The 57,671-nt window shown below is 49.7% G+C and carries 38 protein-coding genes (1 of these 38 running past the window's edge); 12 read left to right on the top strand and 26 right to left on the bottom strand.

The features are described from left to right. The first annotated feature begins 263 nt into the window (after positions 1–263). The 3 genes from EKO24_RS19030 to EKO24_RS19040 are packed head-to-tail and all read left to right on the top strand — an operon-like array spanning position 264 to position 2,204. Positions 264–1,091, top strand: a complete 828-nt coding sequence (locus EKO24_RS19030; RefSeq protein WP_196240038.1) for a RibD family protein — start codon at positions 264–266, stop codon at positions 1,089–1,091. Between the two features lie 13 nt (positions 1,092–1,104). Then, entirely contained in the window at positions 1,105–1,815 is a 711-nt protein-coding gene (locus EKO24_RS19035) for an MBL fold metallo-hydrolase (protein WP_127028451.1), read from the top strand. 44 nt (positions 1,816–1,859) lie between these two features. Beyond that, positions 1,860–2,204 (top strand): 4a-hydroxytetrahydrobiopterin dehydratase, encoded by a 345-nt coding sequence (locus EKO24_RS19040; protein WP_127028450.1) that lies wholly within the window; start codon positions 1,860–1,862, stop codon positions 2,202–2,204. Between the two features lie 291 nt (positions 2,205–2,495). Here the strand turns inward: EKO24_RS19040 and acnA are convergent, their stop codons facing one another. From acnA to EKO24_RS19080, 8 genes are all read right to left on the bottom strand, one after another. After that, the gene (gene acnA / locus EKO24_RS19045; RefSeq protein WP_127028449.1) at positions 2,496–5,294 is read right to left on the bottom strand and encodes an aconitate hydratase AcnA; all 2,799 of its coding nucleotides are present in this window, start codon (positions 5,292–5,294) and stop codon (positions 2,496–2,498) included. A 651-nt stretch (positions 5,295–5,945) separates the two neighbouring features. Beyond that, on the bottom strand, positions 5,946–7,946 hold the full coding sequence (locus EKO24_RS19050; RefSeq protein ID WP_206667316.1) for a coiled-coil domain-containing protein: 2,001 nt from the start codon (positions 7,944–7,946) through the stop codon (positions 5,946–5,948). A 9-nt stretch (positions 7,947–7,955) separates the two neighbouring features. Continuing rightward, positions 7,956–9,383 carry a hypothetical protein gene (locus EKO24_RS22720; protein WP_196240039.1) on the bottom strand — a complete coding sequence of 476 codons (1,428 nt, stop codon included), beginning with the start codon at positions 9,381–9,383 and terminating at the stop codon, positions 7,956–7,958. Then, positions 9,380–9,820: a PIN domain-containing protein gene (locus EKO24_RS19060; RefSeq protein ID WP_241674703.1), complete on the bottom strand. Its 441-nt coding sequence runs from the start codon at positions 9,818–9,820 to the stop codon at positions 9,380–9,382. The genes EKO24_RS22720 and EKO24_RS19060 overlap by 4 nt, the downstream gene beginning before the upstream one ends. After that, positions 9,792–10,145 (bottom strand): DUF2281 domain-containing protein, encoded by a 354-nt coding sequence (locus EKO24_RS22725; RefSeq protein ID WP_196240040.1) that lies wholly within the window; start codon positions 10,143–10,145, stop codon positions 9,792–9,794. The genes EKO24_RS19060 and EKO24_RS22725 overlap by 29 nt, the downstream gene beginning before the upstream one ends. A 312-nt stretch (positions 10,146–10,457) precedes the next feature. Beyond that, the gene (locus tag EKO24_RS19070; RefSeq protein WP_241674705.1) at positions 10,458–13,412 is read right to left on the bottom strand and encodes an Eco57I restriction-modification methylase domain-containing protein; all 2,955 of its coding nucleotides are present in this window, start codon (positions 13,410–13,412) and stop codon (positions 10,458–10,460) included. A 10-nt stretch (positions 13,413–13,422) separates the two neighbouring features. Further along, positions 13,423–16,182 (bottom strand): helicase-related protein, encoded by a 2,760-nt coding sequence (locus EKO24_RS19075; RefSeq protein ID WP_127028448.1) that lies wholly within the window; start codon positions 16,180–16,182, stop codon positions 13,423–13,425. Next, on the bottom strand, positions 16,179–21,458 hold the full coding sequence (locus tag EKO24_RS19080) for a DEAD/DEAH box helicase (RefSeq protein ID WP_127028447.1): 5,280 nt from the start codon (positions 21,456–21,458) through the stop codon (positions 16,179–16,181). Before EKO24_RS19080 ends, EKO24_RS19075 begins: the two co-directional genes overlap by 4 nt. Positions 21,459–21,871: 413 nt before the next feature. Here EKO24_RS19080 and fumC point away from each other — a divergent pair, with 413 nt between their 5' ends. Further along, positions 21,872–23,275 (top strand): class II fumarate hydratase, encoded by a 1,404-nt coding sequence (fumC, locus tag EKO24_RS19085; protein ID WP_143733260.1) that lies wholly within the window; start codon positions 21,872–21,874, stop codon positions 23,273–23,275. Positions 23,276–23,307: 32 nt separating this feature from the next. Here fumC and EKO24_RS19090 read toward each other — a convergent pair whose 3' ends face one another. The 5 genes from EKO24_RS19090 to EKO24_RS19110 all read right to left on the bottom strand — a co-directional run bounded on the left by EKO24_RS19090 (position 23,308) and on the right by EKO24_RS19110 (position 27,408). After that, entirely contained in the window at positions 23,308–23,796 is a 489-nt protein-coding gene (locus tag EKO24_RS19090; RefSeq protein WP_127028445.1) for a nucleoside triphosphate pyrophosphohydrolase family protein, read from the bottom strand. Between the two features lie 280 nt (positions 23,797–24,076). Next, positions 24,077–24,283 (bottom strand): DUF6494 family protein, encoded by a 207-nt coding sequence (locus EKO24_RS19095; RefSeq protein WP_127028444.1) that lies wholly within the window; start codon positions 24,281–24,283, stop codon positions 24,077–24,079. Positions 24,284–24,410: 127 nt separating this feature from the next. Next, a complete protein-coding gene (locus tag EKO24_RS19100) occupies positions 24,411–25,961 on the bottom strand; it encodes a bifunctional aminoglycoside phosphotransferase/ATP-binding protein (protein WP_127028443.1) in 1,551 nt (516 codons plus the stop codon). Positions 25,962–26,065: 104 nt separating this feature from the next. Further along, complete coding sequence (gene rlmA / locus EKO24_RS19105) at positions 26,066–26,905, bottom strand: 23S rRNA (guanine(745)-N(1))-methyltransferase (protein ID WP_127028442.1); 840 nt, start codon at positions 26,903–26,905, stop codon at positions 26,066–26,068. A 173-nt stretch (positions 26,906–27,078) separates the two neighbouring features. Then, positions 27,079–27,408: a hypothetical protein gene (locus tag EKO24_RS19110; RefSeq protein ID WP_127028454.1), complete on the bottom strand. Its 330-nt coding sequence runs from the start codon at positions 27,406–27,408 to the stop codon at positions 27,079–27,081. Positions 27,409–27,908: 500 nt separating this feature from the next. Here EKO24_RS19110 and EKO24_RS19115 point away from each other — a divergent pair, with 500 nt between their 5' ends. After that, positions 27,909–29,462: a glycosyltransferase family 4 protein gene (locus EKO24_RS19115; RefSeq protein ID WP_127028441.1), complete on the top strand. Its 1,554-nt coding sequence runs from the start codon at positions 27,909–27,911 to the stop codon at positions 29,460–29,462. Here EKO24_RS19115 and EKO24_RS19120 read toward each other — a convergent pair. The 11 genes from EKO24_RS19120 to EKO24_RS19170 form a co-directional block, all read right to left on the bottom strand. Further along, the gene (locus tag EKO24_RS19120; RefSeq protein ID WP_127028440.1) at positions 29,443–30,123 is read right to left on the bottom strand and encodes an LbetaH domain-containing protein; all 681 of its coding nucleotides are present in this window, start codon (positions 30,121–30,123) and stop codon (positions 29,443–29,445) included. The two genes, EKO24_RS19115 and EKO24_RS19120, sit on opposite strands and share 20 nt — an antisense overlap. Then, positions 30,120–30,968 carry a beta-keto acid cleavage family enzyme gene (locus EKO24_RS19125; protein ID WP_127028439.1) on the bottom strand — a complete coding sequence of 283 codons (849 nt, stop codon included), beginning with the start codon at positions 30,966–30,968 and terminating at the stop codon, positions 30,120–30,122. The genes EKO24_RS19120 and EKO24_RS19125 overlap by 4 nt, the downstream gene beginning before the upstream one ends. A 64-nt stretch (positions 30,969–31,032) precedes the next feature. After that, positions 31,033–31,440, bottom strand: coding sequence for a ketosteroid isomerase-related protein (locus tag EKO24_RS19130; RefSeq protein ID WP_127028438.1), 408 nt, complete (start codon positions 31,438–31,440; stop codon positions 31,033–31,035). A 27-nt stretch (positions 31,441–31,467) separates the two neighbouring features. After that, positions 31,468–31,869 carry a type II toxin-antitoxin system MqsA family antitoxin gene (locus EKO24_RS19135; RefSeq protein ID WP_127028437.1) on the bottom strand — a complete coding sequence of 134 codons (402 nt, stop codon included), beginning with the start codon at positions 31,867–31,869 and terminating at the stop codon, positions 31,468–31,470. Continuing rightward, positions 31,869–32,165, bottom strand: a complete 297-nt coding sequence (locus tag EKO24_RS19140; RefSeq protein WP_127028436.1) for a type II toxin-antitoxin system MqsR family toxin — start codon at positions 32,163–32,165, stop codon at positions 31,869–31,871. The genes EKO24_RS19135 and EKO24_RS19140 overlap by 1 nt, the downstream gene beginning before the upstream one ends. 45 nt (positions 32,166–32,210) lie before the next feature. Continuing rightward, complete coding sequence (locus tag EKO24_RS19145; RefSeq protein WP_127028435.1) at positions 32,211–33,875, bottom strand: glutamine--tRNA ligase/YqeY domain fusion protein; 1,665 nt, start codon at positions 33,873–33,875, stop codon at positions 32,211–32,213. A gap of 63 nt (positions 33,876–33,938) precedes the next feature. Continuing rightward, complete coding sequence (locus EKO24_RS19150; protein ID WP_127028434.1) at positions 33,939–34,781, bottom strand: 23S rRNA (adenine(2030)-N(6))-methyltransferase RlmJ; 843 nt, start codon at positions 34,779–34,781, stop codon at positions 33,939–33,941. Positions 34,782–34,971: 190 nt separating this feature from the next. Continuing rightward, positions 34,972–35,766: an RMD1 family protein gene (locus EKO24_RS19155; protein ID WP_127028433.1), complete on the bottom strand. Its 795-nt coding sequence runs from the start codon at positions 35,764–35,766 to the stop codon at positions 34,972–34,974. Positions 35,767–35,931: 165 nt separating this feature from the next. Continuing rightward, complete coding sequence (locus EKO24_RS19160) at positions 35,932–36,351, bottom strand: hypothetical protein (protein WP_127028432.1); 420 nt, start codon at positions 36,349–36,351, stop codon at positions 35,932–35,934. Between the two features lie 221 nt (positions 36,352–36,572). Further along, positions 36,573–37,865, bottom strand: a complete 1,293-nt coding sequence (locus EKO24_RS19165; RefSeq protein WP_127028431.1) for a flavohemoglobin expression-modulating QEGLA motif protein — start codon at positions 37,863–37,865, stop codon at positions 36,573–36,575. Between the two features lie 29 nt (positions 37,866–37,894). Then, positions 37,895–39,136: an ArsB/NhaD family transporter gene (locus tag EKO24_RS19170; RefSeq protein ID WP_127028430.1), complete on the bottom strand. Its 1,242-nt coding sequence runs from the start codon at positions 39,134–39,136 to the stop codon at positions 37,895–37,897. A 199-nt stretch (positions 39,137–39,335) separates the two neighbouring features. On the opposite strand from EKO24_RS19170, the gene mepK reads away from it, so the two are divergent. Continuing rightward, on the top strand, positions 39,336–40,049 hold the full coding sequence (gene mepK, locus EKO24_RS19175) for a peptidoglycan L,D-endopeptidase MepK (RefSeq protein ID WP_127028429.1): 714 nt from the start codon (positions 39,336–39,338) through the stop codon (positions 40,047–40,049). A 242-nt stretch (positions 40,050–40,291) separates the two neighbouring features. Here the strand turns inward: mepK and EKO24_RS19180 are convergent, their stop codons facing one another. Then, the gene (locus tag EKO24_RS19180) at positions 40,292–42,100 is read right to left on the bottom strand and encodes a L,D-transpeptidase family protein (RefSeq protein WP_241674712.1); all 1,809 of its coding nucleotides are present in this window, start codon (positions 42,098–42,100) and stop codon (positions 40,292–40,294) included. Between the two features lie 325 nt (positions 42,101–42,425). Here EKO24_RS19180 and EKO24_RS19185 point away from each other — a divergent pair, with 325 nt between their 5' ends. The 5 genes from EKO24_RS19185 (at position 42,426) to EKO24_RS19205 (ending at position 51,661) form a co-directional block, all read left to right on the top strand. Continuing rightward, positions 42,426–43,826 carry an MBL fold metallo-hydrolase RNA specificity domain-containing protein gene (locus EKO24_RS19185; RefSeq protein ID WP_127028428.1) on the top strand — a complete coding sequence of 467 codons (1,401 nt, stop codon included), beginning with the start codon at positions 42,426–42,428 and terminating at the stop codon, positions 43,824–43,826. A 147-nt stretch (positions 43,827–43,973) separates the two neighbouring features. After that, a complete protein-coding gene (locus EKO24_RS19190; protein ID WP_127028427.1) occupies positions 43,974–47,411 on the top strand; it encodes a mechanosensitive ion channel domain-containing protein in 3,438 nt (1,145 codons plus the stop codon). Positions 47,412–47,498: 87 nt separating this feature from the next. Next, positions 47,499–47,837 carry an STAS domain-containing protein gene (locus tag EKO24_RS19195; protein ID WP_127028426.1) on the top strand — a complete coding sequence of 113 codons (339 nt, stop codon included), beginning with the start codon at positions 47,499–47,501 and terminating at the stop codon, positions 47,835–47,837. 11 nt (positions 47,838–47,848) lie between these two features. Next, positions 47,849–48,274, top strand: coding sequence for an ATP-binding protein (locus tag EKO24_RS19200; RefSeq protein ID WP_127028425.1), 426 nt, complete (start codon positions 47,849–47,851; stop codon positions 48,272–48,274). 57 nt (positions 48,275–48,331) lie between these two features. Beyond that, on the top strand, positions 48,332–51,661 hold the full coding sequence (locus EKO24_RS19205) for an NAD-glutamate dehydrogenase domain-containing protein (protein WP_127028424.1): 3,330 nt from the start codon (positions 48,332–48,334) through the stop codon (positions 51,659–51,661). Between the two features lie 137 nt (positions 51,662–51,798). On the opposite strand, the gene EKO24_RS19210 is transcribed toward EKO24_RS19205, so the two are convergent. Continuing rightward, positions 51,799–52,281 carry a YcjF family protein gene (locus tag EKO24_RS19210; protein ID WP_127028423.1) on the bottom strand — a complete coding sequence of 161 codons (483 nt, stop codon included), beginning with the start codon at positions 52,279–52,281 and terminating at the stop codon, positions 51,799–51,801. 235 nt (positions 52,282–52,516) lie between these two features. Between EKO24_RS19210 and EKO24_RS19215 the strand changes: the two genes are divergently transcribed. Then, positions 52,517–57,671, top strand: partial view of a non-ribosomal peptide synthetase gene (locus EKO24_RS19215; RefSeq protein ID WP_161990627.1) — the 5' portion only. 2,156 nt of this gene lie beyond the right edge of the window; 5,155 of the gene's 7,311 nt are visible here — the first part of the coding sequence; the start codon lies at positions 52,517–52,519; its stop codon lies off the right edge, out of view.

Genomic DNA, 57,671 nt, shown 5'->3' on the forward strand with positions numbered 1-57,671 from the left:
AGGTTATCGCCACGTTCATCACCGGCTTTATGCCGGGCAAAGACCAGCTCAATCCACAATATTAACCAGCGGTCAATGCGTAACTTCTAAAACTGATCCTGCGTTTCAAAAAGCTTATCAGCTATCTTAAAAAATCATGATTTTCCGGGAATTATTCCGGACTGATTGATATACTCGTTACAGATTAAAATCCGGTAAGTCGGGCGGGAAGTGTTTTTTACTTCGAGTTAAAACCGAATTTTCAAGCGTGAAGGGGTATTGCTATGCAAAAGAACCTGTTACGGTTGTATCCGAATTCTTGCGATAACATCCTCATTAAAGGCTTATATCTTGCCCATCAATTACATAAGTTGGGCGATGCGGAATCTCCGTTTGTCTATGCCAACTTTCTGTCCAGCCTGGACGGGCGCATTGCTGTAGAAGATGCCGTTCAAGGCGGCACACACATCCCTAAGCATATAACCACAGCTTCCGATTTTGCCCTGTTCATGGAGCTGCATGCGCAGGCAGATTGTATTATTACTCACGGCGGCTATATGCGGGCATTAGGAGAAGGCCGTCTTGGCAACATCTTGCAGGTCAAGGACAAAGACCTTATTGAATGGCGCAGTAACAACGGCTTAAAGCCTCAGCCCGCCGTCGTCATCGCCAGCGCCAGCCTGAATTTTCCTATCCATGACAGTATTCAAGAACATGCGCAAACCGTCCATATAGCTACCGGAAGACACGCCGATCCCGAACGTATCCGATACTGGCAAGACCTGGGATACAACCTGATGTTTACCGGCGAAGACAAGATGGTGCATGGCGCGCCTTTGATTCGTCAGTTAAGCGCATTAGGTTTCAAGACGATTTATTTGGTGGCTGGGCCGCAAATGCTGGACACCGTTATCAGGGAAAAACAATTATCAAGGCTATACCTGAGCATGACCCACCAGCTCATAGGCGGCAAAGACTTTCGCACTTTGCTGGCCGGAGCCATGCTTGGCCCGGAAGGTAACCTGAGGCTTGAAACGCTGTACTACGAACAGGACTCGCCGGCCGGAACCGGTCAGTTTTTCATGCAATTCGGCCTGAATCGAACCGCTTAGAAGGAGACGCACAATGAAACAATGGGTCTGCACAAGCTGTGGTTATAACATGATCGGCGATCTTCCGGATGTCTGTCCATTTTGCGGAGCTCATCGCGACAAGTTTCTCAGTTGGGAGGAAGCCGAGAGAATTTATCGCGTCACTGCAACTCAAATCAATGACAGAGTTACGCAATTGGTTTCAGTGCCCAAGCTGGGGCTGGAGCATGCTGCCTACCGGATTGAAATGCAAAACGAAGCTGTTTGGATCGACTGTCCTTCCGCATTTAATCACACGCTGGAGCCGGTCGGCAAAATTTTTTTTACTCACCCGCATTTTATGGGCGCATCTAATCAATACCGGGAACTCTGGAATGCAAAAGTTTATTTGCATGCTTTGGATGCGGAAAATCTTTTGATTCAGGCATTTCCTGTCGATGAGTCTTTCCATCATGACTTTGTGAATAATGGATTAGCCGCTTACCACATAGGCGGCCATACCTTGGGCTATACGATTTACATTTACCGGGACGTATTGTTTATTTGCGATTATGCGTTCCCGCCCGGCCCGAACATGCGCTTAAACCCGTTCGGGCCGAATGTCGAAACCCTGCAAGGCGCCGAACGGATACTGCCGATTATTAATCACAGTTCTTTAACAACCGTTTGCGGTTATAACTATGTCTGCGATTTCGACAAATGGTTGCCTGATTTTGAGCGCGCTATTGAAAATTTCAGTCATTAAACTTTGGCGTGGCTGACAATGCCGGACACGAATGGAGACTATCTATGACCGACCTGACGCATAAAACATGTGAAGTATGTAGAATCGGCGCCCCACTGGTCACCGACGCGGAAATTGACGAATTTATGCCGCAATTACGGGGCTGGGAACTTGTTGAAACCGAAGGCATCAAACGCCTGCAAAAAACCTTCAAGTTCAGCAATTTTGAAGAAGCTTTATCGTTTACCGATAAAGTCGGCGCGTTAAGCGAGCAAGAAAACCACCATCCGGCAATTTTAACGGAATGGGGCAAGGTGACTGTGACCTGGTGGTCTCACAAAATAAAAGGCTTGCATGTTAACGACTTTATTATGGCATCGAAGACTGACGCTTTGCTAAAGCTGAGTTGAGCAGTTTGCCTGCTCAAACGAAACTTATGCCTTCTGGGTATAAGGCTACAATAGCTGTCTGAATGATCGGATTTAATGTAACTTTCAGCGTATTCCTAATATAGAACACGGATGACACGGATTGGACGGATTTTTAGTCCTACCCCCGGTTTGTTTTTCGCTTTTAATCCGTGTTGATCTGTTTAATCCGTGTCATCCGTGTTCCATTTTTCTATGTGTTGAATAGTTACGATTTAATCCGGTTCAACCGCTATTTTTAAGGTTATTGGTAATAGACCGATCTAATCCAAGTTACACTAATTTTTTTAAAACCGTGCGTAAAATCCCCCCGTCCCGGTAATACTGGATTTCAATCGGCGTATCGATACGGCTGACGGCTTTAAAAGTCGTGACGGTTCCGTTTGTCGCCGTTGCCGATACATTGACCACTTCCTGCGGTTTCGCGTTGTCGCCTATGTCGATTGCAAACGTTTCCTTGCCGGTCAGATTCAAGCTTTTAGCCGATTCGCCGTTGACGAATTGCAGCGGCAAAATGCCCATGCCGATCAGGTTGCTGCGGTGGATACGCTCGTAACTTTCGGCAATGACCGCTTTAACGCCCTGCATGAACGGGCCTTTAGCGGCCCAGTCGCGCGACGAGCCCGAGCCGTATTCCTTGCCGGCCAGGATGCACAGCGGGATGCCGGCTTTTTTATATTTCATCGCCGCATCGAAAAACGTCATCCGCTCGCCGGTCGGATGGTAAATCGTTATATTGCCTTCGACGCCGGGAAGCCGCCGGTTGCGAACCCGCCTATCTTCAGTCTCGTCCTTGCTCATCACCTCGTCGTTGCCGCAAGCCGGCTGGTCGGTTGTCGCATCGTCCTCGACGCCGATAACCAGCTGGTTGCGAATGCGGATATTCGCGAACGTGCCGCGAGCCATGACTTGATCGTTGCCCCGGCGCGAACCGTAACTGTTCCAATCTTTTTGCTGCACGCCATGTTCCAAAAGATAGTGCGCCGCCGGCGAACCGGGGGCGATTTGGCCGGCCGGCGAAATATGATCGGTAGTCACCGAATCGCCGAACAAAGCCAGCACTTTAAGGCCTTTCAGCGCCTGGATTGACTGCCGGTCTTTACTCAACGCTTCAAAGAACGGCGGTTTTCGGATATAGGTCGAATTTTCGTCCCAGCCGTACAACTCGGTGCCGGAAACTTCGATTTCCTGCCATGCTTGAGTGCCTGTGAATACATCAGCATAACGCTCGCGGAACATCTCCGGCGTTACAAATTGCCTGATTACCTCGGCCACTTCCCAGGGCGTAGGCCAGATGTCTTTCAGGTAAACCGGCTTGCCGTTCTTGTCTTCACCCAGCGGTTCGCGGGTAATATCTAAAGCCGTCGAGCCGGCCAGCGCATAGGCAACGACCAGCGGCGGCGAAGCCAGGTAATTGGTCTTGGTCAGCGGATGCACGCGGCCTTCGAAATTTCGGTTGCCGGACAGTACGGCCGATACGACCAAATCGTTATCCACTATCGCTTTCTCAACCGCTTGATCCAGCGGGCCGGAGTTGCCGATACAGGTCGTGCAGCCGTATCCGACCAGGTAAAAACCCAGTTGTTCGAGATAGCCAAGCAAGCCCGACTGTTTTAAATATTCCGTCACCACCAAAGAACCGGGAGCCAGAGAAGTTTTGACATAGTTTTTAACTTTCAGCCCCCGTTCCAGCGCTTTTTTGGCGACCAGGCCTGCTGCCAGCATGACCGACGGGTTGCTGGTATTCGTGCAGGAGGTAATCGCTGCAATGACGACTGCGCCATGGGTAATTTTCTCGTCGGCATTATTTCTCGATACGATGCCGCTACGTTCCAGGTCCCGCTCGAATAGCCCCATGCCTTTGATGCCTGAAGGTTCAACCAGCATCTGCCGGTAAGTCGGCCCGACCTGGCTCAGGTCAATGCGGTCTTGCGGCCGTTTCGGACCTGCCACCGACGGTTCGACGGTGCCAAGATCGAGTTCCACGGTTTGCGTAAATTCGGGATCCGGCATCTCGTCGGTGCGGAACAGCCCTTGTTCTTTCGCGTAACGCTCAGCCAGGTCGATTAAGTCGTCATGACGTCCGCTGAAACGCATATAGCTGAGCGTCTCGTCGTCGATAGGGAAGAAACTGACCGTCGAGCCTTGCTCCGGCGCCATATTGCTGAGCGTGGCCCGGTCGGGGATGCTCAGGTTGCTCAGTCCCGCGCCGTAAAATTCGACGAACTTGCCGACCACGCCAAAGCTTCGGCACAGCTCGGTAATGCGCAGCACCAGGTCGGTCGCGGTCACGCCCGGAGCCAGCATGCCGGTCAGCTTGATGCCGACGACGTCCGGCACCAGCATGTAAATCGGCTGGTCCAGCATCACCGCTTCGGCTTCGATGCCGCCGACGCCCCAGCCCAACACGCCCAGGCCGTTGATCATCGGCGTATGCGAATCGGTGCCGACGCAACTGTCGGGGTAGCAGACGTTTTTGTCCTTGTTGTGGAACACGACCGGGGCCAGGTATTCCAGATTAACCTGGTGAACGATGCCGGTCGAAGGCGGCACCACGCGAAGATTCCGAAACGCCGATTGTCCCCATTTCAGGAACTCATAGCGTTCGGCATTTCTTTGAAATTCGACGGTTTCGTTCAGCAGCAGCGCATTGCTCTTGCCGAAATAATCCACCTGCACCGAATGGTCGATGACCAGATCGCAGGGAATCAGCGGATTGATTTTTTTCGGATCGCCGCCGAGTTGCCGCATTGCATCGCGCATTGCGGCCAGATCGACAAGGGCCGGAACGCCGGTAAAGTCCTGCAATATCACCCTGGCCGGCTTGTACGGTATCTCATAGCGCGCGCCTTGCGGCTGCCAGTTAGCTACGCTCAGGACATGCTCTTGCGTAATCACGTTGTTGTCGCAGTTGCGCAATAACGATTCGAGCAGGATTTTGATCGTGTACGGCAGCCGCGAGACATTAGCCGCGCCGCCAGCCTCAAGCCGGGGTAAAGAATAATAGGAAACCGAGCCGATGCTGTCCGCTTTTAGTTGTTGACGCGCGCCAAAGAGATCGTGGGTAGTCATGACAGAAACCTCACTTATGTTTTGGGTCTTTCCACTTAACGGGGGCAGTTTAAAGTTAAACTTTTTACCTTCGTACATTGTCATTAAGTTCAGCCTTGTAGGAGCGAGCCATGCCCGCGATGAACGCGTTGCAAAGTCGATAATCGCCGCGCAAATATCGCGGGCACGGCCCGCTCCTACGGTTTCATTGTAATGGCAGTTTCCCTTCGACAGAGCTCTCCTGAGCTTCGTCGGTGGAGAGGGCGAACATTTAAACTTGTCGCCTGTCCTGTCTCAAATAGGAAACGAAAAATGACAATTTAAGTAGCTTTTACCTGTATCTGTAACAGCGTCAAGATTCTTGATTCTATTTTGAGTTAATTGGGAGTTTAATTTTTGTTGAAAAAAGCATGTAAATGACATTACCGATGTTGCTCAGCGTCCACGAAAAGCGCAAAAAAATATCAGCCGTCGATTTCTCGCTGACAATGTCACATCCGGCCTTCATTAATAGGTTCTGCCTGTCCGGAACGTTGCCTGTTAGACCTTCCAGGTTTTGAAAACCTGGAAGGTCTGTCTAGTATTTTCGTGCTTTTCGTGGACGACGCTTTTTTATCATCGGTATGCGTAACATCAATGACTCAGCTAAACTGAATCACTGATAACGCACAACTACTCAAGATATTCGCTTTGCCGCGAAGCATTGAAACGCCGCCGGAACAACAAGCCGTCATCGGTGCTTGGATCAAGCGTTTCCCGTAGGTAAGGCAAGCATTGAATCAAGCTTGGCGGCGGGGTGGTGGTCGTCACGATGTATTGGAACGGCGCTTCATCGCCATACGCTTCCAGTTCTATACGCTGGATCATCAGCAAGAAGTTTTCGTATAGGCCGGAACTCATATCCGCCTCTCGCGGGCAGTCGTGAATCAGCAGGCCCGGAAAAGAGCTCGCCGGATCCACAGCGTCGAGCATGCAGACCAAATCGCCCAGCAAGACTTCCATCACGCGATAAGCTTCGCCGCCGCGAACCGACAGTTGGAATGGACGCACTTCATCGCGTAGCGCAAAAGAACCAAAGGCCTCATTCGATAACAGGGCTTGCGCAAGTATATCCGTGAGTTCGCCAAGGCTTTTTTCGCGGCTAGACCTTTGCTGTTTCAGCATCTGAAGTTGCAGGCGTTTATTGTCGATGTCGCTGGAGATTGAACCGCTTCGGGCAACCGATTTCCGAATCGTTTCGGCGGCCGCCGGCGAACCCGAAGTTCGCTCCCATCTTGCCAGTTCATCCAGTAAACGGCGGCCCCGATCGACTTCGAGCGCGACGGAATCTCGCTTCATCCTTAAAGACTTGCATTCTTGCTCTTTTGCGGATATTAGGCTTGACGCTTTCTCTACCGCCTCGTTCAGTGCGTTCCGGCGTGCCAATGCCGCAACTGTGCGAGCCGTCCAATCTTCCGCCGCGTGTGCCAGTGCGCGTTGATCCCGGCGATCTTTCATATTCATCGCTTGTAACCTTTGCAATTCATCCTGAATATGTTTGCAATCCTGAAAGGGCAGGTCACCGTGCTGGCAGTGGCCGGTTAATTCAAGAAGCGATAGACGCCGGTTAGCGATCTGTTTGGTAGCGCTTTCGTCCTGACGCCGGGCTGCATCGGCTAATTGAAAATCCTTGTCGGCTTGGTCATAGTCGCGTTTTCGTAATCGCCCGTCTACTTGAAGCTCAATCAGTTGTTCGCCGGCTTGCGCATACCGGGCGTCGGCTTCGGCAAGATTTGCCTCCGCTTTTTTCCTGGCTTCTTCCACTTTGTCTACAACGGATTCTTTGAACAAATCGTCGGAGTAGAGTGGTAGGTCATCCGCTACTTGCAACCAAGCTCGAAGTTCCGATTCAATGCGGCGACGGATCAGTATCGGTTCCTGTTCGAGCCGTGCGGTTTCTTGTTGCACTTTTTCAAGATCGAGTTCAAGAGTACGTATCTGTCTTAACAGTTTCGATTCCTGCCGGTCCAGCAAGCCGAGAACGGCGCGGATCACGATCGGCGGATCTTGTCGGGAGCGCTGCAAACGTGTGCCTTCTCCTTCCCGCCAGGCAAAATAAGACTTGAAGCGCGAACCCTGATCGCGGGTTATCCAAGCCAAAACATGGTGCCATTCAATGGTTTGTCCTGTCTCAGGGATAAGGCGCGGCGACACGTTCGACATCATTGCATTGGCCAACAGTATGTCGAAATCCTTGAAAACCAGGTTGCCGCCATCGCGCAGCAGGGATTCCAGATCGTTTCCGGCCTTAACGATGCCGTCCTTATAAGCATTGAAGAAACGGAACACCGTAAAGGTTTCATCGGCAACATGCACCACCATGCCGACCCCGCCATGAGGAAGCTCGCTATACAATTCATCCCTGAGTTCGTTGACCGATTTGGCATTGTCGCCAAGGCAATGGCGGAGCAATAAACATAAGGATGTTTTACCGACTCCGTGTCCCGCCGCATGAATGCCGGTGGCGCTGCCGGCAACCGGCTCGTGAGCCCAAACGACATTTAAGCCCCGCCGAAACTCAATCGAGCGGATACAGCAGCCGGCTTCGGCTTTGCCGAATATCGCCAAACGCTCGACCCATAGGCGGGGCGATGATTTTTGTGCCGAAAGGCGTCCGATGAGTTCTTTCATCATGCATTCTCTTTATGCTTGTTTTGTTGAGGATTGGAATTCGTTATCCACATCCGAAGACGATAATCTTTGCAGACGCTCTTGCGCGGCTCGCAATAAAATATTCGCGATAACTGCCATGTTTTTTTCAATAATCAATCCGGCGGGTATTGTGGCTGTGGACATTGCCGAAATCCGCGCTCCCTGTTGTTCAATCCGAATAACTCCGGATTCTTCAAAAAAGCGCAGCAATAGTTGTAACCGAGCAATGCGTTCAGACTCGAATACGCCATTGTTTTCCCGGCGGTAAGTGTTGAACAGAATGGCTTCATCAGGTGTCGACGTAGTATATGCGCTGTCGTTTTGGGCGATTATTTGCGACAGCAGCGTGAGCAATTGGCGTGACAGCGTGCCGGCTTCTCGCAGGACTGTCAGTATCAAGCCCGCTAACCGGGCATCATTCTCGTCGCGGATGACGCCTAACGGCGAATACGCAGGCGATGCTTTCCGGCCTGGAGGCGGTACGAGACGGCTTACATAAGGTTCCTTTGCTTCATCGGCCAAGGCCATTCGATCAAACTCCCGTAGAATCAAATTAGCCGTGCGGTATTCATTGAATGCCTTGAGCTCGTTGTTTTTGAGTACGCGAAAGGTTTCGGAGGGGTAATCGTCGCCCATTACGTCGGCGGGATCGAGGATATAGCTCAGTTCGTCGCCGTTTAAGCCATAGGCGCGGGCATACCAAGCGTCGAGTTCGGCGCGGAGTATGGCGCGGCGGTCAGGGGCAAACGGGTCGAAGAACGTGAACGGCGTGCCGTCGTAACCGAGGTCTTGCGCCCAAGGCTGTAAGTCGTGGGCAGTGTAGGTGAGTTCCAGTACGCGGGGGACAATGAAATCAAGGTCGGGTTCGCTGTAAAAGTCAGGAGGCAGAATAGGAAATTGTTTGAGATAAGAGTAGGTTAAATGTGTGCCGCCCAATTTCTGACGAGCTATGAAATCCAAAACGATGCTGTCCAAATTGCCAAGCAAAGCTGCGGTTTTTCGAGTTATTGAATTTACTGTGAATAGAGGCATTGTATGTCCAACCCCCAGCTTCGGCAACACACTCGCAATTACCGTGCGTTCGTCAGTCGCCCGGCAAATGTCACGAAACCCCAGCAACCATCCACGATCCCAACCCTTATCCCGCAAACGCTGTTCGACTTCCACTTTGTCCACCCAATAACGCGGCGTGACGCAAAAATCCGGATTTTGTTTGTCAGCCAGCGCCACATCGCCTGCCGTATCTTTGCCGCCCACGCAATACGTTGCCCAACGGTGGTCGAATTGATGAATCATTTTTGCTTCATACAGCGGCAATCTGTCCGGCGCGGAGCAGTCATGAAACAAATGACTATCGTTGGACATGTGAAACATCGTCATGAAACGAATGCCCCAAGGGTTGTTGCTTGAAGTCGTCATAAACCGTTATCCGGCAGAAACGGATTGATAATCGTCAATCGCCCGCCAATAACTTGGCCGTGTTGCATGTCTTCGCTGTAAAGCGTAGTGCAACCTGCATTCAGGGCGGTTGCGATAATCAGGCTGTCGAAATGGCTATATGCGTAACGGGCGGCGAGTGCCCATGCGGCATAAGTTTCCTGAATGCCAACATCGGTCAATTTGACGGCTTTTATGACAGCGGTTAATGCCTTGCCAGCCTCGGCAGGAGAATAACGCAGTTTGCGTCGTAACACATGGGAGCATTCGTTAACGACCTGAGTGGAAATAGTCGGTTTTTCGACAAGCAAAGCGCAGGCTATGGTGCGCTTGCCGCTATCGTTACCGAGCGCGTAAAGCACTACATTGCTGTCAAGAAATACCGTCATCTCAACCCCGTGCATCATCATAGAGCTCATCGCGATTTGGGATCGGTTTGCCGTTCCAGTCGATGCGCACTGTGTTTAAGTAAGCAAGTGCTGTTTGCCGCTCCACTTCATTCTTCGCTTCCGGCTGCACAACAGCGGATAAGCGTAGCGCGGTCTCTAAATCTTCATCGGTAATGTTATTGTCCAAATTACTGGACAATGCGGCGAGAAAGGCTTCGCTGTCGCTCTGCTGGTTTGTGATGACAGGTATCGGGTTGTAACGTTGTTCCAGAAATTCAATGAAATCGAGTGCTTCACGGGCAGCGGCATCCGGAAGATTAAGACTGTGTTGATAGATAGTTTCGGCTAGGGTCATGGTGTTTATCTCCAGTGAGTGAGGTGGTAGCATCCCAAAAAGGGCGATTAACGTCCATTGTCGTATGGCTATTTCCTCGGTTTTTGAATGTTATGCCGCATTCGGCGGCGTATATTGGCTTCTTTGATCGGTAACGGATTTTTGTAAACGTTGTTGCTATGGGTTAGGCGTTCGCTTTCGGTTTCTATATAAGCTCTTTAATCAAAATCGGTATTTTAGCGTAAATCTTTTTGGTCAAATCCGCATCCATTCTGGAACGGAACACCGGGCAAGTGAGCGTGTTGGGATTGATGCGGCTAAAATCTTCGGCAGTCAGCGCAAAGCGGCGAGTTGCGAAGTGTCGGTCAGGAAAAAGGCGAATTCGGCTTGTTCGGCATGGCCTAGCGTCAGCAGGCAGAATTTATAGCTGCGATGTACGCCGGCAAAAATCGCTTCGCGGTTTTCAAAATCATACAGGCTGGCAAGTTGTCCACTTTGAGCAATATGACCGAAAAAAGCTTTGGTTGAATCATCGGTGGCGATACCGGTAGGCACGATAAATCCGGCTCGTCCTGTTTTGGCGGTAATCCGGCTGATGGTTTCCGCGAATAACGCATAGGTATTCACATCGCCGACACCGGTCAGCGGATAGCGTCCGCCGTCCTTGCCTTTAACATGGGCAAACACGCTGGCGGCCTCGGCGGCGCGGCGGGCGCCGATAAAGTTTTGATACAGGTCTTGTTCGGCTTCACATTGCTCCTGCGGATGTTTCAGTTCCGGATAGAGGTTCCGGGCGAGCATGCCTTGCGCCAACCAATCAATGCGCTGAGCGCGTTCGGCCTTGTTTTTGGCTTCGGCGACGAAACGGTTGCGGGTGGCAAAAAACTCCTCTTCTTGCAATTTGATACGTTCCCATGGCGGGTTGCCCAATACGCAATCGAAACCGCCTTGCGCAAAAACTTGCGGAAATGCCAACGGCCAATGCAGTACGTGAGCTTCTTCACAAACCCGTTGCGCCGCTGCCAAGCGCTGGCTTTGGTGCATGGCCGCCAGCTCGTCGGCGGCTTGTTCTGTAAACAGCTCCAAATAGAGGTTTTGGCTGGTAGGGGTAACGATCAGGGCGTCTGCATCGGCTTTGGGAATTAAAAAGGCAGCGATCAGCAAATTAGCCGCATTGCGTAACCGGTTTTGTTTTTCATGCTCCAGAAATGCGCGATAGGCTGCTTCCTTGGCGGCAAAGTCATCGGGATTTCCGTCAGGCATTGCTTCCAGGGCTTGTAGTTCGGAAAGACCGTCGGCATCGTCGAGTGCTATGTCGAGATTGCGGTTGGTTTTATGTTTAGCAAAAGCTTTAAGCCCTTCTTTGTTGGCTTTAGCAATTTCCTTGCAAACGTTCTTGTCGTCGCCGGATAGGGATTTGAAGGCCGCATCGGGAATGCCGTGCTGCAACTGATTGAGATCGGTCAGGCCGATCAAGGCATCGCCGCATTGCAAGTGGTGATCGAGAAAAGATAATGCTACACCTTCTTCGAAACCTTCCAGCCATAATGCGGTGCGGGCAAGTTCCAAGGCCATCGGGTTACGATCGACGCCGAAAATGCATTTATTGATGACTTCATGTAAAGCGTGGCGATAATTTTGTGGTTTAACGGTATCGTCCTGCGTTCGTAATACGGCCAGCCGTTCAGCCAAACGCCGGGCAGCGGCAAGCAAAAAGTGGCCGCTACCGCAAGCAGGATCGATCACCTTGATGCTGAGTAAGGCATCTGCGGGAGTGGCCGGATTGTTAGCTAAGCGCTCTTCAATCACAGGATCCAGGGCGGATTTAATCAACTCCTGCACCAAGCTGTCCGGTGTGTAATAACTGCCGCTGGTTTTGCGGGCATTGCCTTGGGTGCTGCCTTCGGACGTCAAGCCGACAAAACCGAACTGACGGGCATGAAGGTCGATTTCAGGTACCAGTTCCAGCAGACTTTCGTATACCGACCCCAGTTCTTCAGGCCCCATGTTGCGGTAATCGACGGGAGCGAGATGGCCGCTAAGGTTGGACCAGCGCATTTGCTGCATCACTGTCAGCAAAGTTGCGTTGCTGAGGGTGCACGTATCCAGCGCCGGACATTGGTTGGCTGCAAACAAACCTCCTAAGGCCGGTAATGCCAAGCGCGGTTCGCCGTTGACAAGGCCGCGAAACACGATGCGTAAGCCCGTCCAATGGTCGTCAAAACCGTCGCGGGCGCGGCGGCGCAAACAGCGGTCACGTAAGCGGGCCATGGCATAGCCTTCGGCATAGGCTTTACGGGCTGATAGGGCTTGTTGATCGCTATCGCCGTTATGCAATATCCCGCGTTCTTCAACAGTAAATAGGAATATCAGCCGGTAAACCAGGCGTAATAGTTGTTGGAAATAGGCTTCTTTGCTTAAGTTGCCTTCGTACAGGTCGCGGCGCAAAGTTTCATTGGCTGGGTGCTGAATAAATCCGGTGCCCAGTGTTAGCAAGGCATCGGTTACGCCTTGGCGCAAGCCGTCACGGACGCGGGTGCCTTCGCGCCGGCCTTCGCTACGCCAAATTTCCCAAATACAATTTTCATCCTGATCTTCCTCTGAGCGAGAGGGAACAGAACGGCTGGCGTGTAGTAATCGCCAAGCCATTTCAAATTCGGGAAAATTTAAGCCGCCTAGCATATCTTGCAGGTCGAACTCTAAAAAGCTAGGCCGCGTTAGGGTGGCGGCATCGCGTAGCAGGCGGATTTGTCGGCCATTGCTGACCAGCGCCCAAAGATATTGGTCGCTGGCATTGAGAAATTCCTGGGCCAGTTGAAACGGGCTTTTCTTACGAGCGCCACTGCCGGCAACAGCAAAGCGTGGGTCGGCTTCATCCAAGCCCAACGTGTGCGGGGCAATCACTACCGGAATGCTTTGTCCTGCTAATGCTGTGATGGGGTATTGGCGCTCGCCGACGCTGATAGTGTTTTTCAGTTCAAAACCGGTGTAACCGAGTGTATCGCGGAGCAGATCCTGGACAAACTTGGTGGTGACATCGGCCGCATCGACATCCTGCCGTTCCAGATTGGGAGCAAAATGTTTCCATTGGGCGGAAGCGATTTGAAAAGCCCGGCTGTATTCGTCTTTTAGTTTAAGCCCGGCTGGGATTTGATAATCGGCCTCTTTTTGGTAATTGGCTTTGCCCAATGCGGCTTTTTCCAATTGATCGGGCAGAAATAAGCCTCCTTCCAGCTGCAAGGTTGGCAAATTTAGGGCATTAGTATGGTTTCTTCTGACGCGTTTCATAATTTAGTCTCTACAGTGCGTCGGGAAGTAAAACGTAGATGCCGATGATATCCACCGGCAAACAGGGGGTGATGTTGTATTGTCCTATATCTTTGGCGGCTTCGCGTACCCGGCGATGGTCGGTCAATAAAGCTTCGGCGCGTTGTTGGGCCAAGGCTTCGATACGTTCGGGTTGCAATTGGATAAATTCCAGCGCGGTTTTAATTTCGCGTTGCATGATATCGAGCGGTAGATTGCCGCTAGGTTGGCATTCCAGTAAGGCGCCGGCAGTTTCTTCGCTGAGCCATTCCGGTTGGCTACGGCCTCGCACAGCCAAGGTTACGGTTTCTTCGGCCATTAAATGATAGGGTTGCCTTCGCCTGACGTAGCTGAGTTGATGGCGTAAACGGAGTAGATACAGGGTAGTCACCATATCGACCGATTCGGTGACCGTCGTGGCGCAACGTGCTGCCAGCGGTTTTTCGCCAAGCAAGGCTTCTTCCAGTAAATGCTCGGCCAATAAGCTGACGATTGGATGACTGCGATGTAATTGTGAAAAGTCGATAACCAACGGTTTTTCAATGCCATCATCGGCTAGCCTGAGTTTTAACGCTTCCGGGAAATGCAGGGGCAATAACTTGAAACGGTTATCTTTAAACGGTTCCAGGGGCGCATTAAGACGAGCGCAGGCGGTCTGCACAAAGTGCTTAACATCTGCTTCACTACCCAGCGCGATTTGCTGTTTTTGCCATTCCGGCATGACTTCTTCCGGTTTAATCCGACGTTGAGCAAACACGGTACGATTGGCTTTGGTTTTTTCCATGGCGTCGTGCCATTTTGCTTCCAGCGGTTTGATGATTTCTTCCGGCTCAACGAAATCGAACAAGCTAAGGTTTCGCTCGTTTCGCTGCATCAAAGCGGTTTTAATCAAAGCCTGATTGATGCAGGATTCGTCTTCCGGCATTGGCACCAGTACCCCTAGCTCTTTACGAATGGCGTCGGCTTTTCTGAGAATTACGTTCAATACAAAGCCATCCACTGGGTTATCCTGACCGTAGAGCATGGTGCAGCGCACTTCGGTGGCTTGCTGTCCAAAGCGGTCGACTCGGCCTTCGCGCTGCTCATGGCGAGTTGGATTCCATGCCAAATCGTAATGCACCACTGCGGTAAACAAATGTTGCAGGTTGATGCCTTCGGACAAACAGTCTGTGGCGACCAGCACGCGCCGATCAGCGTCTTCCATGGTTTGTACGCGCTGCTCGCGTTCCGCCGGTGTATATTCGCCGGTCACGGCTTCTACGGCTACGGTTGGAAATTGGGTACGCAAGTGTTCGGCGACATAATGGGCGGTAGCAATATAACGGCAAAAGACGACCGGGTTAAAACCGTCTTTTAGCAGGCTTTTGACGTGGATAATCAATAGTGCCAGCTTGGGATCGCCGGTTTTACCGCTAAGGCTTTCCGCCTGTGCAATCAAATACTGTAATCGAGCTGCATCTTGCAACTGCGCCGGTGGTTCGAGATCGTTACTGCTCAAGTCATCGGCTTGACCGTCGTATAATCTGGAATCGGTCAGACAAGTCTCGCTATCTAATGTACCTTCAAGCCGGGTATTTAAAGCTTTAGCTGCCGCCGCCGGAGATGAAGCTACACAACGTAATAACGCTAAAGTGGCATACCAAACCAATCGGGGATTACCGTTTGCCGATTGTTCGGCCGATTCAGCGAGTTCGCGGCAATAGCTTTGCACGTCATCAAAAAACTGTCCCCAGGCACCGTTGAGTTCGTAAGTCAATTCCGTGGACATGCGCTTAGGGAATCCGCGTGTGTCGTGCCATTCGTCAATATCAATGCGGCGGCGCTGAACGAAATGACGAGCCAGTTCCTGGCGTAGCGGATCGCCGGCGGAAGTACGGTTTTGCAACGTTGCAAACTCGGGCTTAAGCAGCGACAGCAGGTTATAAAAAGCGCTTTCATCGCCGGAATGGGGCGTGGCGGTGAGCAGCAGCAGGTGCCGCTCTTCGTTAGCCGCCAGGCGTTGCAATAGTTCAAAACGCAACTGTTTGCCTTGGCCGCTGCTCGCGCAAGTATGTGCTTCATCGACAATCACGCACTCCGGAGCAATCGCCAGGAAATACTCGCGATGGCGCTCGCTTTTGATGTAGTCGAGGCTCACCACGATATAGGGATAATGATCAAATAAACTGACGCCATGCGGCACCTCGCGTTCGATGCGGCTGGCACTGGCCGAGGTTAAAACCACGGTTTGGAGGTTGAATCGTTGCTCCAGTTCGCCTTGCCATTGCTCAACCAGATGCGGTGGGCAGAGTACGGCTAACCGGCTGATTTCGCCGCGATCTATCAGTTCGCGGACTATCAAGCCGGCCTCAATGGTCTTGCCTATACCCACGTCATCAGCAATTAACAATCGTACCGTGGTTAGGCGCAAAGCCATGAGCAATGGCACCAGTTGGTAAGCCCGTGGTTCTACCGCAATATTGCCGAACGAGCGAAATGGCCCGCCGCCTGCACGCAGTTTGAGGCGTAGCGCATCGCGCAATAACAATGCAGCGGCATGGTTTCCGGGTTTTTCGGGATCAGGCCAAGGGAATGTGGCAGGTTCGACCGGCTGGAATTCCAGCTCAGGAATCAGCGAGATAATATCATCGTCAGAGCCGCCCAATGGCCGCAAGCGTAACCAATCGGACTTCGAATCGGGTTGCACAATCCATTCACGGCCTCGGGCGCGCACTAAGTTGCCGATAGTGAAGTCGTGGGTTGGCATATTCATTCAGTATTCTCTTGTTTTCCGAGTAAGCCGGCGTGTTGTTCAAATAATTCAGGCCATAGCCGAGGCTTGGAAAAGTCCAGTACCTGCCAGCCTTTATCTGCTAATTGGGATTTTATGTCATCGGCCAAGGGGGCTAAAAACACCAGAACGCGAAGACTTTTATATTGTCCGGCGGCAATCGCTTGCCCTTGATTGATAGGGACTTCGGTTGCATCGGGTTGCTTTAGTTGCCGAGTCTGTAGAGCGGCTAGCCATTCGCCAAGCATGTCATGCGTAGGCTTTTGCCGATCCGATGATTGGGATTCCTCGTTGACGGGAACGACATTGGCATTCGCAAGCGCCATCAACAAGCGCAGGGCGTCCGGGTTCCGTCTGTCGATATTGTCATGATCGGGCTGATTGAAATACGACAGCAAACACTGGTAACAACCGGCTTCGCAGATACTTTCCCCCTCGGCATTGCGATGCTCTTGCCGTTTAAGTTCTTCAACCGTTGCTAAGTTTGTTCCAAATTCAAAATGCATGAGTTGAAGCGTTGCGCTTGCCACCATGGATAAGCAGCTTGGTTCACCGGCAAGACGTGTCAGGACTCCGGCTCCGCCTTCTGCGGCTTCGTAAAACAATAGTGCCTGCCGATTATCTGTTGCAGGCAACGGCTCGACAACCAATTCCGACTCCTCAATTTGAAAAGTCTGTTCAATGCCGCGTTTAAGTGCGGCTTGTAAAGTAGCCATGGCCGCTAAAGGTAATGGCCGTGCCGGCGCCAGAATCAGGATATTCCGGTGATCTTCGACGAACGGAACGATGCGTTGTTTGGATACTTTATCGAGTAACGCCTCATCGCCCTCTGGCTCATTGTCTTTATCGGAATCATCCTGTTTGCTCCAAACGCCGGTAATTGGATTAATGTAAAAACCAAGCTGGTTTTCATGTTTACGTCGCCGCCAACCTTTGTTAATACGCCAAATCCGAGCTGCCGGTGAGTAAGTAATCGAACAAAGCGTTTCGCCGTTATGAACAACATGGGCTTTCTGTTTTTGCACTGCACCATCAGGTCCGGGGAGGAAGCGATAAGTGGTTTGTAGCTCAAATCCTTGGCGCTGGCGTTCTTCATCGTTAATTGAAATACGTTCTACAGCAACTGTTTCAACGGTTTCGATGCGATACAATTCCTTGATCCAATCATGATCGGTGAGCAAGGCTCCGCAGTTTTCGCAACAATTAGCCAATGGCTCAGCGCCATTTGCATCGCCTAAATGCCCATAACCGCATTGACTGCAAACCCGTGCCGACACTGTGCCTAGCGTACTGTTTCCGGAAATATGATCCGCCGAACCGACATTAAGTTTGGCTCTCATTACGCGATACATCTGGCCCTCGTGGTATATCAAACTGCGAGGACCGAATTCCGAAAGGGCTAGAAAGCGGGGGCGGCTTACCATACTGCCTTCGTCATTGTTGCCGTTTGTCCCGCCGCGGGCCGGAATCCAGGCCATGAGCGGTAAGCGCGGAAAATTATAGCCCGGTAAAAAACCTTGGCTAGCCAGATAGCGATAGGTATAAAAGTCGGTATTTTTTGTATTGCCTGTTTTTAACAGAACTGTGTATTGACGCGCTGCATCGCCATAACGGCGACGGGCATTTTCCCGTTCATTGTGCGACGCGGTATGGCTTTTGACAATGCTGTCTGCCATGGTCATCTGTTTGTGGGTTGCATCAAACAGTTTGCGCCATCGTTCCAAGGCATCGGTAAGCGCCTTGGGCGAATCATTGATTACTTGTTCTACGTAGTCCTCAGTAAACCATGCAGCACCGTTTAGTTCGTTTTTTAGTTGAGCGACGACTCGATTAGCTGCATTTCCGGCTTTTTCCAGAACATAGGTATCACTTAAGTGAGCAAGCAATTCCGGCTTGATCGGTTTTTCCGGCATTTCCAGGTCGAGCAGCGGAGCGATACTGCTGTCCAATTCGACTTCGCAACACGCGAGCCACACGGCATGTAAATGGCTTTCGATCAAATCGCGGTTAGCAATATCCAAGGTGGGCGGTTTGACAATGCCGTGAACCATTTTGTCGGCATTGCGGAAAAACCATTGATCATGAGGGCTTTGCGCGGCGCAATATGTGATAACCAGTGCTTGTTGTCCCGATCTTCCGGCGCGACCGCTACGTTGAGCGTAATTGGCGGGTGTCGGCGGAACATTGCGCAGATAAACGGTATTGAGTGCGGAAATGTCGACGCCCAGTTCCATGGTTGGCGAGCAAAACATCACCGGCAAGCGCTCCAGCGGAGCATCATGCGCCGGATTATCAGCCCAATCTTGGCGGTCCTTGTCGGTATAGCGAAAACGTTGCTCCAGCAATTGCCGACGAGCGGCATCGACTTGGGCGGTATGTTCGTGTGCTTCAAAGTCAAACAGCGGATGCGACGGTAATCTCAGCATTTCAGCCATCACCAAGTAAAGTCGGCGGAAAAAAGCATTGGCTTTGCGCGAGGTTTCGGCTTCATTACTGACCGGTAAGCACCATTCGATGGCGGCAGCGTTTAACTGCCATCCCAGAATTGAATTGTCGATGGTTTGTTTATGGATATAGCCATAATTTGCTGCTGCGTTCAGTAGTAGCCCAAGCGCTTCAACCAATTCCTGCTCTTTGCAATTGGAAATTTGTCCGGCAAAAGCTGTTTCTTTCCAGAACTCTGCCCGTTTAAGCAGTCTGATGATGCGTGAACGTGGGCCTCCGGTGACCAGATGATCACTGCGATATTTGCCTTCCGGGCGTTTACTGAGAATCAGGTATTTCGCGGTGGACAGTTTTTCGTCAGGGGTAAACGCCCAGCGTTCGTTGAGATATTGATGAGCGGTATTTTTGGCTTTCTCCTGCTCGACAGAATCCAGGTAGCGGCTTTCCAAACACAGTGCTCGCCGCATTTCATCAAACACAAGTTTGCTGAAGGATACACGCGCGTTAGCGCCGATATTTCGTAATAGGGTTCCCGGCAAGCCAAATAGTGTTTCCTCGGCGCAAAACGCTGTTAATTCGCGATAGTTAATTACTAAAAGGTTGAGTTGATCGAGGTTGGGGTTGTTGAATCGCCAACCTCTGCGCAAGTCTCTCAGCAATCGATAGCCTAAAATAAAGCGCAAGGTCCGCTGTGCTTCTTGCCGGGCAAGGCCCGTTAACTTAGGCGTACGCAGATATTCAGCCAGCATAGCTGGGTCCGGTTTATTGAAACCAAGGGCTTTAAACACTTCATCTGCAAGATATTCTTCGGTCAAAATACCGTTGTTATTCTGCAAGGCGCCGATCAAGCCTGCGCGTAGTGTTAGCAAGAATACAAAATCATTGAAATGCCCGGCCTGTAGAGCGGCGTCTTGGCGATTGTCGGTAAAACCCAGTAGCTTTCTAGGGTCCGGGATTCCTTCCGGAATATCGGTTTCAGCAAATAATTGGCGTAAGGCACTCAGCGTCAGCATGGTCGTTGCCGATGAACGGCCTTCGCCGGAAAGACTGGATAATCGGTTAATATCTTTGCCATGAGCGTCGTGAACGTGACTGCAGTTCAAACAAAAACGCAATTTACCCGGTATAAACCAATAATATTCGCCTTTATTTTCGACTCCTTGCGCATTGACTTGGGTAGCAACAGGTACTGCTTTTTTGTAAGAACTTTTTACTTTGGTTACGGCTTTGCTGAGGTCAAGCCAGATTTCCGGCAGGTCTTCTAAATTGCCTTGGTACTGCTGCTTGTTACTGTAGGGACATAAAAATCCAAATCGTGCATCCTCGTTATCATCGTCACTAATATCGTCGATTTCTCGTGGTTTAAAACGAATGTCGCCATGTTCTTCACGCCAAACCGGATGGTATTCCTGTCCGCATTCCCGGCAGAAATGAGTGGGATACAAAAGCACCGATTCATTTTGTCTCCCCGGTGCAAATCGTTGTGCATCAAGGGTGATGTGCCTGCTTTCTTGGGCTTCGAGGGTTGCATGTACTTTGCCGGGGCCGCTGATAAACTGATGAAGTTTAAATGCAAACGGTGGTTGTCCTTGTGGCGATTCATGGTGCTGGGCTGCGATAAGAAAATTTTGCAATGCTGCTTTTGCAAGTTCCACTGCGCAGGAAGCGTCTTGTGCCAAGCGGTTGCTTGCTTCAGACAAACTGATGGGCTTTGCCCGGTTTGGCTCACTACCATCAGCAGGTAATTCAATGCCCAAGTTCAATTCTACCCAGATAGAAAGAGGGTCTTTTTGAAAATCTTCAAACTTTGACCATGCAAAGGATGTTCTGGAAACTGATTCCAACAAATAGGGTTTTATTGCGTCAATATCTTTTGACGGGTCGGTAACTCGCTCAAGCGTTTCGCTGATGATGTCGTGAATACTTACTTGAGTTCCAAATAATTTGCTGGCAACTTCGGCCACTGTTTTCTTTTGGTCATCTTTGCTGCCGGAGCTTGACATGGTTGCCGAGGTGCCGATGCAAATCATCTTCTCAGCATGCAGTTTTTCCCGTAATCGCCTAACTAGCAGCGCTACATCGGCACCTTGGCGTCCTCTATAGGTATGAAGTTCATCCAGGATTAAAAAGTTAAGCCCTTTGCAGTGCTCGACAACCCGTCGATCAGTTTCCTCATAACGCGTCAATATGAGTTCCAACATCATGAAGTTGGTCAGTAAAATATCCGGCGGATTTTCGGCGATTGCACTGCGCTCAGCCGTGGATTCCTGGCCTGTGTAACGGGCGACAGTAAATGGTTGCTCAGAATCGGTGTAGCCGTATAAGAATTTCTTTAATTCTTCATGCTGGCTGTTTGCCAGCGCGTTCATAGGATAGATAACAATTGCCCGCGTTCTGGCGATAGGGTCTTTTTCTTTAAGAATTTTATCTATGACGGGAATAAAAAAAGACAACGACTTACCTGAGCCGGTGCCGGTAGTGACAACGTAGCTTTGGCCGGACTGAGCTTTAATGATAGCTTGGAGTTGGTGGGTATAAAGGTGTAATGGCAAAAGCTTATGCTCCAATTTTCCAATCTGGAAAATCTCAACACATTTTTTATGCAGAATACCTTGCTCAGCGAGTTGTTGAATTGTTGTTTTGCGTTGGTAATTAGGATTTATCTGAATTAGCGCTTCCGGCCAATAGCGTCCGGCGTCGTATTGGCGCTCAACTTCTCTTTTGATGTCTGGGGCTGCAATCTGGGTAAAGCTGCGTGAGAAGGCGCTGTAATCGGAAATCAGCTCGTCACGGAAATTGAAAACGTTTTTCATAGGGGAAGGAGCCATGTCCATTGGATCATTTTTTATTAAACTTTAACCTTATCTTTAAAGCAAATCTATACATTTAAAAGTCAGTCTCGGATGAACGCGAAGTATGGTTAATTGTTATAGGGCTTTGTCAACTATGCGACTTTTGATAAAAATAACAAAAGTTAAGCGCATTGATAACGACAAGCCACAGTGTTGTTATAATAATGAATGGATATGATCCATCGTTAAATCAATATAAATTAAACAGTTGTTCCTGCATAATCTATATAAACAGTAAGCTCAGCTATTACATAAGGATATGAAGGATCTATAGCAGCGTATCAACAATAGGTGCTTTGAGTGGCGCAGCACACTAGCTGCCGAAAAACAAATATCTGTCCATGCTTTTTAATCAAGCCATAAAAGGACAACACATGAAAAAAAATACCGCCAACACCCGCACCGAAACCGACTCGTTCGGTCCGATTGAAGTTCCTGCCGGCAAATACTGGGGCGCGCAAACCCAGCGTTCGTTGCTTAATTTCAAAATCGGCGATGAAAAGATGCCCAGGCCGTTGATCCGCGCGTTGGGCATCGTCAAATATTGCGCCGCGCTGGCGAATATCGCGCTGGACAATATCGATCCTAAACTCGGCAATGCGATAGCCGATGCGTCCCGCGATGTCATTCAAGGCAAGTTCGACGACAATTTCCCGTTGGTCGTTTGGCAGACAGGTTCCGGAACGCAGTCGAACATGAATGCGAACGAGGTGATTGCGAACCTTGCTATCGAGCGGCTGGGCGGCGTTATCGGCTCGAAAACGCCGGTACATCCGAACGATCATTGCAACCGCAGCCAGTCGTCGAACGATGCGTTCCCGACCGCGATGCATATCGCAACTGTCGAGCAGTTGCACCACGCGCTGATTCCGGCGCTACGGCATTTGCATCGCGCGTTGGCCGATAAGGCCGAAGCCTGGAGTTCAATTATCAAAATCGGCCGGACGCATTTGCAGGATGCGACGCCGCTGACGTTGGGCCAGGAGTTTTCCGGCTATGCGGCGCAAGTGCAACTCGGCATCGAACGGATCGATGACAGCCTGAAACGCTTGTATCCATTGGCGCAAGGCGGCACGGCGGTCGGCACCGGGCTGAACGCCAAGCCGGGTTTCGGCGGCAAGTTTGCCGGGGAGGCGGCTGAATTTACCGGACTGCCGTTCGTGTCCGCAGCCAATAAATTCGAGGCTTTGGCCGCGCACGACGCGCTGGTCGAAATCTCCGGCGTATTGAATACGCTTGCGGTCGGCCTGAATAAAATCGCCAACGATATTCGGCTGATGGGCTCGGGGCCGCGCTGCGGCATCGGCGAATTGTCGTTGCCTGAAAACGAACCCGGTTCGTCGATCATGCCGGGCAAAGTCAATCCGACGCAATGCGAAGCGATGACGATGGTCTGCGCGCAGGTTATCGGCAACCATGTGACGGTCACGTTCGCCGGCGCGCAAGGGCATCTGGAGTTGAACGTATTCAAGCCGGTCATCATCTACAACCTATTGCAGTCGATACGGCTGCTGGCCGACGCGGTGCTCAGTTTTACCGATCACTGCGTGGCCGGCATCGAGCCGAATGTCGAGCGTATTGCCGAGCTGGTCGAAAATTCGTTGATGCTGGTGACTGTGTTGGCGCCGCGAATTGGTTACGACAATGCGGCCAAGATTGCGAAACTGGCGTTTAAAAATCGCAGCACGCTACGCGAGGAGGCCGTTTCCGGCGGGTTTGTAACTGAACAGGAATTCGACAGCTTGGTTCGGCCCGAGGCCATGACTTATGCCAAATAAAGCAAGCACGTAACGCCGGCTGCCGTTTGTCATCACTCAAAAAAACAAGAACTCAAATCCGGCGTTTTGGCTTCCTTGGATAGCTTGCAATCATGGATGATCTGGAAGGCTTTATTAAAATCGGCGTTCGTGAAGGTGCTCGTCAAATGAGCGCATAAACAATAAACGGCTGAATAATCGTCGGTAACGCCGGAGGTGCAATTGTTAATTCTGTCGCACAGGATGCGGACGATCGAAAGAATATAGCCGTCGTGCCGCCATGTTATCGGAAGATCGGCGACATCTTCGCCGCGCATCGCTACGGCCCGCAATGCGCAATAGGCGAGATTGACCAGCCCCGATAATATTTCCACCATGTCGCCCTCTTTAATGGCTTTCAATACTCCGCTGCCTTCGTCCATTAAAAACGCCTGACGCATAACAATATCCATGTCGGATAATCGTTCGGGGGTTCCATGCTTGGCTTGCTTGAATGAAGTTAAGTCATGGAACTCTCTAACTAATTTTAGATGCTTATTCATGGTCTTATCCTCTGTCTGTTACAGCGGTTCGGCTTCAAAGGCTAGGTTGTTTAGCCCGGTCTTTGCAGTCAATATAGATGCTTAATCTAATTAAGCGACGTAAATCATCGCAGGATTTTAAAGATGGAACACGGATGGCACGGATGCGACGGATTAGCGCGGATTTTTGTCGGTTTAAATTCTTATCCGTGCCAATCCGTAAAAATCCGTGGTATCCGTGTTCTCTTTTTTATTGGCATATCAATGTATGTTAATGAATTGCTACGCCAAAATAAGAGATTTATTCGAGCGCTATTTTTCCCTGAATGCAATGGTTGACGCCAATCGCAGGGGCGTCCAGGATCATTTTGACTTCGATGGTTTCGGAGCCGTTTAGCTTACCGGTTTCAATCGCTTTCAGGACCGCATGTTCGATCTCGCGTTGCGAGGTGATGCCGACGTTTTTGAGATATTTTCTGACTTCTATATTCAATGTGTCTTCGTTCATTTGTATCTCCTCATTTTATTGACATCCATGCGAGAGTAACGGGACGGGTTCCCTGAGCAGGCGTCATTTGCCGCGATAGTACGCATACCGCTGCTAAAAAGGAATAGGTAAAATCGAGTATACGGTTTTACTGAAAATAATGGCCAAGCTGGTCCAGCAGGGTCTGCAACGCATTATCGCTCTCGGTATTAACCGTTATCAGGCCGGATTGTTCTTGTTCGGATAGCGGCTGCGCGGATTGCTGTTGCCGGTGCAGTACGGCTACGCTTGCTTCCGAGGCATCGCCTTGCCGCAGGTTAATTCGCTTGCACAGTTCCCGGTCGGATGCTTGAAAGCTGACGATATGAAACGGTACGCCGCAGTCCGCCGCAAGCTGCCGGAACAGGTAGCGTTGCTCTGTTTTAAGGAAAGTGGCGTCGATAATGGCCGGGAAGCCGGCATCGAGCACGGTTTTGGCAAGCTCTTTAAGATGTTGGTAGGTTTTCAGGCTTGCTTGTTCGGTATAGAGGCCGCTATCAATGCCGCTATCGGTTTGCGCATTGGCGCGATAACCGAACAGTCGTTTGCGCTCTATGTCGGAACGTATCTGGAACGCGCCGATTGCTTCGGCGAGTTGGGCGGCGATAGTGGATTTACCTGAACCGGAGTAGCCGTGAGTAATGATCAGGACGGTTTGACGACGGCGGGTAAAGCGCTCGGCCAAGTCGGCGAATGTCGTGTATTCGCAAAGCGTCTGCCGGGCCGATTCGTCTTGCTGTTGCGCCTTGCGTAATAACGAAACTTTAGCCCGCACCAGCGCGCGGTAAACCAGGTAATAACGTAATAAAGCCAAGCCGTGATAATCGCCGGTCTGCTGTAAATAGCGGTTAAGGAAGCGGTAGGCGTAGTGGACGTAATTGAAATGCAGCAGGTCGATAAACAAAAAAGCCACTTCGCTGATCACGTCAATCCAGCGCAGCATCGGGTTAAATTCGATGCAGTCGAACAGCACTACCTTGCCGTCGATCAGTGTGATGTTGCTCAGGTGCAGGTCGCCGTGGCATTCGCGCACGTAGCCTTGCTTTTTGCGCTGCTGCATCAGAGCGGCCAGATGGCATACTTCGCTATCGCCCCATTGCCGGATATTTTGCAACTGCTGTTTTTGCGCGCCGTCAATCAACAAGGGCTCGATATGCTCGAAATTTTCGATAAACCAATGTGTGATGTTGGCGCTGTCGCCATACGGAGAGTTTTGATCGGTCCGGGCAATGGTTTCATGAAAGCCGGATACCAACTCGGCAAGTTGATCGATTTCATCAGAATTCAACTGGCCGAGTTTGGCGTATTCGCTGAGCAGTTGGCCTGAAGGGAAGCGGATCATTTTGACCGCATATTCGATGGCTGTGCCGGCACCGCCCAGTTCAGGCCGATCCGGCGTTCCGATAATCGGAAGCACTTCAAGATACAGCTCGGCGGCCAGACGCTTGTTCAGCCTGAGCTCTTCGGTGCAGCAGAAACGGCGTTTTTCCAGCGTGGAAAAATCCAGAAAACCGAAGTTAACCGGTTTCTTGATTTTGTAAGCGTATTGCTCGCTCAGCAACAGCCAGGAAATATGGGTTTCAACGACCTCGCAGCCGTTAGCTTCGGATAAGGCTTTGATCAGTGTGAGGCTTGAATCCGGCGCTGTATTATTGCTCATGTTTTGTAATCCCAGGCTAATCGGTGAACCGATGGTATTACGTCAATGGTATCGGGCGCAATGATGGAAGAAGATTAAAGGGGGCGATACGCTTTTTAGCGTTGCTATTTTAAATAGCTGTTCACCGCCAGCGTCAAAATAAAATCGGTTTCAATCTCAAGTTCCGCAGCTTCTTTAATAGCTTGCTGGGCGCTTTCATTGGTTCGCCATGCAAAGGGCGTCATTTGTAACAGGGCGATTCTTTGTTGCGAATCCGGCGTGATCTTATAACTGACGCGCTGCATGTCGATGCGCTCAAAGCCTTGCGGCAGGGTGCTTTCCAGCGCATGTTCCTTGACTTCGTTGTAGATGAACTTCTTCAACTGCCATAGATGCCTCGGTCCCGGCGTTACGGTCAGCAACAGGCCGGACGCTTTCATCACCCGTTTCAGTTCGTCATCGTTTGACGGAGCGAATACCCTCAGCACCAAATCAAAATAGTGATCCGCATAAGGCAAACGGTTTGAGCTTGCGACGATAAAGCGGGCATCAGGCTGCTTCTTGGCGGCAGCGGCGACCGCGAATTTGGCAATATCGACACCGTGCAGCATGATCGTGCTTGCGCAGTTAGCTTCAATTTTCCGGTTGTAATAACCTTCGCCGCAGCCTAAATCCAGCAGACGTTGGGGGTCGTGTGCAGCGATCATCGTCGCCACCGCTTTAGCCATCGGCTCATAGAAACCTGCTTCCAAAAACTCGCGTCTGGCCTGCACCATCTGTTTATTATCGCCGGGTTCGATGGAATGCTTATGCTGCACCGGTAAAAGATTCAGATAGCCTTCTTTCGCAATATCAAAATGATGGTTGTTTTCGCAAGCATAACTTTTAGCCGATGGAGTTAGCTGTAGCGAGGCCGCGCAAATTGGGCATAAATAGCAAGAAAAGGGATCGTGAATTTGATGCATGTACGTTGGGACTTTTACCGGCCGGGCCGTCAAAAGTTTCAGATGAGGAAAGATCGTTTTGAATGAAAGACAGGGTCAACTTAAGTTAACCCTGTCTCAGCTAAAAGCCGGATCTACTGATTTACCCAAAGGGCATAAGTAGGGTTTGAGCAGGCAGACTGCCCAACTCAGCTTTAGATTGACTTGAAAAAGCCTAATGCTTTGTTTAATTCGGCAATAGCTTTGGGTTCATCGGCACTCTTACCGATGATTTGCGCTTTAATAAGGCTATCGACACCTTGTTTTACAGCGGCTTCGTGGCCTGCGATGCCTTCAGCAGCAGTGCGTGCCGCTTTTTCATGTGCATAAGCGCCATTGAAATCGTGTTTGTTGATTTCGGCGATAGCTTCTTCGATGTGAGCGATAACTTCATTTGCTTTTGCATCTTCAGCCAAAGCAACGGTGCTAGCACCTAAAGAAATAGCCATAGAGAAACCGAGTACTGCTTTTTTGATTAAATTCATCATGTACCTATGAAGTGTTTTGGTGTGCTTTCCAGATTTTTTCTGAAAATTAATGATTGAAAGGGAACATTGCCTTTCAGTGCTTATCATATACGAATAAACGATCTCTTATTAAAAAATATGTCCTAAGTAGACGGGCTGGCGCTATTTATCCTGCTATCGTTCTGGTTGTTGTATTCTATTAACTATTGATAAATTAATAGAATACATACGCGATGTTCGGCTTTTCATTGAGTGGCAAGCATGGCTGACTATTTTTAGCGGACATCCTTTAAGTTTCCCTAAAACGGTCGTGGACGGTAAAGAACTGGAAGGCGATACTGAAACCATCTATCATAAGCTTCACTCCCAGGTCGATTTAGTGGTTTTTCCGGTTGGCTATCTTGCACTTGGGAGGTCAAAAAGGCGCTGAAAAAGTGCTATTCATAGGATTAATTGGAGATAAGCCGATTTAAATTGCGATTCAATTTAAGGAGCGCTTCAAACAATACCGCATCTCTATGAGCGAAATAGATTTCTGTACACAGTTGTTGTGGGATGCTGCCTCGCAAACTATTGCCAGTCCAGGCGCGAGCCATTGCTGGCACCGGCTGGCGAATTGTTATCTGCAAGTCGATGATGAATCTGTTAAAAAGGCGCTAGTAGAGCATTTATTAACACAAACGCCAACTGAAGGTGTGGCGGGATTCCTGCGCGCTACTTGGCTGACTTCGATGATGCGCGATAATGCTCACCTCGCAGAAGCAGGCCGTATTGTCCAGGACATCATGCCGATTGATCCTGACCGTCTGGCTACGTTTCTGGCGTTTGCCTGGGGGAATTTGTTGGCTAGCCCAAACGATAGGCGAACATTTACACAAGTCGTTCGAAATGCATTTTTTCCGGAAATCTTGCATAAATTGGGACAGCATATAACAGTGCGTCTTCCCGTCCGCAAAATTGAACGAGTGCGGAAAGTTGCCATAGTTTCTCCCTATCTAAGCCGCTATCCGCATGCGCCAACCGCAATGGTTCTGAATCAGGCGCGTATATTGGTAGAACAGGGACTGCAAGTCGAGATATTTTCCTGCCGCGATCTTTCTGTATCAGGAATGGAATATTTCCTCGGTGTTAAAGAAGCGACTGCTGTGCCTGTGTTTGACCCGGGGCAGTGGGGCTCGTATTGCCTGTCTGGGGTAAGGGTGCGCCAGGGTGTCGAAAGTTTTTCGGTGATGGCTCGGTGGGCCGAGATATTAAAGCATATCGCGGTATTTGATCCTGATCTTGTGTTATCCGTTGGTTTTTTTTCACCCCTCGTAGCGCCGCTATTTAAAGTGCGTCCTGTATTGGGGTTAAACGTTCATTCTGTTGCACCATTGGATCAGGTTGACGTATGGCTCTGCGCATCGCCGGAAGATGCAGGCAGCACCGATAGTGAATGGGGTTCCAGCAGTGTCGGGTGGTATCATCCTTATCGAATTCGGCGTAGGCCGGCTGCGTCAGTGCTGTCGCGCCGGAAACTCGGCTTGTCCGAAACGGCACTGGTACTAATCAGTGTCGGAGATCGATTGGAAGGGGAAATCGGCGGGGCGTGGGCGGTTCGCATGCTTGATCTGCTCAAGAATTATCCTAATGTCACATGGCTGCTGGTCGGTGGCATTGGAAAGATGCCGACGGCATTGACGCAGGCGCCGGTATCGCAAGTTCGGACATTGAGTTGGCATGGGGATATTCCTGCCTTGCTCCAATGCAGTGATATTTATGTTAATCCGCCTCGTATGGGCGGTGGTTTCAGTGTGGCGGAAGCGATGGCGGAAGGGTTGCCGGTGATCGCTTATGCTGATTCGGACGGCGGTCTAAAAGTCGGTGCTGCAGCGGTTGCCAGTGATGCGGATTACTTTTCAAAACTTGCCGCATTAATCGCCAGTGTCGACCTGCGGAAGCAGGAAGGAGAAGAAATGCGTGCGCTCTTTTCAGCTAAGCTTGACCTTGATCAATCCGGGGCAAGCCTGTTAGCGGCTTGCGATTTTACTCTTGAGCGTTTTATGCAGCGTACTAAGCCAGCGTCTTCTTGAACTTGGCAGGAATTCCCACCACCAGCACATTCGCGGGAACGTCGGCGGTTACCACGGCACCGGCACCAATGAAAGCTTGATCTCCAACCACGAGCCGTTCTATTAATGTCGCGCCGATTGCGATTGTGACTCCGTGCCCGATATTTGATAATCCACCCAGATTACTGCCGGGCTGAACGCGTGAGAACGCGCCGATATGTGTGTCATGCCCGATAGTTACGCCGCGATTGACAAATACATGTTCGGCTAATCGCGCACCCGGACCTATGACGCTGTTGGCTCCGACGAATACGCCTTCGGCCAGCGATGCTAGCGGCGATACGTAAGCACTGGGATGAATCAGCGTATGAAAACGCAAGTCGAAGCGCTCCTTTAATTTATTTGCCAGAACAGCGCGTGTTGGCGTTGTCGGTCCAAGCAAATATAACTCTTCTGCCAAAACAGGTTTGAAATCATCAATATGTTCGACGACAGGGGGAGGACAGATACCTTCCAATGCCGAGAGCCGTGCTGCCAGGCTAATATCCCGTTCACCTGTTTCTTCCGGTAGATCGATGACAATTTTGCCCAGAGGAATTTTATTTGCCAAGGCGCAGTCGAACAGGTCGGACAAAATATTGCTGACGCCAAAAATGACAAGCCGTTGCGGTGCGGTGCTCATTGGGGCAAATCCAGGCTCAGCATTCTACGTACTGTTTGCGGGGTTGCAATAGCCCGATTCAAGGCTTCGGCCTGATTGATTACTCGCTGTACCAGCTGTGCATTAGTAGCCAGTTGCGTTCGCTCCTCATCCAACCATAAATTATCCTCCAGACCGACCCGAACGCCGTTTCCAAGCACCACCCCCAACGCATTGGCGCGAGTTTGGAAGCGCCCGATGCCTGCTAATGACCAGATCGATTGGGGTGGCAGATCGTTAATGATGGTGGCTAGGTGCAGCAACGTGGCTTGGGCGGTGCTTGGATTGCCGAGCAGAATATTGAAGTAAAACGGAGGTGTGATCAGACCTTTATCGATCAGAATTTTCGCGAAGTTGACCATGCCGGTGTCGAATACCTCCAGCTCCGGCCGGATGCCGCGTTCCTGCATGATCTTCGCAAGGAGGGTGATTGTTTTCGGGTCATTGACGCTGGCGCTGGTGGCAAAGTTCATCGATCCCAGTGTCAAGCTTGCCATGTCGGGTTTGAAACGGCCCTCTAAATAAAGAGCGGTTGCGCGACGTTCGGCTTCATTTATCAGGCGGCCTGAGGTGGAGACGATAACGACAATTTCCGGATTGCTGGTGCGTACCTCGTCGATAATTCTTTCGTAAACAGTAAGGGCTTCTGTTGGTGTTCCATCTTCGGCGCGCGCATGGAGATGCACCATGGACACGCCGAGAGCAGCGCAACGGGCAACATCGGCGCCAATTTCTTGCGGCGTCAGAGGTACATAACAGGATTGCATGCGTGTAGGCACCATGCCTGTTGGCGCAAGATTAATAATCAGAGGTTGCATATGCGCCATATTATTAGATACCGGGTTGGGCTGGAACGGTATCAGCCCAACCTCGGTAAACAGCTATGCTTAATTACGCGCTAACCTGGGCAATCCAGTCTTGCAGGTTGTAATAGTTGGTGATGCGGGCGACTTTGTTATCGCGAATTTCAAAAAAAGCGCCGGCAGGCAGGCGGTATTTTTGGCCTTTTGCTTCCGGCAGGCCTTCGTCGGTTTCCAAGTATTCGCCCAGTACGACGAATTCGGCAGCGGCGCGTTTGCCGTCGGCTGTCGCCATGATGACCATGTCGACCAACTCTTCTTTATAGCTGTCGTTCATGCCGCCCATGAAGTTGCGGAATGCGTCCTTGCCGGTTTCGCGTTTGCCTTGGTTGATGTCGTGGATCACGTCGTCGGTCAACAGGTTCAGGAACGTGTCCATGTCTCCGGCGTTGAATGCGGCGTAGTAGTTTTCGATCAGTTTAATGCTTTCTTGGTTCATAGCTCTTTTGTGGTTAATGTTAAAAAATTAGATTGTCCTGACTTCGGCTAATAAGTCAGGATGGCGGTCAAGTACCTTAAGCAGTTTTATCAGCGCCAAAGGCGGCTTGGTTTTACCGTTTTCGTAGCGCGAGAATGCATTGACTCCTCCGCCAAAAATTTCTGCCGCTTCGCGCTGGTCAAGATTGAGTTTTTTGCGAACGCCGGCGATAAAGCTTGGATCAACGATTGTTGCGTTTACTTGCTTGTTGAATTCCCGCATTAAAGCACAGGTACGTTCGGCTTCGCTGCCGTCAAGAATCGCTTCGCCGCAAGCCGGGCAAAAATCACCTGTCACATCGGGGAGAATTGTCGATTCGCCTTTGTAGGTGTAGGGCATGTCGCGAGCGTCATGCACCAGCTCTGTTTCAGCACATATTGGACATTTCATCATAGCTCCTTAAACGACACGATCAGCACATCATCGATGACTGTCAGTTTCAGATAAACTTCTCCGGCCGATGTGTTAGGCCTGTATACATCCTGCCGGATTTTGTGGTCGGCGTGCGCGGTCATGCTTTTGTAAAAATCCTTAGCGGTTAACGACATGACCACATCGATCATTTTCTCAAAAGAAAAGCCGAGCGCCTCGGCACCGGCCAGCGCGGATAAAGTCGTGCGAACTTTATCCGCTGCGATCATGGATTTCACCACAGTTAACTTGTAGTGCGGCGTGGCTTTCTCCATGAATATTATTAACCTAGTTGGTTAAATATGGCAAGTTGCGCCGGATCAATCTTTTTCAAAGCTGTCCCGCAACGTGACGGTCCGGTTGAACACCAGCTTGCCGCCGGCGCTGTCTATCGCGTCCAGGCAGAAGTAGCCGGTGCGTTCGAATTGGTAGCGGTTGTCGGGATCGGCAGTGCCGAGGCTGGCTTCGACGCGGCAATCGGTCAGCACTTCCAATGAATCGGGGTTGATTACATCAAGGAAGTTAGGTTCATTGTCCGGATTCGGCACGCTGAACAAGCGGTTGTACAAACGCAGTTCGGCCGGGTGCGAGTGTTGCTCGGAAACCCAGTGGATCACGCCTTTGACTTTGCGGCCTTCCGGGTTCTTGCCTAGCGTATCGGGATCGTAGCTGCAACGCAGTTCGACGATGTTGCCGTCGGCGTCTTTGACGATTTCGTTGCATTTGATTACGTAAGAGCCGCGTAAACGGACTTCGCCGCCTTCGACCAAACGTTTGTATTTTGGCGGCGGCACTTCGGCAAAATCATCGCGTTCGATCAATACGACTTTTGAGAACGGCACGATGCGCTTGCCCATTTCCGGTTTTTGCGGATGGTTGCTGACTTCCAGTTGTTCAACCTGGTTTTCAGGATAATTATCAATGACGACGCGCAACGGTTGCAGTACCGCCATGGCTCGGAGCGCGTTTTCGTTCAGGTCTTCGCGTATGCAGTATTCCAGCACGCCCATTTCGATCCAGGAGTTTTGTTTGGTCAGGCCGATGCGCTCGCAGAAATCGCGGATCGCTTTCGGCGTGAATCCGGCGCGGCGCAAACCGGCAATCGTCGGCATGCGCGGGTCGTCCCAGCCGTTAACGTGCTTTTCCATGACCAATTGGTTCAATTTGCGCTTGCTGACGATCGTGTATTCCAACTGCAAGCGGGCAAACTCGATTTGTTGCGGATGGCACGGGGTTTTGACCTCGTCCAGTACCCAGTCGTACAGCGGGCGATGGTCTTCGAATTCCAGCGTGCACAGCGAGTGAGTGATGCCTTCCATCGCGTCGGAAATGCAATGCGTGTAGTCGTACATCGGGTAGATGCACCAGTCGTCGCCGGTGCGTTGATGATGCACGCGGCGAATCCGGTATATGGCCGGGTCGCGCATGTTCATGTTCGGCGACGCCATGTCGATTTTGGCGCGCAATACATATTGGCCGTCGGCAAACTCGCCGGCACGCATGCGTTGGAACAAGTCGAGGTTTTCTTCAATAGAACGGCTGCGGTCCGGGCTTTCCTTGCCGGGCTCGGTTAAAGTGCCGCGATAAGCGCGGATTTCTTCGGCCGACAGGCTGTCAACATAGGCTTGGCCTTGCTTAATCAATTGCACCGCATAGTCGTACAGTTGCTCGAAATAATCCGACGCGTGGCACAACTCCGACCATTCGAAACCCAGCCAGCTAACGTCGCGCTTGATCGACTCGACGTATTCGTCGCTTTCTTTTTCCGGGTTGGTGTCGTCGAAGCGCAGATTGCAGCGGCCGTTGTATTCGGCGGCGATACCGAAATTCAGGCAGATCGATTTGGCGTGGCCGATATGTAGGTAGCCGTTGGGTTCCGGCGGGAAACGAGTCACGACTTTGCCGTCGTTTTTATTGTTTTTCAGGTCATTGTTGATGATCTGGCGGATAAAATTTGGCCCAGGTTGATTTTCGTTTGTAGACATTGAGTTTTTATCGGTTATTGATGTGAATTGGCGTCAATTATACATTGAATGGATATTGTGGAGCTATTCGTTAGCCAAGGTCTGTATCCGGCAAAAGCCTTGGCCGTCGTTACCTAAAACATCGGCCAACCAAGGCAGAACCTGTCTCATTTCCGCGGCTAAAGTCCAAGGCGGGTTGATCACAATCATGCCGCTGGCGGTCATGCCGTGTTCGTTGCTGTCGGCCCGTATGCCCAGTTCGAATAACTGGATATTTTTGATGCCCGTTGCTTGCAGGGCGTGCTCTAGTTCCTGATTTCGACGGCGGTCGACGACCGGATACCACAGCGCGTAAGTGCCGGTGGCGAAGCGTTTGTGCATCGCGGCCAGCGATTCTACAACCTGTTGGTAATCGCTTTTGATTTCGTAGGAAGGATCAATTAACACGAAGCCCCGGCGTTCGAACGGCGGCAATAACTTCAAACCGGCGTTTAAACCGTCGGCGTGAGCAATATGGATACGCTTGTCTTTATCGAGGGCAGCCGTTAACAGCTTTATTTCGGTATTATGCAGTTCAAATAAGCACAAGCGGTCTTTCTCGCGCAGCAATTGCTTTGTAATCAACGGCGAGCCGGGGTAGCGCGTTAATTTGCCGGTGTTGTTGAAGCGTTTGATCAGGCTGACGTAGTGGGCGACAAGCTCCGGTAAGTCATTGCAGTTCCATAGTTTGCCGATGCCGGTATCAAATTCCCGGTTTTTTAATGCATATTCACTGTCCAGCTCGTATCTTCCGGGGCCCGCATGGGTATCGATGCAGCAAAAAGGCTTATCTTTCTTTTTTAAGTATTCAACGCTTTGTATCAGGATAATGTGTTTTAAAACGTCGGCAAAATTGCCGGCATGAAAGGAGTGTCGGTAGCTGAGCATGGTCGGATTAATTTTAATGATTCAGTATTTGGCAGGAATAGAACACGGATGACACGGATTAAACGGATAAACACGGATTTTAAAACGCAAACAAATTGGGGAGTGCTAAAAATCCGTGTAAATCCGTACTATCCGTGTTCCATTTTCTGTGTACATTATTTAAAGCTGGTTCTGATTAAACCTTTATTTTTTAGAGAATTTTGTCGAATATCGTCATACCTATTTCAAAAGCAATCAGCCAGATGATGATCCATTCCAGTATCGACGAATGCCGGTGTTTTTGCTCGTCGGCCAGCATTTCGAATAATTCATGAATGGTTTCCAGCTTTTTCGACAATACGCCGGTTCGTTGCGCTATTTCCAGGTATTTCGCGGTGACGCCGTAAAAGGCTTCATATTCCGGGTATTCCCAAAAGAAATCAGGCGTATCCAGCAAATCATAGTTCAAAATAATATCGCTTTTGGTCAAAAACAGTTGGCCGCGGATTTTGGCAATTTTGTTGCGACTTAGCCTGATTGTGCCGTTTTCGGCTAATGATTTTGGAATATAGCTGGTGTTGTTGATGGTCGCCAGCGCATTGGTTTCAAAAGAAGCCAGTTTGATCGATTGCGCCATGCCTTGCGATAAGGCAAAGATCAAAATCGGATCGGAGGATTCGATTTCAATATGATCTTCAATAATGCGGGTGCTGGGACAATCGAGAGCAAAAGTGAAGTTGTCTTCCTCCGGGGATTCCAGCGGATATTCCGCATGATCCAATAACAATTGATGTAGCTTGGCCTGCTGCTCCAGGCTGACATTCCAGTGCACAACGGCGCCGTAAGCGAAGACAATCGACCAGGATTGATTACTCTCAATCAGTAATGTGCCTTTAATAATCCTTATCAGCGTTGCGTCCGACAGCAATTTCGCTAATGCGCTAATATCAAACCCCTGCGCCAGACAGTATGCTACACAATTTTTGATGGATGGTTCTTCGGGCATAAAATGCTCCTCAAAAGTTTATAGCGGGACAGCACCGGAGTATTGACGAGCTTTTTATTTATACCCAAAGGGCATAAGCAGGGTTTGAGCGGATAAGCCGCTCAACTCAGCTTTAGGCATCAACATGCGATAGCGAACTGTTGATGCCACTGAAAACAGCGCTTACTATTCTGCGATTTTTACCAGCCAGCCGTTTTCGCCGCTACATCTTGGAATCTTGGCGTTAACCTTGATATTGATTCTTGCGGTTGTGCTAACCAACTCGGCGGGCAATTTGCCTTTGACGATAAAAAAAGAGTCTTTATCTTCCGTTGTCACTTCCACGGGAATTGTTTTCACTGTGACTGTAATTTGCTCGGGTTTCTCGATATTAAAGGCATAAAAAGAGAAGGCAGAACCCGGCGCGACAGTCGCTAAATTTTCGGGCAAAAATTTGGTCAGTTGCGGTTTTGAACAGGCATTCTCGCTATCGCCACCGCCGCCCATAGCCGCGCCGTGTCCGCTGTGATGCTCCGAGGCGTAGCCTGCGCTGAAGTTTAAGCAAAAAAACATGAAAAAAACGGTTCGTAATTTTGGTATTTTCATTGGTTTACCTTATTAATTATTATTTTTATCGTGATCGGCATAAGGAAAGCGGCAATCTGCCGGCTTAACCGCTCACCCTTCGACAAGCTCAGGGCGAACGGTTAAGCCTCCCTTTGTGTCCCGTCTTAAACGGGAAGCCGCTAATTATACCCAAAGGGCATAAGTTTCGTTTGAGCGGATAAGCCGCTCAACTCAGCTTTATATCCATAAACGGCGAGCCATCATAAAACATTGGAATAGTCCTGTTCCAACTGCCGGAAATTCATCGACGACATGAAACGGCTGAAGCTCAGCCAGGATGAAAGCCCCATCAAGTCCTTGAATTGCGGCGGCAGAAAGCGCGGCGCAATGACCGTGCCTTCTTCAACCAGGTCGACCAGCACTTTCATGTCTTCGATCATGGTCTTGCCGCAAAACAGCAACGGGATACGGTCAGGCTTGCCTTTGTTGACCGCCAGGCGCATGAAATTATAAGTCAGCACGAAGCCTTTGATATAAGTCAGGTCTTTGGTAAACGGCATGCCGTCGGAACTGCTGCCTCTAAAAACGCGACTGCTGAGCGTATAGCTTTCTTCGTTGTCCAAGCCTTTATCTTTAAAGAAATTAAATATATCGATAAAGTCCGCGCCTTCTTCGGCCAGCGTGATCGCCCGCACCCGGTTGATCAGACGCATCAGCCGGTTCGGCGTGGAACTGAACGTTAGGATTTCCATCAATACCGCCAGCCCTTCCTGGGTAACGGTCGCGGATGGGGGGCCTTTGCCTAGAAAAGTACAATAAGGCTGGGCTAAGCCGTTCAACGTCGTGCCCAGATGCACCCAGATTTCGTGAACTTCAAGTACGCGCAGATCGCGCATGTTGAACAACGCATCGGCGCGCAATTTGATGTAATCGGTGCCGGCCGCGGCATCGGCGACGATGCCGTCGCTGAGCATTGCGCGCAGGCCGTCGCCCGGAAATACCGCTTGAATCTTTTCGTTCAGGATCGCTACGGCGTCCTTTGCGTTGATGGTTTTAGGCTCTTCAATTAAAAAATCGAGCTTCAATAATTGCGACAGGGTTGCTTCCATCATGCTGCCCAGATTGGCGATGGTTGGGTCGCCGACATGGAAAACGTCCTGGGATGAACCGTATAACTCTTGGGAAATATTCGAAAATGTCGGTTTGCCGCGGGTTTCCAGCATTCGCACGACATCGAGGTATTCCTTGCAGATTCGGCGCATGATCACGCTGAGCGGATTCAACTGGCCTAGTTTGCGCATCAAGTCGCGCTCGATTTGGTAGAACTCGTGTTTTTTTTCGTTCGGATCGAAGCCTAAAGGGCGTTTTTGGTAATAATCCGGCGTCACGACCGGCGGCTTTTTGCAGTTGCCTTCGAAAAAAGCCTGTTTAATACTGTCGTCCCATTTAATCGCGTCGAGTATCCGTATCGGTTGTTGCGCTTTAACGATCCGATCCGATAGCGCTTTGACTTCGGTCAGATAAGCAGACGTTTTAACGGCTTTTTTGCTCATGAGTGTCGTTTATTTAATTTGGAAAGCGGTTAGTTGTAACAGTAGCGGAACCATCCCCAGTATATCAATAGATTAATAAAGCCCAGAGGAATTCCAATCCTGGCAAATTCAAAAAAGCCGAGAGTTGCGTGATGTTTTTCGGCATGCTGGATAATAATCACATTGCTGGCGGCGCCCAGAATCAGCAGGTTTCCGGCGATAGTGCTGCCGGCCGCGAGCGCCATTAGCAGTTCCGGATCCGGATTATTCAGCATCGGCAAATACAGCGCTACCAGCGGCACGTTGGAAACGAGCTGGCTCAGCGAGGCGCTGAGCAGCAGGATAGCCGGAACTGTCGTCAAATCTATCTGCAACGCATCGACCTGTTTCTGCATGATACCGGATTGCCAGACACCGGACATCAATACAAACATTGCGGCAAAAAACGCTAGCGTGGACCAGTCCAGGCTTTTTAATAACTGCGACCGGGCCGAACTGAACAAGATCGGCGGTAGCGCGGCGATAATAGCAATATGGCTTAATTTAAGCTGCACGGAGCTATGCATAGCCGACAGGACGATGTTCAGTATGATTAATCCGACCAATAGAAATAGCGAAACTTGGGCCAGTTTGGCCAGTTTCTGATCCCATAAATCGACGGGATTATGAGTCAGCGGCATCGCGTCGATGAATTGTTGCCGGTAAACCAGCCGTAAAACCAAGTAAGTGACGGCCAAATTAACCAGTGTCGGGATGGCGAGCGCTTGGACAAAAGTTGTAAAAGGCGCCGGTAAAGCGCTTTGGCTGGCGATCAGAAAGTTTTGCGGATTACCGATAGGACTCATCACGCTGCCGATCGTGATCGCATAAGCCAGCGTTAATAACAACATTGTGCGGCTGATGTGGTGCTCCCGAGCCAAGCGTAACACCAGCGGCGTGCCTATGATGGCGAGCGTATCGTTCATCAGTAGAGCGGAACCTAAAGCCGCGCCGAACAAAACGCCGCATAGCAGCTGCGGCACTGATGTCGTCCGGTTAAATAAATGATAGGCGAGCGCGTACAGATAACCGCTGGCGACCAATGCCTGGCCGACGACGAACATGCCGAACAGGAACAGCATGACGTTAAGGTCGATAGCTTTTAGCGCATCGGCAGGGCTAATCTCGCCGGTAGCCAATACCACCAGTGCGCCGCCGGTCATCGATTGCCAAATCCTGATGTTGAAGTGGCCGATTTTACGAACGGCGATCAATACAAATACTGCTGCCAGCGTCAGTGCCGATATGTTCATGTTGTTCCCGATTAATGGATGATTGACCGATCTATTATAGATTGACTTTGATATTCATCGGGTTATGAGAACTATGTCGAAAAATTCTTTTTTGTAGCGGACATTTGGAATCATTTAAGGCTGACTTAAGATTGAATGATGAAAATAAAGCAATCTGCACTAATACGTATAAAGTATGAATCGAGAGCGTAAACCGACTATGAATGAAAGCGACATTATTTCATCACGACGAAAGTTTCTGAAAAAAATGGCTTATGGTTCCTTGCTGATGGCTGGAGGCGTCGGAGTCGCAAACGCTAAAGTTAAACATATAGCTTCGCACACAGTGCTTGCCCCTCACTCGGCTAAACATCATCAGACTCATGTTCATGACGTGATACATCACCGCCAGCACCAGCATTTGGCTGCATACGAGCCTTCATCCCGGACGAATGTTCGTAGCGTACTTAACCGGAACTCGCCTTCCCACAAAATGCTAGCCTTTCATAACACGCATACCGGCGACCAATTAGCGCTGACTTATTTTGAGCAGGGCCGTTATATCAAAGACGCTCTCCACGAAATCAATCATTTGTTTCGCGACTACCATGACGGTACCGTTCATCCTATCGATCCGGCGTTACTGGACCAGTTGTATGATTTAAAACACACCCTCGAAGTCAGGAAGCCTTTCCATATCGTTTCCGGTTACCGCTCGCCGGCGACTAACGCCGATTTACGCAAGCACAGCGACGGCGTCGCCAAAAACAGTCTGCATATGGAGGGCAGGGCGATTGATATTCGCATTGAAGGTCTGGATACCAGAAGGATTAGGGATGCTGCGTTGGCCATGCAGCGTGGCGGCGTTGGCTATTACGAAAGATCCGATTTCGTGCATTTGGATACCGGTAGCGTAAGAACCTGGGCCGGATAAGTATTCGTACCCGGTTAAGTCACAAAATTTACGAAATTCAGGGATAAGAATATTAGTTTCTCATAGCAGCAAGGTCTGCTTGCTGCCCCTCTGATTGTCCGCGATTATTAAATTACCAATAGCACATGCACTTCAGCTTTTGTTGGAAATAACTTCCCGAAAGCACTATCTTCTATCGTCAAGCCTTACGCGCGTAAGGCTTGAGTTTCCGCCCCACGCCGGGAAGTTATTAATGACCATCCTTATTTGATTGTCGATTCCGCCGTTGGCGCCGGTGCCGGTGTCGAATTGGTGCTGATAAAAAGCGATTGGTCGGATAAATCGTCCGGTTTGCTCAAAGCCTCCAGCAATACCGCGTCATGCCCGTAAATGTCGGTATAAAACTCTAATGTATCGGAGTGGTCGAAAAAGGCCGTCGTGTAAAAGAACAACACCGGTATCGGCTTTTTCAGGATGACTCTCTGCATTTTCGGCGTACTCATTGCGACGTGTATCGTCTCGGCGTTCCAGTTGTCCTGGTTTCTTAGCGCAAACTCAGCCAGTTTCTGCGGATTCGCAACCCGCACGCAGCCATGGCTGAAATCCCGCCGCGATTTGCTAAACAAGGCGTTTGAAGGCGTATCGTGTAAGTACACGTCATCCTTATTGGGGAAGATAAATTTCACTTTGCCCAATGCATTCTTTCCGCCGGGGCGCTGCCTGATTCTTAGTTTTCCTTCTTTAAGCAGATTCATGGTTTCTTCATTAAGCGCGGTCGGTTTTTCACCGTCACGGAAAACGGCAACCATTTCCATGTTTTCCTTATCGAGATAGCCTCTGTTTTGAGTTAACTTGGGCAATATTTCATTCTTTATGATGCTGTAAGGCACGTTCCAGTAAGGCATGAAATCGATAAAATGCATTTCCGCCATCAAAACCGGGGTTTGGGTCTTCAGCGCATTGCCGACAACAACCCTCATATTGATAATATTCGGATCGGCCTGGTCAAGTGCATTGATCGCATCGACCGTATCAAACGCCCATAATTGAAAAGCCGGAATATTAACAATGATCGACGCGCCGACGTTCAGCTCCGGCAGCCAGCGCAGTCTTTCCATTGCCAACTCGATTTGCGTGACGCGATAGCTTAAAGGGATGTTCAGTGCGACTACCGAGGTTTTTCCGATATGACCGTCCGCGCTAAGTCCATGGCGTTGTTGAAACTTCTTAACCCCGGCGGCAATAGCATTAGTGTATAGAGACGATTTCTCAGCTTTGCTTTCAGTTTTATTTTCAGGTAAATCGCCTGTCAGTGTTAAGAACCGGTTTAGCTCGGCAATCTGCGGATGCGATTCGCCCGGATGCAAGGTTGTTTTAAAGTCGAATTTAAACGTAGGCGCGCTCGCGGCAAGTTGGCGGTAATTAGCCAAAGCCTGCTTTAACTTTTGATATTGAGTTAATTTGGGTTCAACCGCCAGCGGTAACTGCGTCAGATCGTTTTTCGCCAAACTGTCTTTAATCAACAACGGCAAGTCGATCAGCTTTTTTTCTCTTAGCTTTAAATTAAATTTTATGCCTTGAGGATTGACCCGGCCGTAATGCAGATCGTGCAGGAAGCGCAGCAGCGATATGCTCAGCGCGGTATCGTACAGTGCCAGTTCTTTGTACGAGTCCGGCTTGAGCTTCAAGGCCGTCTGTAGCTTTTGCTGTAGCGATTCGGCATCGTAATTTTTAGGGTTTAATCCGTGCACCGCCGCGTTTGCCAGCAGATTAAGTGCGTCAGTGATGTTCTTTTCCGAGTTGGCATTGCCCAGCCACAGCGGTTGATTGTTCGACATCTTGTACAGGGACTCAAGGTCCTCGGTACGGTTTTGAAAATTGGACAGCATCAGGTAAGGATGCTGCTTTGCCGTAACGATGGCGGCAATTTCTTGAGCGGTACCGGGTTCCTGATGGATGATTTCTTCGGCAAGCAGCGCTTGCAAGGGCAAGCCCATAAAAAGAAATATCAGCAGTCGGGGCATGTAGTGTTTTATGGTCGTTTTCAATTTATTTCTTCGCTGAGCGTTCATGATATTGACGTTTTCCAGCCTGGCTGCTGTAAAACTTTTAATAGGATAATCAATCTTTTGATATACATTTTGACGATATATGATTTTAACATCAACTTCATCGTTCGAGGAAATCCGGCATCGTTGCAGATAAATATTTTATTCGCTCATTGCATTTAGCTGATCCTTGCGGTTTATCCAGGCGTTAAAATAAGCTAAGCGCAGCATGGCGGTGTATCCGGATAGCGGTATCGTTTTTATAGCCAAAGGCCATAAGTTTCGTTTGAGCAGGTAAGCTGCTCAACTTAGCTTTATTTTCGAGTTTCATTCTCTACAAGGCAACGTAATGACAAGTCTTACTTTTTTAGGCGCGACCGGCCAAGTGACCGGCTCCTGTTATTTATTGGAAATCGGCACAAAGCGCATATTGCTCGATTGCGGATTATTTCAGGGATCGAAAGAAACGGAAAAACAAAATGAAGCCGATTTTCCGTTCGATCCGGCTGCTATTGACGCCGTGGTTTTATCGCACGCCCATCTTGATCATTGCGGACGCCTGCCGAAGCTGGTTAAAGAGGGCTTCAAAGGACCGGTATTCTTGACCGAGGCCAGTTTCCCGCTGCTGGAATTGATGTTGATGGACGCCGCTCATCTGCAATTACGCGATACCGAGTGGGAGAACAAGCGGCGCGAACGCGCCGGCAAGCCCTTACTTGAGCCGTTATATACCGAAGAAGATGTAAAAACGCTGCTATCGTTACGCCGGCCGATAGCCTATGGCGTCGAAACCGAAATTCTTCCCGGTCTAAGCGTTTCGTTTCATGAAGCCGGGCATATACTCGGCTCATCCATCGTGCGTTTACGCATCAATGATGAAGATAAGACCAAGACGCTGGTTTTTTCCGGCGATTTGGGCAACATGAATTCGCCGCTAATGCGCGATCCGGCCGTGTTAACCGAAGCCGACGTATTGCTGCTTGAATCCACTTATGGCGACCGCGACCATAAACCGCTGGAAAACACGCTGGAGGAGTTGAGTCAAACGTTGGCGCAAGCCGCAAAGAGCGGCGGCAACGTAATCATTCCGTCTTTTGCGGTAGGCCGAACCCAGGATTTGATTTACTGGTTGGGCAAAATCCAGCGTCAGGGCGGACTGCCGCAACGCGAGATTTACCTGGATAGCCCTATGGCGATCAGCGCCAGCAATATCTACGCCGACAATACCCATCTATTCAATATTGACGATCCCGAGTTTACCGAAATTGCCCCGGACGGCTGGCAAGCCTGGCTGCGGGGCTTGATTTATTCGCAAACAGCCGAAGAGTCAATGGCCGTCAACCAAATTGCAGGCGGCGCGATTATCATTGCCGGTAGCGGCATGTGTAACGGCGGGCGCATCCGTCATCATCTTAAATACAACTTGTGGCGCAGCAATGCGCATATCGTCATCGCAGGCTTCCAGGCCGAAGGCACATTGGGCAGGGCAATTGTCGACGGTAAAAAATCGCACTTAAAAATTCTCGGCGATGAAATCAATGTCGCGGCCACCGTGCATACCTTGGGCGCTTTAAGCGCTCATGCCGATCAAAGCCAGCTGTTAAAGTGGGCGGGACATTTTAGCAATCCTAAACCCAGACTTTACCTGATTCATGGTGAAAAATCGGCGGCGCTATCGTTGCAAACCTGCTTCAAGCGTAGCGGATGGACGGCGAATATTCCTGGCGTCGGGGAGAGGATTATTATCTGATGAGCAGAACGTTAAGCCTTAATTAATGAAATTGAGCTTAAATTGATCGACAGCCGGAAGCCAACAACCTTGCCAAGCCTCCGGCTTCGGAGTCGGTAAATTTACAATATCGCCGTATATTCATTCTTAGCAGTATTCAAATAATCCATGAAGATCATTCAGTTACCCACCTTTCAATCAAAGATGCATCCGCTGTTGTTTTTGTTGCTTGTTGTCATTTTAAGTCCTGCCGGAGCTTGGGCTAAAAACACGGCGCCGGATTCTTCCGAACTGAAAAGCGCAACGTTTGAAACCAATAAGGACACGTTAAAAGCCAAAATCGAGGCGATTAATAGCCGGGAAGGCATCGATGAGGCGACAAAATCCAAATTGCTGTCTATTTATCAGGCGGCGGAAGACAATTTGACGAATATTGAAAAGTTTAAAGCGCAGACCGCTGATTTTAAGGCGGCGATCAAGCAAGCGCCGGAACAAACCAAAAAGCTGCAAAAGGAACTTGAGCAAGCCTTGCTGAAAGTTTCCAAGCAAAAATTGGAGGACTTTAGCCGGATACCGGTCGAGGAGCTTGAGCAGCGGCTTATTCTTGAGAAAGGAAAAATCAGTAATCTCGATGAGCAGATTAAAAAGCTTGAAAGCGAGCTGGCCGTGCAAAACAGCCGTCCGCAATTGATTCGCGAAGAGACGGTAGCGGCGCAGCAAGATATTGAGACGGCCCAGAAAAAATTGAAGGCGCCGATTGGTAAAGCGGATGCGAAATTGGAAGTCGAAGCCAGGCAGGCCCAGCTCAGAACGTTGATCGATTCGCGTATTGCCGAGCTGAAAATGCTCGAGGCCGAAGCCATCAGCAATCCGGCCAGAGTGGAATTGCTTAAAACCCAGTTTCAGTTGTTGGACATACAAAAATCGGCATTAAATCCGGTTGTTGGTGCAATCGAAAGCCTGACTTCCGACTTGCGCCAGCAGGAAGCGAAACAAATGCAGGACGCACTTAGTCAGGCCGAAAAAGCGGTTGACGGCAAGCATCCTCTTATTCAGGAAAGCACGCGCCGGAACATTCAATATAGCCGAGACTTACAAGACATCACCGCTAAAATTGAGCAATACACTGAGCAAAAAACCAAGGTCGAGGCTCAGACCGGCGAGATTGAAGCCGATTTTAAAAGCGCCGAGAAAAAAATCAGTCTGGCGGCTTTAAGTCCTGAATTGGGCAAAATCCTGCACGAGCAGCGGCGTAATTTATCGATTCAGGATGAGTTTAAGCAGCAGTCCCAGGTCATTCAAAACGAAACTGCCGAAACCAGTCTTGCGCAGTTCAAAGTCGAAGACGAACTGAAACGGCTGATAGATGTCGACGCGGTGCTAAAGGACATGATGAGACAGCAGGTCGACCAGGCCTTGCCTGCGGATCAGCGCATGATGATACAAGCCGAGCTGCGGGTATTGTTGAATAATCAGAAAGAGTTGCTGAACAAGTTGTCGATGGCCTATGCAACCTATCTGCGCATGTTGGGCGACTTCGATTTTGCCAGGCAACAGATGAACACTCAGGTCAGCAAGTTTGCGAGCTACTTGGACGAGCATTTGTTATGGGTGCCCAGTTCCGAACCGATCGGCTTGGGATACATAACCGCTCTGTATCATTCCATACAATGGTTGTTGTCGCCGTTTAACTGGATCGATTTAATTAAGGATGCCATTAGGTTAATCCTTCAGCACCAGTTTTTGGCCTTTATCGCAATACTGAGTTTGGTCGGCTTGCGGTTGAGCACAAACTGGGCAAAGTTGCAGTTAACTGCTATATCAGGAAAAACGGATAGTTTCTATTACACCTTGAGATCGTTGGTTTACAACTTGATTTTGGTGCTGCCGCTGCCGGTGATTCTTTATTTTTCGGGCCGTTTTTTGAGCGGCAGCGTTCAGGTCGCGGATTTTACAAGAGCCGTCGGCGAGGGCATGAAAGGTACGGCAATGCCGCTGTTTTTCCTGCAATTCTTTTACCGCGTGTTTGCAGTCGACGGCATAGCGCGCAAACATTTTCAATGGCAAAAGAATATCGTCAGTTTGTTGCGCACGCAAATCGCCTGGATACGGTATGTCGTGGTGCCGGGCGTATTTATTATCACCGGTACCGGCGCCTCTAAGTTTTCAGTGCATAGCGACAGCATCGGCCGTCTGGCGTTGATTATTATCATGGTCGTGATGGCGGTGTTTGCGAGCCGGGTGCTAAGGCCTTCTACAGGATTGTTATACGGCTATATCGACAGAAATCCTGACGGCTGGGTCACTAAGCTGCGCTATGTCTGGTATGCGGCCGCGATTTGCATCCCGTTGGTTATCATCGGTTTTGCCGTTGCCGGCTATTATTTGAGCGCGTTGGAATTACAGCAAAAGCTGATCGTTAGCTTGCGGTTGATTTTTTTGACGATCATCGTTCATGCGCTGGTATTCCGTTGGTTAACGCTGGTTAACCGGCAGTTGGCTATCACCAATGCGAAGCAAAAACGTAAAGCCGCGGCAATTCCCGAAAAGCATTTGGCCGGGGCCGAGGATCCGGTATTGCCGCTTGACGAACAGCAAATCGATATTCCTAAAGTGAATGCCCAAACTATCAAACTGCTTAACGTCGCTATCGGTTTCACGCTGGCGGTCGGTTTCTGGATGATTTGGAAAAACATCTTGCCGGCGTTTTCATTTTTGGATGATATTGTGCTTTGGCAGCATCTGGTTAATATCGATAATCAGGAAAGTTACCAGCCGATCACGCTGACCAATTTGTTGCTGGCCGGGCTCTATGCTTTTATTGCGGTCGTTGCGGTGAGGAATTTTTCCGGTCTGATGGAGTTGCTGGTTTTCAGGCGTTTGTCGATAGAGGCGGGAAGCCGTTATGCTGTTAATCAACTTGCGAAATATATTTTATTTGCTATCGGCTTTGTCAGCGTCGCAAACGAGCTGGGCGGCAGTTGGTCGCAAGTGCAATGGCTGGTTGCGGCGCTCAGTGTCGGCTTGGGTTTCGGTTTGCAGGAAATCTTCGCCAACATGGTGTCAGGTATTATCCTGTTGTTCGAGCGTCCGATCCGGGTCGGCGATACCGTGACGATAGGCAGCATCACCGGCAAAGTCAGCCGTATCCAGATGCGGGCGACTACGTTGGTCGATATGGACCAGAAAGACTTGGTTGTGCCGAACAAGACTTTTATTACCAGCCAGCTTATCAACTGGACGCTAAGCGATCCGATAACCCGCGTAGTCATTCCTGTCGGTATTGCTTACGGTTCCGATATTGAGCTGGCGCATAAGATCATGATCGATACGGTCAGCTCGATGCCGATGGTGCTTACGGATCCCGAGCCGAGCGTGTTGCTGGTCGGTTTCGGCGATAGCTCGCTGAATTTTTCGATCCGTGTCTATGTCAGCGAACTGGGGGATCGGATGCCGGTTACGCATGATTTACATATTCGACTTGAAAAAGCCTTGCGCGAGCATAAGATAGAAATTCCTTTTCCTCAGCGGGACATTCATGTGCGTTCCGTAATTCATGAACATGATTCGGTAAATCAAGATTTGCAGCAAATTGTCCATGGGTAATGAAGCTTTTAGTTGGTAATGCCGATTATGGTGTTATGATTCGGCGAAGGGTTGTTTTAACTATTTATCTCGCGCAAAGAAGAACCTATGAATTTGAATTTGGAAAAAATAAATGGTTGCACCGTCCTTTTTATCAAGGAAGAAAGAATTGATGCGCATAATTCGGGAGAATTAAAGGAAGCTATTTTGCATCTGATTGAGCGCGGCGATGTCAATATTATTGCCCAACTCGAGCAGGTGCGCTTTATTGATAGCTCCGGTTTAGGCGCGTTGTTGTCAGGCTATAAAAACGCGGCAGCCAGGTCAGGCAAGCTGGCTCTCGCCAATATGCAGCAACAGGTGTTATCGATGTTTGAGCTGACCCGCTTGAACAGGGTTTTCGATATTTATGCGGATTTAAACGAGGCTTTTGATAACGAAGCCTAGAGGTTTTTTATATGTGTGACTCGATTATTCAGGTAGAGGTAATCATTCCGACGCAGACCAAATATCTGGATTTGATCGGAAGCATCGGTGAGCATATAGCGAAAAAACTGGACGAATTTTCCGGCGACAAGGAGGCGCTCGCATATCATTTAAACTTGGTGTTAACGGAAGCGACCATTAACGCCATCAAACACGGAACCATGACGAATCCTAGCGATACCGTCAGGATAACGATCAATATTCAAGAAAACGAACTGAACATCAAGGTGTATGACCATGGCCAGGGCTTCGATTTGGAATCCGTGCCGTTACCGGACCTTGATCAACCCAAAGAAGGCGGCATGGGCATATTTTTTATCCGCACCTTGATGGATTCGGTGACCTATACCCGGCAGGGCGACTGCAATGTTTTGGAAATCATAAAACATCTGAACTGATAACAATCCCGCTGACCAATAATCATGCGATAAACTTTTTATTAGGCGAAAAAGCGATTGAACAGACCTACCAAAAACTGGTCGACCGACCTACGGCATATGGCTGAAAGAGCTTTGGGTCAGCAAGCCGGCCGTCAATTGTGGCAAAAATACCATTCAGCGTTTCCGGCTGAATATCAGGCGCTGGTTTCGCCGCGCTATGCGTTAAAAGATATGCTGCATCTTGAGCGGATTCTTATTTCAAACGGCAATTACTGCATCAGCCTGCTTAATCCCTGCAAGCAAGTCGAACATTACCGGCTGCATTTTTACAGCCGGCAACCGCGTTACTTGGATGAATATATTCCGGTCCTGGAAAATATGCATTTAAGGATCATGGACCAGGTGCAATTTGCGCTTACGGTTGACGGCATTACCCTGTTTATTAAAAGCTTCACGGTTAAAACAAAAAGCCAGTGCGCTTCTCTTGCCAAGTTAAAAAGCCGGGTGTTGGAAACCATTCAGGTAGTGATGGCCGGAACTGTTGAAAATGATGCGCTGAATAAGCTCTGCGTGCTGATCGGGATGGACTGGCAGGAAGTCGATGTGCTCAGGGCTTATCGGAATTATTACCTGCAATTGGGACACCGGACGACCCGGAGCAGTGTTCATCATGCTTTGCTGAGCAATCCCCAGGTTGCTTTGGATTTGTTTAATTATTTTGACGTTCGCTTTAGACCGGATGCCGAATGGGGCGATCCGGTGGTTCGCGAAGAGCAGGCTTCATTTCCGTTGCGCTTGCAGTTGTTGGAGAGCTTGGCTTCGGTTTCCGACATTAATGATGACCGGATTTTACGCACATTGTTTAATTTGATCGATGCGACAATGCGCTGTAATTTTCATGCGCGCCGCAGCCAGGCCGATTATTTTATTGCTTTTAAAATTAACAGCTTGGGTATTATCGAAATGCCCGCTCCGAAGCCGCAAAACGAGATTTATGTTCACTCAGTCTATATGGAAGGCATACATCTGCGTAGCGGCAAGATTTCCCGCGGCGGTATTCGTTGGTCGGATCGTCCCGATGATTTCAGGGCCGAAATTTTTGGCTTAATGCGAACCCAGATCAGCAAAAATGCGTTGATTGTCCCGACAGGAGCCAAAGGCGGATTCGTTGTTAAAAAGAGCGGCTCATCCGGTTTGGGAATAAAAGACGCCGCCAAAAAAGCTTATCTTACGCTGATACGCGGCTTGCTCGATTTAACCGATAATTATGTTGGCGACGAGATCGTCAGTCCTGAAGGCATTGTTTGCTACGACGATCCCGATCCGTATCTGGTGGTCGCGGCCGATAAAGGCACGGCCCAGTTCTCGGATATTGCCAATGCCGTTTCGGCCGAATACCAATTTTGGTTAGGCGATGCCTTCGCCAGCGGCGGCTCTCGGGGCTATGACCACAAAGCGCTGGGCATTACGGCACGAGGTGCTTGGGAATGTATCAAACGCCATTTTCGCGAGTTGGGCAAGGATATTCAAAATGAAGCTTTCACTGTAATCGGTATCGGCAGTATGGATGGCGATGTGTTTGGCAACGGCATGTTGTTATCGCCGCATATCCGTTTGTTGGCAGCTTTTAGCGGCCGGCATATTTTTATCGATCCCAATCCATCCGATAGCGATGCGCCGTTTAATGAACGTAAGCGCCTGTTTGAATTGCCGGGTTCAAGTTGGAACGATTACGACAGGACACTTATCTCCGCAGGCGGCGGTGTCTATTCAAGAACGGATAAGGATATTCCGGTTTCTACTGAATTAAGAAAATGGCTAGGCGTGCGCTACAAATCGCTGGATGGCGACTCCCTGATCCGTTATTTGCTGAGAGTTCCGGTGGAATTGTTATGGTTGGGCGGCATTGGTACTTACGTCAAAGCCGGCACGGAAAAACACGAAGATGTCGGTGACCGGGCGAATGATATTGTGCGGGTGGATGCGGCCGATTTAGGTGCGAGCGTGGTTGGCGAGGGGGCTAATCTCGGTTTTACGCAAAAGGCGCGTATCGAATATGGCTTGAGAGGCGGACGCATCAATACCGACGCGGTCGATAACTCGGCAGGCGTCGATACTTCCGATCATGAAGTGAATTTGAAAATTTTCCTGGCCGGTCTACAAAAGAAAAAACTGATTGTTGATTACCAGCCGTTGTTCATCAGTATGACTGAGGATGTTTGCCGCTTGGTGTTGGCTGACAATATCGCCCAAAGTCTGTCTTTATCCTTGGATCAATTGCGCAGTGCGGAAAATCCGGCCGCTTTTTTGCAATTGGCCGAACATTTGGATGTTGCCGGATTTTTCGATAGAGCCGTTGAATGCTTTCCGCAAAGCAAGGAAGTCATGTCCCGGTCCGGGCAGGTTATAACCCGTCCGGAACTTGCGGTATTGATGGCGGCAAGCAAAATGTACCTGACTCAGTTGCTTAAGGATCAATCCGTTTTGCTGCATGAAGAATGCTGTCAGCGCTATTTGCACGCTTATTTCCCGGAGCAAATCAGCAGAGAATACGGGAATTATCTTTCCAGTCATCCTTTGGTCCATGAAATTACGGCCACGCTGATTAGCAATAAAATCATCAATCAGGCGGGTTGCTGTTTTTTTAGTCTGGATGACGGCAACGCTTATATTTTGGATCAGGTTACTTGTTACTTAACTTTCGACCAGGTTTTGGATGGCGAGGCTTTGCGGCAAGAAATTAGTGCGTTGGATAATAAAATAACGGCCGACAATCAATACCGGTTATTGATACAACTGGAAGACATCCTGACCGGTTTTTGCCGCTGGGCTTTAATACAAGAAAGGAAAATCCGTCCAAATGAACAGACTATTGCGCGTTATCGCCGGTATTTGGAAGATTATGAATGCTATTTCAAAAGCGATTACGCCGAATTCAATGAACTGTTGGAGCAATATCGGCAAGATGGCTTTCCCGACCAGCTCGCTCTTAGGATGGTACTTATATCCAGCCTCAATGATTTTCCGCTAATTGTTTCGTTGGCCGTCGAAACCGGGCTTGAATTTGTCTGTGTGCTGAAATTATTCAAAGAAACAATGCATTACTTAGGCTTATATCAGGTTGACGAACAGTTGGCAAGCATGCCGATACATGATGTTTGGGAACAAAAAGTGCTGGACGAATTGCAAGAGGATATGAAACGAGCAATTAGCATAGTGATTAAAAATGTCTTTGCAAATAAGGCGGAAACTTGCGATGACTACTTCAATCTGCCGGACCAGAAACATAAAATCGGCCGGTATCAACGAATTTATCAGGAGATTAACAATACGTTGCCCGTTAATTTGTTTCCGTATATTGCGTTAATCAAGGAACTAAAATATTTAGTTGATAGCGGTTGGTGAACGGGAGCAGTGCGCTTATTCTAATAAATGCGCTAAATGAAAGGGACCGATTGGCTTTTGAAGGCTTTCACCCCTCGCTCTGTCTTTGTAAAGAGGAGGGAAGAAAGCCGGAACTTATGCAGGGCAGAAAAATACAATTACGCTGTTGGTTTTGTTTTTGCTGCAATAGCGCTGCCTTCTTTCAATTGCTCGGCATAAAAATCTCTGACCGCTTTGGGGTCAAATGTTAAGAACGTGCCGCCTGATTCAAAATGTTGAATAAACACTTTGCCGATTGCATAAGTTGTCGCGCCCGAAATAACCGGCATGCTGACTGCGCCTAATGCAGAACCGACAATTGGAATCACTTTAATTGTACTTGCAAGCACGGGGGATAATGAAGAAGAAAATCCGCCGCCAGTTAAAGCGCCTAAAATGTTTTTACCTTTATTTTGCATGAACTCTACACCATAAAGGTTACTCAAGCGTCTTAGCATCTCGAGTTGGATTCCGGTAACGGCTACGAAATCAAACACCGGAATGGGGACAATTCCTGCTGCTAGGGCGCAATACATACTTGTTTGCACAATACCTTGTGCTTCTTCAGTTTTATCGTTTACTGCGGGCGTATTTTCAGACATTAGTGCCTCCAAAATGAGTTAAAATTCAGTGCCGAACCACTAAAAAAATATACTACTACACTTTGCCACAGATTCAAAGCTTTAGGCAGTGCTTCAGCAGACTTTCAATAGTCTTGCTGATTCTTGCTTTAAGTTATTTTGATAATTACAAGTGACAAAACATACTATTTTAATCACAATTACTACGTAATAATACGTAGTAATTGTGTGTAATTAAATACATTGGAGTGTAAAAGTGGATAAAAAACTGGTTCAAAGCGTTTTTTTGGGTGTAAGCCGAGCTTTTCCGCATAATACTGCCATCAGCGAACCGAATCGGAATATTTCCTTTGAACACTTGAATCAATGTGCCAATCAGGCGGCTGCGCAACTTCTTCAGCATGGTGTAAAAAATGGCGATGTCGTAGGCTTGTTAATTGAAGCAAGTATCGATTACGTCATTGCGATGCTGGCAGTATTAAAAGCTGGCGGTATTTTCATGGCTTTGGACCCGGATACGCCGAAGAAAAGACTGGAGTTTATTATTGATAAAACGGCGCCGAAGCGGGTTATCACTAATAAGCCCGAGTTTGTGGAAATAGTATCCGGTTACCCCGTAGCGGTAACGATGCTGGCGACATCACTGCATGAAACCGCTTTAGAACCCGAGGTAGTCGTTGACGGCAACGACAGCGCCTATATTGTGTTTACTTCAGGATCAACCGGTTTTCCCAAAGCGATTGAAGGACAACACAAAGGCTTAAGCCATTTTATCCACTGGGAGATGAAAACGTTCGGGCTAACTGAAACGACGCGGGTAGCCTGGTTGGCGCCGCCTACTTTCGATGTGAGTTTACGCGATATTTTCGTACCGTTACTGTCAGGCGGCACGTTAGTTATTCCCGATGCGGAGTTGCGCAAAAAAACGGCTTACTTGCCTACTTGGTTGACGGATAATAAAGTGACTTTAATGCATTGCGTACCGTCGCTTTTCAGGATGCTGACCAGAGAGTTTCAAGAACACAATAGTTCTAACGCATTGCCTGGTTTGCAACGCATATTGCTTGCCGGCGAGCCGCTTTACGCTAAAGACGTGATCGCCTGGCGAGAGTTGTTCGGCGAACGGATTGAGTTGGTCAACATTTATGGCCCGTCCGAGACAACTTTAGCGAAAGCTTATTATCCGATTAAGAATCCACCCGCCCAGCCGCAGGCAATGATCCCGATCGGTCAAGCCATATCCAACAGCGCATTACTGATCATAAAGAGCGGCCGCTTGTGCTCTATCGGGGAAATCGGTGAAATTTATATTAAAACGCCGTTTCGCAGTAAAGGCTATTACGGCGACCCTGAATTAACCGCGGCGGTTTTTGTACAAAATCCGTTACATCAAGAGAGCGAGGATATTGTTTACAAAACGGGCGATTCCGGCCGCTATTTGCCTGATCACAGCGTCGAGTTCTTAGGCCGTCAGGATAATCAAGTCAAAATTAACGGCGTTCGTATCGAATTGGCTGAAATCGAACAGGCGGTTTTAACGCATGATGCGATTGACCAGGCTGTTGTGATTGCTCATGCAGTCGATAGGCGGGACAAGGTGCTGGTCTGCTATTTTATTGCGCATACTTCATTGAGCAATGATGCATTACGCGAACATTTGCGCCAATGGCTGCCGTCCGCAATGCTGCCGACTTTTTTTGTGCCGTTAACGGAAATGCCGTTGAATTTACACGGCAAAGTCGACAGGAAAGCGCTGCCGAAGCCGGATGAATTATTGTACGCAGAGCATTACCAAGCGCCGGAAAACGATATAGAAGTTGAACTGGTCAAACAGTGGCAGCAATTGCTCGGATTGAACAAAATCGGTGTCACACATGCCTTTATGGACATCGGCGGCGATTCGCTAAAAGCCATGCGCATGGTTTCCGGTATATATAAGGTGTTCAATGTCGACATCAGTTTAAAAGACTTTTTCGCCCAGCCGACTATTCGCCAGCTGGCGCGCTTGATTGCGGCGGCTAAAACAGCCGAAAAACATCAGATACTGCCGGTGCGGCAAGCGCTCGACTATGCCGTATCGCACTCGCAAAAACGCTTATGGCTGATGGATCGAATGCATATCGATTCGGTTGCTTACAATCTCCCGGAAGCTTTGCTGATCAACGGCGACTTGAATGTCCAAGCTTTAAGCGACGCCTTGCAAGTGCTGGTAGACCGGCATGAATCATTGCGGACCCGTTTTATAGAACGAAACGGCGAACCGCGGCAAATAATAGAAGCTATCCGCGCCGAATTGCCTTTAATCGACTTGAGTACATTAACCGATCCCGATGCGGAAGCGTTAATGCATGTCGATAAGGATTTACGGCAAGCATTTGATTTTCAGCGTGCGCCGCTGTTCCGTACACGCCTGCTGAAACTGGCGCCGCAACGCCATGTATTGTTGTTCAATATTCACCACATCATTAGCGACGGTTGGTCGTTGGGCGTGTTAACCCGGGAATGGATGTCCGTTTATCAGGCTTTGCGTAATGACCAAACGCCATCGTTAACACCGTTGAGCATTCAATATAAAGATTATGCCGCTTGGCAAAATCAATACCTCGAATCTCCCGAAGCGCTAAAACATCGGCAATATTGGCTTAAGCAATTATCCGGCGAGTTGCCGGTATTGAACATGCCGGCCGATTATCTAAGGCCCGCGGTGCAAACCTTTAACGGCGCGACATTGCATTTCAAACTGCCGGATTTTGCGTTGCAACAATTCAAGGCGTTGTTGAATGCGCGTCAAGCCAGCCTGTTCATGGGCTTATGCGCGGTTGTGAAGATTTTATTGTACCGCTACACCGCTCAGCAGGATTTGATTTTAGGCACGCCGGTGGCCGGACGGGGACATAGCGACCTGGAAAACCAATTGGGTTTTTATGTGAATACGCTGGCGTTGCGAGACAGCATAGATCCCGGACAGTCTTTTGCCGCGTTAGTCGATCAAATCAACGCGACCGCGATTGCTGCATTCGATCATCAGCTTTATCCGTTCGATATGCTGGTCAACGATTTAACGATCCAACGCGACATGAGCCGTTCGCCGGTTTTTGATGCGATGCTGGCGTTGCAGAATAACGAGACCGGCATAACGGCTATCGACGGCCTGAATATCGAACCTTTCGTCAAAGAGAATCATTGGGACATCAGCCGTTACGATCTGCTGTTTCATTTTAGCGAAGCGGCAGACGGCCTGGAGTTGGATCTTAATTTCAATCCCGATTTATTTGCCGAAACACGGATGCAGCGTTTAGGCGGCCATATCCTGCAATTATTCGACAGCATCTTGCGCCAGCCTGAGTGCGCCGTTGCAAAATTACCGATGCTGACAGCTTTAGAACTGCAACAGTTGGCAAGCTTTAACCCTATCGGTACGGATACTGCCGGCAACATGACGATTGCCGATGTTTTCGAACGGCAAGCGGCATCAACGCCGGATAACGATGCGCTGGTTACGCCGGAATATACGTTGACTTACAAACAGTTAAATAGCCAAGCCAACCAATGCGCTAAACGCCTGCAAGCTTTGGTGCCTGAAGGTTCTGTTGCCGCCGTTTACAGCGAACGGGTCGACCCATTGCTATTGCTGGCTTGCGCAAAAGCCGGCGTCGTCTATTTACCGATCGATGCAGGCTTGCCGCTACAGCGAGTGCTTTATATGTTGGAGCAAAGCGGCTGTCGTACATTGCTGCATAGATGTCAAACAGCCGTTCCTGCTGTACTGGCGTCCGCTTATCCCTGTTTGGCGTGGGCCGGTGAAAACGATTCCGGGCTGGATGTAACCAATCCGCAACGTCAAACCCGGACTGACGATATTGCTTACATTTTGTACACGTCCGGGTCGACCGGCCGGCCGAAAGGCGTCAGGGTTAAGCACGACGGTTTTGTGAATATGGCTTTGGCGCAAATTGACGGATTTTCGGTGTCGGCCGGCGACCGCGTATTGCAGTTTGCATCGATTGCGTTCGATGCCTCGTTATCCGAAGTTTTCATGGCGTTATTTAGCGGTGCTGCCTTGCTGACTATCGACCAAGCGACGATTAACGATACCGCCGGCTTTATCGATTATCTGGCGCGTTACCGGGTTTCTCACCTGACCTTGCCGCCTGTTTATTTGCGAGCCTTGCAACGGCAAGCGATGCCGACGTTAAAAACCTTAATTACTGCCGGCGAAGCGCCTCATATCGACGACGCGCTGCATTATGCCCGTCGCTGCGCTTATTTCAATGCTTACGGGCCGACGGAAACTTCGGTATGCGCTTCGTTTTACCGTGTCGACGCGCAAAACGATTACCGGCAACGTATTCCTGTCGGAGCCGCGCTGCCCAACTTGGCGATTTATGTGCTGGACGACGCACATAACCCGCAGCCTGTCGGTGTCGCCGGTGAAATCTATATCGGCGGCATTGGCGTGGCGAAAGATTATGTCAATGCGCCGGAATTAACCGCGGCGAGTTTTGTGTCGCTGCCTCAGCTTTGCCCGGCGACGCTTTATAAAACCGGCGATTTAGGTTGTTGGAACGAAGCGGGACAGCTTGAATATATAGGCCGTAAAGACCGGCAAGTCAAAGTATCCGGTTACCGGATTGAGACGGCTGAAGTGGCTTACGCGTTGCGGCAATTCCCGGAAGTCGAGCAAGCCGTCGTTACGGTGCAAAAAGACGGCCGCGAGCAAAATGCGTTATGCGCTTATTACACCCGTGCAGGAAAAGTCGAACTGTGGCCGTCGATTGCCGAATTTTACGTTTACGACGACATTGTTTACCGCAGCATGGCGACCGACCATGCCCGCAACGCGCGTTATCGCGCTGCGTTTGCCAAGGTATTGCAAGGCAAGACCGTTGTCGAAATCGGTCCAGGTCCCGAGGCGATTCTGAGCCGTTTATGCCTTGAAGCCGGAGCCGAGAAAATCTACGCGATTGAATTGCTCGAAGAAACCTACCGCAAGGCGCAGCAAACCTTAAAACGTTTAGGTTTGGAAGATAAAATCCAGCTGTTGCACGGTAATGCGATGACGGTGGAATTGCCGGAGCAGGTCGACTATTGTATTTCCGAAATCGTCGGCGGCATCGGCGGTTCCGAAGGAGCCGCGAAAATCATCAATTCGGCGCGGCGATTTTTACGCAATCCGCAAAACATGCTGCCGACGCGCAGCTTGACCAAAATTGGCGCGATTCAATTATCCGAAAGCGATTTCGATTTCCATTTTTCGGCGATTGCCGCGCATTACGTCGAACGTATTTTCAGCCAGACCGGTTATCCGTTCGATCTGCGGCTATGCCTGAAAGGACTGCCGGACAGCGCTTTGATCTCCAATGCCGATGTTTTTGAAGACCTGGATTATACCCGCGATATTCCGCTCGAAA

It is taken from the genome of Candidatus Methylobacter oryzae (assembly GCF_003994235.2).
GTDB lineage: Bacteria > Pseudomonadota > Gammaproteobacteria > Methylococcales > Methylomonadaceae > Methylobacter_A > Methylobacter_A oryzae.

Coding starts and splice junctions, on each gene's coding strand:
- EKO24_RS19030 (WP_196240038.1), top strand. CDS start 264: ATGCAAAAGAACCTGTTACGGTTGTATCCGAATTCTTGCGATAACATC.
- EKO24_RS19035 (WP_127028451.1), top strand. CDS start 1,105: ATGAAACAATGGGTCTGCACAAGCTGTGGTTATAACATGATCGGCGAT.
- EKO24_RS19040 (WP_127028450.1), top strand. CDS start 1,860: ATGACCGACCTGACGCATAAAACATGTGAAGTATGTAGAATCGGCGCC.
- acnA (WP_127028449.1), bottom strand. CDS start 5,294: ATGACTACCCACGATCTCTTTGGCGCGCGTCAACAACTAAAAGCGGAC.
- EKO24_RS19050 (WP_206667316.1), bottom strand. CDS start 7,946: ATGATGAAAGAACTCATCGGACGCCTTTCGGCACAAAAATCATCGCCC.
- EKO24_RS22720 (WP_196240039.1), bottom strand. CDS start 9,383: ATGACGACTTCAAGCAACAACCCTTGGGGCATTCGTTTCATGACGATG.
- EKO24_RS19060 (WP_241674703.1), bottom strand. CDS start 9,820: ATGAGCTCTATGATGATGCACGGGGTTGAGATGACGGTATTTCTTGAC.
- EKO24_RS22725 (WP_196240040.1), bottom strand. CDS start 10,145: ATGACCCTAGCCGAAACTATCTATCAACACAGTCTTAATCTTCCGGAT.
- EKO24_RS19070 (WP_241674705.1), bottom strand. CDS start 13,412: ATGAAACGCGTCAGAAGAAACCATACTAATGCCCTAAATTTGCCAACC.
- EKO24_RS19075 (WP_127028448.1), bottom strand. CDS start 16,182: ATGAATATGCCAACCCACGACTTCACTATCGGCAACTTAGTGCGCGCC.
- EKO24_RS19080 (WP_127028447.1), bottom strand. CDS start 21,458: ATGAAAAACGTTTTCAATTTCCGTGACGAGCTGATTTCCGATTACAGC.
- fumC (WP_143733260.1), top strand. CDS start 21,872: ATGAAAAAAAATACCGCCAACACCCGCACCGAAACCGACTCGTTCGGT.
- EKO24_RS19090 (WP_127028445.1), bottom strand. CDS start 23,796: ATGAATAAGCATCTAAAATTAGTTAGAGAGTTCCATGACTTAACTTCA.
- EKO24_RS19095 (WP_127028444.1), bottom strand. CDS start 24,283: ATGAACGAAGACACATTGAATATAGAAGTCAGAAAATATCTCAAAAAC.
- EKO24_RS19100 (WP_127028443.1), bottom strand. CDS start 25,961: ATGAGCAATAATACAGCGCCGGATTCAAGCCTCACACTGATCAAAGCC.
- rlmA (WP_127028442.1), bottom strand. CDS start 26,905: ATGCATCAAATTCACGATCCCTTTTCTTGCTATTTATGCCCAATTTGC.
- EKO24_RS19110 (WP_127028454.1), bottom strand. CDS start 27,408: ATGAATTTAATCAAAAAAGCAGTACTCGGTTTCTCTATGGCTATTTCT.
- EKO24_RS19115 (WP_127028441.1), top strand. CDS start 27,909: ATGAGCGAAATAGATTTCTGTACACAGTTGTTGTGGGATGCTGCCTCG.
- EKO24_RS19120 (WP_127028440.1), bottom strand. CDS start 30,123: ATGAGCACCGCACCGCAACGGCTTGTCATTTTTGGCGTCAGCAATATT.
- EKO24_RS19125 (WP_127028439.1), bottom strand. CDS start 30,968: ATGGCGCATATGCAACCTCTGATTATTAATCTTGCGCCAACAGGCATG.
- EKO24_RS19130 (WP_127028438.1), bottom strand. CDS start 31,440: ATGAACCAAGAAAGCATTAAACTGATCGAAAACTACTACGCCGCATTC.
- EKO24_RS19135 (WP_127028437.1), bottom strand. CDS start 31,869: ATGAAATGTCCAATATGTGCTGAAACAGAGCTGGTGCATGACGCTCGC.
- EKO24_RS19140 (WP_127028436.1), bottom strand. CDS start 32,165: ATGGAGAAAGCCACGCCGCACTACAAGTTAACTGTGGTGAAATCCATG.
- EKO24_RS19145 (WP_127028435.1), bottom strand. CDS start 33,875: ATGTCTACAAACGAAAATCAACCTGGGCCAAATTTTATCCGCCAGATC.
- EKO24_RS19150 (WP_127028434.1), bottom strand. CDS start 34,781: ATGCTCAGCTACCGACACTCCTTTCATGCCGGCAATTTTGCCGACGTT.
- EKO24_RS19155 (WP_127028433.1), bottom strand. CDS start 35,766: ATGCCCGAAGAACCATCCATCAAAAATTGTGTAGCATACTGTCTGGCG.
- EKO24_RS19160 (WP_127028432.1), bottom strand. CDS start 36,351: ATGAAAATACCAAAATTACGAACCGTTTTTTTCATGTTTTTTTGCTTA.
- EKO24_RS19165 (WP_127028431.1), bottom strand. CDS start 37,865: ATGAGCAAAAAAGCCGTTAAAACGTCTGCTTATCTGACCGAAGTCAAA.
- EKO24_RS19170 (WP_127028430.1), bottom strand. CDS start 39,136: ATGAACATATCGGCACTGACGCTGGCAGCAGTATTTGTATTGATCGCC.
- mepK (WP_127028429.1), top strand. CDS start 39,336: ATGAATGAAAGCGACATTATTTCATCACGACGAAAGTTTCTGAAAAAA.
- EKO24_RS19180 (WP_241674712.1), bottom strand. CDS start 42,100: ATGAACGCTCAGCGAAGAAATAAATTGAAAACGACCATAAAACACTAC.
- EKO24_RS19185 (WP_127028428.1), top strand. CDS start 42,426: ATGACAAGTCTTACTTTTTTAGGCGCGACCGGCCAAGTGACCGGCTCC.
- EKO24_RS19190 (WP_127028427.1), top strand. CDS start 43,974: ATGAAGATCATTCAGTTACCCACCTTTCAATCAAAGATGCATCCGCTG.
- EKO24_RS19195 (WP_127028426.1), top strand. CDS start 47,499: ATGAATTTGAATTTGGAAAAAATAAATGGTTGCACCGTCCTTTTTATC.
- EKO24_RS19200 (WP_127028425.1), top strand. CDS start 47,849: ATGTGTGACTCGATTATTCAGGTAGAGGTAATCATTCCGACGCAGACC.
- EKO24_RS19210 (WP_127028423.1), bottom strand. CDS start 52,281: ATGTCTGAAAATACGCCCGCAGTAAACGATAAAACTGAAGAAGCACAA.